The 42,340-nt window shown below is 70.3% G+C and carries 42 protein-coding genes and 2 pseudogenes (1 of these 44 cut by a window edge); 19 read left to right on the top strand and 25 right to left on the bottom strand.

Annotated elements, in window-relative coordinates; translation table 11 throughout:
• Positions 1 to 229: 229 nt before the first annotated feature.
• Positions 230 to 1,447, top strand: a complete 1,218-nt coding sequence (locus ACFYWI_RS16400) for an FAD-dependent monooxygenase (protein ID WP_389231763.1) — start codon at positions 230 to 232, stop codon at positions 1,445 to 1,447.
• A gap of 60 nt (positions 1,448 to 1,507) precedes the next feature.
• On the opposite strand, the gene ACFYWI_RS16395 is transcribed toward ACFYWI_RS16400, so the two are convergent.
• The gene (locus ACFYWI_RS16395; RefSeq protein WP_389231760.1) at positions 1,508 to 2,065 is read right to left on the bottom strand and encodes a VOC family protein; all 558 of its coding nucleotides are present in this window, start codon (positions 2,063 to 2,065) and stop codon (positions 1,508 to 1,510) included.
• 372 nt (positions 2,066 to 2,437) lie between these two features.
• On the opposite strand from ACFYWI_RS16395, the gene ACFYWI_RS16390 reads away from it, so the two are divergent.
• The 4 genes from ACFYWI_RS16390 (at position 2,438) to ACFYWI_RS16375 (ending at position 7,726) form a co-directional block, all read left to right on the top strand.
• Positions 2,438 to 3,841 (top strand): tryptophan 7-halogenase, encoded by a 1,404-nt coding sequence (locus ACFYWI_RS16390; protein WP_389231757.1) that lies wholly within the window; start codon positions 2,438 to 2,440, stop codon positions 3,839 to 3,841.
• On the top strand, positions 3,838 to 5,442 hold the full coding sequence (locus tag ACFYWI_RS16385; RefSeq protein WP_389231754.1) for a peptide MFS transporter: 1,605 nt from the start codon (positions 3,838 to 3,840) through the stop codon (positions 5,440 to 5,442). Before ACFYWI_RS16390 ends, ACFYWI_RS16385 begins: the two co-directional genes overlap by 4 nt.
• Positions 5,439 to 6,458 (top strand): methyltransferase, encoded by a 1,020-nt coding sequence (locus ACFYWI_RS16380; RefSeq protein WP_389231750.1) that lies wholly within the window; start codon positions 5,439 to 5,441, stop codon positions 6,456 to 6,458. Before ACFYWI_RS16385 ends, ACFYWI_RS16380 begins: the two co-directional genes overlap by 4 nt.
• Positions 6,459 to 6,868: 410 nt before the next feature.
• Positions 6,869 to 7,726, top strand: a complete 858-nt coding sequence (locus ACFYWI_RS16375) for an LLM class flavin-dependent oxidoreductase (protein ID WP_389231747.1) — start codon at positions 6,869 to 6,871, stop codon at positions 7,724 to 7,726.
• A gap of 68 nt (positions 7,727 to 7,794) precedes the next feature.
• Here ACFYWI_RS16375 and ACFYWI_RS16370 read toward each other — a convergent pair whose 3' ends face one another.
• Positions 7,795 to 9,090 (bottom strand): cation:proton antiporter, encoded by a 1,296-nt coding sequence (locus ACFYWI_RS16370; RefSeq protein WP_389231744.1) that lies wholly within the window; start codon positions 9,088 to 9,090, stop codon positions 7,795 to 7,797.
• A gap of 92 nt (positions 9,091 to 9,182) precedes the next feature.
• Complete coding sequence (locus ACFYWI_RS16365) at positions 9,183 to 9,671, bottom strand: hypothetical protein (RefSeq protein WP_389231741.1); 489 nt, start codon at positions 9,669 to 9,671, stop codon at positions 9,183 to 9,185.
• Between the two features lie 112 nt (positions 9,672 to 9,783).
• Here ACFYWI_RS16365 and ACFYWI_RS16360 point away from each other — a divergent pair, with 112 nt between their 5' ends.
• Positions 9,784 to 10,245 (top strand): MarR family winged helix-turn-helix transcriptional regulator, encoded by a 462-nt coding sequence (locus ACFYWI_RS16360; RefSeq protein ID WP_389231738.1) that lies wholly within the window; start codon positions 9,784 to 9,786, stop codon positions 10,243 to 10,245.
• 8 nt (positions 10,246 to 10,253) lie between these two features.
• Here the strand turns inward: ACFYWI_RS16360 and ACFYWI_RS16355 are convergent, their stop codons facing one another.
• Positions 10,254 to 11,282 carry a methyltransferase gene (locus ACFYWI_RS16355; RefSeq protein WP_389231735.1) on the bottom strand — a complete coding sequence of 343 codons (1,029 nt, stop codon included), beginning with the start codon at positions 11,280 to 11,282 and terminating at the stop codon, positions 10,254 to 10,256.
• Positions 11,283 to 11,296: 14 nt separating this feature from the next.
• Positions 11,297 to 12,919, bottom strand: a complete 1,623-nt coding sequence (locus tag ACFYWI_RS16350) for an FAD-dependent monooxygenase (RefSeq protein WP_389231732.1) — start codon at positions 12,917 to 12,919, stop codon at positions 11,297 to 11,299.
• Between the two features lie 810 nt (positions 12,920 to 13,729).
• Between ACFYWI_RS16350 and ACFYWI_RS16345 the strand changes: the two genes are divergently transcribed.
• The 5 genes from ACFYWI_RS16345 to ACFYWI_RS16325 all read left to right on the top strand — a co-directional run bounded on the left by ACFYWI_RS16345 (position 13,730) and on the right by ACFYWI_RS16325 (position 18,357).
• Positions 13,730 to 14,077 carry a DoxX family protein gene (locus ACFYWI_RS16345; protein ID WP_389231729.1) on the top strand — a complete coding sequence of 116 codons (348 nt, stop codon included), beginning with the start codon at positions 13,730 to 13,732 and terminating at the stop codon, positions 14,075 to 14,077.
• 55 nt (positions 14,078 to 14,132) lie between these two features.
• Positions 14,133 to 14,591 (top strand): hypothetical protein, encoded by a 459-nt coding sequence (locus ACFYWI_RS16340; RefSeq protein WP_389231726.1) that lies wholly within the window; start codon positions 14,133 to 14,135, stop codon positions 14,589 to 14,591.
• A gap of 260 nt (positions 14,592 to 14,851) precedes the next feature.
• Positions 14,852 to 15,868, top strand: coding sequence for a methyltransferase (locus ACFYWI_RS16335; RefSeq protein WP_389231723.1), 1,017 nt, complete (start codon positions 14,852 to 14,854; stop codon positions 15,866 to 15,868).
• A gap of 70 nt (positions 15,869 to 15,938) precedes the next feature.
• Positions 15,939 to 17,534, top strand: coding sequence for an FAD-dependent monooxygenase (locus ACFYWI_RS16330; protein ID WP_389231720.1), 1,596 nt, complete (start codon positions 15,939 to 15,941; stop codon positions 17,532 to 17,534).
• Between the two features lie 136 nt (positions 17,535 to 17,670).
• Positions 17,671 to 18,357 (top strand): SDR family NAD(P)-dependent oxidoreductase, encoded by a 687-nt coding sequence (locus ACFYWI_RS16325; RefSeq protein WP_389231717.1) that lies wholly within the window; start codon positions 17,671 to 17,673, stop codon positions 18,355 to 18,357.
• Between the two features lie 163 nt (positions 18,358 to 18,520).
• Here the strand turns inward: ACFYWI_RS16325 and ACFYWI_RS16320 are convergent.
• The 3 genes and pseudogenes from ACFYWI_RS16320 to ACFYWI_RS16310 form a co-directional block, all read right to left on the bottom strand.
• A pseudogene (locus tag ACFYWI_RS16320) lies at positions 18,521 to 18,682 on the bottom strand (ketopantoate reductase C-terminal domain-containing protein); the annotation flags it as partial.
• Positions 18,683 to 18,772: 90 nt separating this feature from the next.
• Positions 18,773 to 19,417, bottom strand: a complete 645-nt coding sequence (locus ACFYWI_RS16315) for an HD domain-containing protein (protein ID WP_389231714.1) — start codon at positions 19,415 to 19,417, stop codon at positions 18,773 to 18,775.
• Positions 19,418 to 19,631: 214 nt separating this feature from the next.
• Positions 19,632 to 20,270: a hypothetical protein gene (locus ACFYWI_RS16310; RefSeq protein WP_389231711.1), complete on the bottom strand. Its 639-nt coding sequence runs from the start codon at positions 20,268 to 20,270 to the stop codon at positions 19,632 to 19,634.
• Between the two features lie 107 nt (positions 20,271 to 20,377).
• On the opposite strand from ACFYWI_RS16310, the gene ACFYWI_RS16305 reads away from it, so the two are divergent.
• The 4 genes from ACFYWI_RS16305 (at position 20,378) to ACFYWI_RS16290 (ending at position 24,641) form a co-directional block, all read left to right on the top strand.
• Complete coding sequence (locus ACFYWI_RS16305) at positions 20,378 to 20,572, top strand: winged helix-turn-helix transcriptional regulator (protein ID WP_389231708.1); 195 nt, start codon at positions 20,378 to 20,380, stop codon at positions 20,570 to 20,572.
• A gap of 89 nt (positions 20,573 to 20,661) precedes the next feature.
• A complete protein-coding gene (locus ACFYWI_RS16300; RefSeq protein ID WP_389231705.1) occupies positions 20,662 to 22,062 on the top strand; it encodes a hypothetical protein in 1,401 nt (466 codons plus the stop codon).
• Between the two features lie 60 nt (positions 22,063 to 22,122).
• Positions 22,123 to 23,385, top strand: a complete 1,263-nt coding sequence (locus tag ACFYWI_RS16295; protein ID WP_389231702.1) for an AAA family ATPase — start codon at positions 22,123 to 22,125, stop codon at positions 23,383 to 23,385.
• Positions 23,382 to 24,641 carry a VWA-like domain-containing protein gene (locus ACFYWI_RS16290; protein WP_389231699.1) on the top strand — a complete coding sequence of 420 codons (1,260 nt, stop codon included), beginning with the start codon at positions 23,382 to 23,384 and terminating at the stop codon, positions 24,639 to 24,641. The genes ACFYWI_RS16295 and ACFYWI_RS16290 overlap by 4 nt, the downstream gene beginning before the upstream one ends.
• Positions 24,642 to 24,763: 122 nt before the next feature.
• On the opposite strand, the gene accC is transcribed toward ACFYWI_RS16290, so the two are convergent.
• The 11 genes from accC to ACFYWI_RS16235 all read right to left on the bottom strand — a co-directional run bounded on the left by accC (position 24,764) and on the right by ACFYWI_RS16235 (position 33,938).
• Positions 24,764 to 26,113, bottom strand: a complete 1,350-nt coding sequence (gene accC / locus ACFYWI_RS16285) for an acetyl-CoA carboxylase biotin carboxylase subunit (protein ID WP_389231803.1) — start codon at positions 26,111 to 26,113, stop codon at positions 24,764 to 24,766.
• On the bottom strand, positions 26,110 to 26,697 hold the full coding sequence (locus tag ACFYWI_RS16280; protein WP_389231696.1) for an acetyl-CoA carboxylase biotin carboxyl carrier protein: 588 nt from the start codon (positions 26,695 to 26,697) through the stop codon (positions 26,110 to 26,112). The genes accC and ACFYWI_RS16280 overlap by 4 nt, the downstream gene beginning before the upstream one ends.
• Complete coding sequence (gene accA / locus ACFYWI_RS16275; RefSeq protein WP_389231693.1) at positions 26,694 to 28,388, bottom strand: acetyl-CoA carboxylase carboxyl transferase subunit alpha; 1,695 nt, start codon at positions 28,386 to 28,388, stop codon at positions 26,694 to 26,696. Before accA ends, ACFYWI_RS16280 begins: the two co-directional genes overlap by 4 nt.
• A gap of 78 nt (positions 28,389 to 28,466) precedes the next feature.
• A complete protein-coding gene (locus ACFYWI_RS16270) occupies positions 28,467 to 28,778 on the bottom strand; it encodes an antibiotic biosynthesis monooxygenase family protein (protein WP_389231690.1) in 312 nt (103 codons plus the stop codon).
• A complete protein-coding gene (locus ACFYWI_RS16265; protein WP_389231687.1) occupies positions 28,768 to 29,118 on the bottom strand; it encodes an antibiotic biosynthesis monooxygenase family protein in 351 nt (116 codons plus the stop codon). The genes ACFYWI_RS16270 and ACFYWI_RS16265 overlap by 11 nt, the downstream gene beginning before the upstream one ends.
• Positions 29,118 to 29,870, bottom strand: coding sequence for an SDR family NAD(P)-dependent oxidoreductase (locus ACFYWI_RS16260; RefSeq protein ID WP_389231683.1), 753 nt, complete (start codon positions 29,868 to 29,870; stop codon positions 29,118 to 29,120). The genes ACFYWI_RS16265 and ACFYWI_RS16260 overlap by 1 nt, the downstream gene beginning before the upstream one ends.
• A 23-nt stretch (positions 29,871 to 29,893) precedes the next feature.
• Positions 29,894 to 30,355: an anthrone oxygenase family protein gene (locus tag ACFYWI_RS16255; protein ID WP_389231680.1), complete on the bottom strand. Its 462-nt coding sequence runs from the start codon at positions 30,353 to 30,355 to the stop codon at positions 29,894 to 29,896.
• Positions 30,356 to 30,366: 11 nt separating this feature from the next.
• Positions 30,367 to 30,834, bottom strand: coding sequence for an SRPBCC family protein (locus tag ACFYWI_RS16250; protein WP_389231677.1), 468 nt, complete (start codon positions 30,832 to 30,834; stop codon positions 30,367 to 30,369).
• A 133-nt stretch (positions 30,835 to 30,967) separates the two neighbouring features.
• On the bottom strand, positions 30,968 to 32,227 hold the full coding sequence (locus ACFYWI_RS16245; protein ID WP_389231674.1) for a ketosynthase chain-length factor: 1,260 nt from the start codon (positions 32,225 to 32,227) through the stop codon (positions 30,968 to 30,970).
• A gap of 2 nt (positions 32,228 to 32,229) precedes the next feature.
• The gene (locus tag ACFYWI_RS16240; RefSeq protein ID WP_389231671.1) at positions 32,230 to 33,507 is read right to left on the bottom strand and encodes a beta-ketoacyl-[acyl-carrier-protein] synthase family protein; all 1,278 of its coding nucleotides are present in this window, start codon (positions 33,505 to 33,507) and stop codon (positions 32,230 to 32,232) included.
• Positions 33,504 to 33,938 (bottom strand): cupin domain-containing protein, encoded by a 435-nt coding sequence (locus ACFYWI_RS16235; RefSeq protein ID WP_389231668.1) that lies wholly within the window; start codon positions 33,936 to 33,938, stop codon positions 33,504 to 33,506. The genes ACFYWI_RS16240 and ACFYWI_RS16235 overlap by 4 nt, the downstream gene beginning before the upstream one ends.
• A 228-nt stretch (positions 33,939 to 34,166) precedes the next feature.
• Here ACFYWI_RS16235 and ACFYWI_RS16230 point away from each other — a divergent pair, with 228 nt between their 5' ends.
• Together ACFYWI_RS16230 and ACFYWI_RS16225 are read left to right on the top strand one after the other, a co-directional pair.
• Positions 34,167 to 34,553 (top strand): SchA/CurD-like domain-containing protein, encoded by a 387-nt coding sequence (locus ACFYWI_RS16230; RefSeq protein WP_389231665.1) that lies wholly within the window; start codon positions 34,167 to 34,169, stop codon positions 34,551 to 34,553.
• 10 nt (positions 34,554 to 34,563) lie between these two features.
• Positions 34,564 to 35,982 carry a multicopper oxidase family protein gene (locus ACFYWI_RS16225; RefSeq protein WP_389231662.1) on the top strand — a complete coding sequence of 473 codons (1,419 nt, stop codon included), beginning with the start codon at positions 34,564 to 34,566 and terminating at the stop codon, positions 35,980 to 35,982.
• A 120-nt stretch (positions 35,983 to 36,102) separates the two neighbouring features.
• On the opposite strand, the pseudogene ACFYWI_RS16220 reads toward ACFYWI_RS16225, so the two are convergent.
• The 6 genes and pseudogenes from ACFYWI_RS16220 to ACFYWI_RS16195 form a co-directional block, all read right to left on the bottom strand.
• A pseudogene (locus tag ACFYWI_RS16220) lies at positions 36,103 to 36,360 on the bottom strand (anthrone oxygenase family protein); the annotation flags it as partial.
• Positions 36,361 to 36,524: 164 nt separating this feature from the next.
• Positions 36,525 to 36,905 (bottom strand): SchA/CurD-like domain-containing protein, encoded by a 381-nt coding sequence (locus tag ACFYWI_RS16215; protein WP_389231659.1) that lies wholly within the window; start codon positions 36,903 to 36,905, stop codon positions 36,525 to 36,527.
• On the bottom strand, positions 36,905 to 37,660 hold the full coding sequence (locus ACFYWI_RS16210) for an SDR family NAD(P)-dependent oxidoreductase (protein WP_389231656.1): 756 nt from the start codon (positions 37,658 to 37,660) through the stop codon (positions 36,905 to 36,907). The genes ACFYWI_RS16215 and ACFYWI_RS16210 overlap by 1 nt, the downstream gene beginning before the upstream one ends.
• The gene (locus ACFYWI_RS16205) at positions 37,657 to 37,917 is read right to left on the bottom strand and encodes an acyl carrier protein (RefSeq protein ID WP_389231653.1); all 261 of its coding nucleotides are present in this window, start codon (positions 37,915 to 37,917) and stop codon (positions 37,657 to 37,659) included. The genes ACFYWI_RS16210 and ACFYWI_RS16205 overlap by 4 nt, the downstream gene beginning before the upstream one ends.
• The gene (locus ACFYWI_RS16200; RefSeq protein WP_389231650.1) at positions 37,914 to 38,252 is read right to left on the bottom strand and encodes a TcmI family type II polyketide cyclase; all 339 of its coding nucleotides are present in this window, start codon (positions 38,250 to 38,252) and stop codon (positions 37,914 to 37,916) included. The genes ACFYWI_RS16205 and ACFYWI_RS16200 overlap by 4 nt, the downstream gene beginning before the upstream one ends.
• Before the next feature lie 173 nt (positions 38,253 to 38,425).
• On the bottom strand, positions 38,426 to 39,679 hold the full coding sequence (locus ACFYWI_RS16195; protein WP_389231647.1) for an aldehyde dehydrogenase family protein: 1,254 nt from the start codon (positions 39,677 to 39,679) through the stop codon (positions 38,426 to 38,428).
• 666 nt (positions 39,680 to 40,345) lie between these two features.
• Between ACFYWI_RS16195 and ACFYWI_RS16190 the strand changes: the two genes are divergently transcribed.
• Both ACFYWI_RS16190 and ACFYWI_RS16185 read left to right on the top strand, forming a co-directional pair.
• A complete protein-coding gene (locus ACFYWI_RS16190; RefSeq protein ID WP_389231644.1) occupies positions 40,346 to 41,740 on the top strand; it encodes a hypothetical protein in 1,395 nt (464 codons plus the stop codon).
• Positions 41,741 to 42,018: 278 nt separating this feature from the next.
• Positions 42,019 to 42,340, top strand: the 5' end (the start) of a protein-coding gene (locus ACFYWI_RS16185) for an AraC family transcriptional regulator N-terminal domain-containing protein (protein WP_389231641.1). It continues 584 nt past the right edge of the window; only the first 322 of its 906 coding nucleotides appear in the window; it begins with the start codon at positions 42,019 to 42,021; its stop codon lies beyond the right edge, outside the window.

Below are 42,340 nucleotides of genomic sequence, written 5' to 3'. Positions count from 1 at the left end.
GGGGGGGGTCGCGCCCCTCCGGCTGTTTTCCCGCCCCCGCCCCCGCCCCCGCTCGCGGGGGTCCTCCTATAAATACACTACCACCCCCCCCCCCCCCCCCCCCCCGGCGGGGGGGGGGGGGGGCCCCCCCCCCCGGCTCCAGGCCCCTGGCCCCGGCGTGCGCCGGGGCCAGGGGCCACACGACCGAAACAGCTGAAGCACACGAACCGCACAGGAAGTGAGACTGAGCATGGGCAACACAGCAGCGGCAGGAACGCGGAGGGCCGTGCTGATCGGCTGCGGCATCGCGGGCCCGGTACTGGCCATGTTCCTGCAGCGCATCGGCGTCACCGCCGTCATCTACGAAGGGAGCAGCGCGCCCCGGGACGAGGCCGGGGCGTTCCTGAATCTGGCCCCGAACGGCCTCGCCGTGCTGGACACCCTCGGTATCCGTGAAGAGGTCGAGAAGTACGGCACCCAGACCACCAGCACCGCCTTCCTCAACCACAAGGGCAAGCAGCTGGGACTGAACCCGGCCGAAACCCTGCTGATCAAGCGGGGGATGCTCAACAAGGCGCTGCGCGACGCGGCCGTCGACCGTGGTGTGCGGATCGAGTTCGACAAGTTCTTCGAGAGCGTGGAGCACACCACGGACGGGATCGTGGCCCGTTTCAAGGACGGTTCCACTGCCGAGGGCGACTTCCTGGTCGGCTGCGACGGTATTCACTCCAAGACCCGGTACACAGTGCTGCCCGACGCTCCGCACCCCCAGTACACCGGGGTCGTCGGCACCGCCGGCTACACCCGCAGCGACCAGGCGGCGCCGGCGGACGGCGTGATGCGGATGTCGTTCTGCCTGGAGGGCTTCTTCGGCTACCAGACCACGACCTCGGGCGAGATCTACTGGTTCGAGAACTTCCACCAGGCCAAGGAGCCCGCACGCGGCGAACTGGAGCGGACCCCGCACGAGCAGTGGAAGCCGAAGCTGCTGGCCAAGCACCGCAACGACCACCACCCGGTCTCGGCCATCATCGAGTCCACCGAGAGCGGCATTCTCGGATACCCCATCTACGACATGCTCTCGATCCCGAAGTGGCACAAGGACCTGGTCTGCCTGGTCGGGGACGCGGCCCACGCCACGTCGCCGCATGTGGGCCAGGGCGTTTCGATGGCAATGGAGGACTCGATCGTGCTGGCCAAGTGCCTGCGCGATCTGGACACTCCGCAGCAGGCGTTCGCCGCGTTCCAGTCGATCCGCAAGGACCGCGTGGAGAAGATCATCAAGGAGGGGCGCAGGACCGGTAACCAGAAGGCCGCGTCGAACGGCTTCCAGCGTGGCGTACGCGACCTGGTGCTGCCGTTCTTCCTCAAGCTCGGCGTCAAGGCGACCGAGCCCGTCTACTCCTACCGTGTCGACTGGGACGAGACCGTCACGCCGGCCACCGTCGCGGCGGGCGCAACGCGCTGAGGCACGCGCCCCTTTCGGGGCGCGTGCCTCGGTGCACCACCGTGCGAGCCGGCCTGCCGGTCAGCTCTCGGTGTGCGTGGATATCTGGACGAGGTTGCCCTCGGTGTCGGCCACATAGGCCGAACGCTCGCCCCACGGCTGGTCCTTGGGCGCCATCAGGACCCTCGCGCCTGCCCTCTTCGCCCTGGCGAAGAGGGCATCCACGTCCGGGGTCAGCACGACGATCTCGGACTGGTGCATCCGCGCCCGCCCGATGTTCGGGATCCCCGTCGCCTGCTTCACGTTGTCGTACGTGGTCATGGTGATGTAGTAGTCCGGCCCCAGCCGGACCGTGCCGAACATCGCCGGACCCGTCTCCGGCAGGCGGAACAGCACGTCGAACCCGAGAGCGTCCCGGTAGAAGTTCAACAGCTTGTTGACGTCCGTCGTGTAGAGCGTCGTCTGGCCGTACCGGACCTGCGCGGCCGGCGACGGCGACGGTGACGGCGCAGCCGTGACCGTGGGCCGGTGCTTGGTGGTCTCGGCCCCGGCCGTCGTGCCGGCGGCGACCAGCCCCACGGCCAGCAACGCGGTCGCCGTCGTGCCCGCCGCCCACAACCGGACGGTACGTGCAGCCATCTGGCTCTCCCTTGCTCGATGGAAATGCGTTGGAACGCGATGGATTCCGGCCATTACTCAGCCAGAGCGCGGCAGGGTCTCGCTCGAGAAACACTCGAGACGACTCCCGCACACCCTGCGAGCTCCCGTTTCCCCGTACGAGGAGGGAGCGGGATCCCTACGACCAACGGGAACCGGACAATCACGGCCTCTGCGCCGCTCCCCTCGCGGCGCCGCCCCTCAGGAGGGCCCGCGAGCCGGGGCACCAGCGCGCGTGGAGCGGCGGCAGAGCCTGCGTCGAGTTCCTCTCCAGCACTCCTCCGGCGGCCGGGTGCACGGTGCAGCGGACGGTCAGAACCCCGTTTCGCGAGCTCCGGAGGATTGGAGAAATACATGCGTGGTTCCACCCAGATCCTCGTCATCGGGGGAGGGCCCGCGGGCTCCACCGCCGCCGGCCTGCTGGCCAAGGACGGTTTCGAGGTCACACTGCTGGAGCGCGACGAGTTCCCCCGCTACCACATCGGCGAGTCGATCCTGCCCTCCTGCCGGCCGATCCTGGAGATGCTCGGCGTCTGGGACAAGGTGGAGGCCCACGGCTTCCAGCCCAAGGGCGGTGCCTACTTCTTCTGGGGACCCGAGGAGTGGGAGGTCAAGTTCAACAACCTCGGCGACGACGGCACCAACGCCTGGCAGGTCGTACGCTCCGAGTTCGACGAGCTGCTGCTGCGCCACGCCGCAGGACTCGGCGTCGAGGTCGTGGAGAACATCACCGTCAAGGAGCTCGAGTTCGACGGCGACCGACCGGTGGCGGCCCAGTGGGCGGGCACCAAGGACGCGAGCCTCAGCGGCCGTATCACCTTCGACTACGTCATCGACGCCTCCGGCCGCGGCGGGGTGCTCGCCGCCCGGCACCTGAAGAATCGTCAGTACCACGAGATCTTCCGCAACGTCGGCGCCTGGTCCTACTGGAAGAACGTCAAGCCGCTGGACCGTGGCCCCGACGGTGCCATCGCCGTCATCTCCTCGGAGGACGGCTGGTTCTGGAACATTCCGCTGCACAACGGCACCACCAGCGTCGGCCTGGTCACCGGCCGGGACATCTTCAACGAGAAGAAGAACGCGCTCGGCGGCATCCAGCAGGTCTACGACAAGGCCATCTCCGAGACCCCGCATCTGCAGCGCCTCCTCGAAGGGGCCGAGCAGGTCTCCGGAATGAAGGTCGAGCAGGACTACTCGTACACCGCCGAGAGCTTCTGCGGGCCCGGCTATCTGCTCAGTGGCGACGCCGCCTGCTTCCTGGACCCGCTGCTGTCCACCGGTGTGCACCTGGCCACCTACAGCGCCATGCTGGCGGCCGCGAGCATCTCGAGCGTCCTGCGCGGCGAGGTGACCGAGAAGGAGGCCTGGGAGTTCTACAACACGGTCTACCGGCACTCCTACGAGCGGCTGCTGGTGCTGGTCTCCGTGTTCTACGAGAGCTACCGCGGCAAGGAGCACCACTTCTACAACGCGCAGAAGCTCACCGGTGACCAGCGCGAAGGTCTCAGCATCCAGGACGCGTTCGACCGCATCGTCACCGGCATCGCCGACCTCGACGACGCCAGGGACGTCTACTCGCGCGTGCACGCCCATCTCAACGGCGCGGAGAGCGGCGACCCCAACCCGCTCGCCAACCTCAACAAGGTGCACGAGCAGAAGCAGGCCCCGATGAGTCCCGAGAACGCGGTCGGGGGTCTGTATCTGGCCTTCCGGCCCCGTCTGCGCCTGGCGCGTACGGAGGGAGAGCACACCCCATGACCACCGCACGCGCTGAACACGGCCCCGGCGCGGGGCCGGGCGGAGCCGGCTCCGGATCCGTCAGAAGCTGGCCGGCCTGGTACCGCACCCTCTTCATGAGCGATGTGTGGGAGCGCTTCGGCTTCTTCGGGATGCAGGCCATCCTCGTCCTCTTCGCGGTCGCCCCGCGCTCCGAGGGCGGCCTGGGGCTCGCGAAGGCCGATGCCGCCGCGCTGTTCGGCGCGTGGATCGGCCTTGCGTTCATGCTCTGCCTGCCCGGGGGCTGGGTGGCCGACCGGCTGCTCGGCCCCCGCCGCACCCTCTTGATCGGGGCCGGTGTCACCACCGTCGGCCACTTCGCGCTCGCCACCCCCTGGCTGTGGACCACACCGCTGGGCCTGATCCTGCTCGCGGCCGGGCTCGGCCTGTACAAGCCGAACCACCAGGCCATGCTCAACCTGATGTTCGGCAAGGACAGCGGCCGCCGCGAGGCCGGAATCTCGCTGATGTACGTCGGCATCCAGGTCAGTGCCCTGCTCTCGCCGCTCATCGCCGGCTTCCTCGGCGAACGGGTCGACTGGCGGCTCGGTTTCGCCGTCTCCGGCACGGCGATGCTCCTCGGCACGGTCCAGCTGTTCATCAGCCGACACCAGTTCAAGGAGGTCGGCGCCCGGCCCGGGCGGCCGCTCGGCCGCGAGGAGTCCCGGCGCGCGTTCCGCCGGATCGGGATCACTGCGGCCGTGGTGCTGCTGCTGATCACCGCGGGTGTGGCGTCCGGCGGGCTGGGGCCTGCGGGCGCCATCGGCCTGGTCGGCACCGTGAGCATCATCGCGCCGGTCCTCGCCTATCTGGTGCTCTACCGCAGCAAGGAGCTGACCGCGGGCGACCGAAGAAGACTGCGCTCCTTCCTGTGGATCTTCCTCGGCTCGACGCTGTTCTGGTCGATGATCGCCCAGGACGGCTCGTCCCTCACCCTGTTCGCCAAGGAGTCGACGGACCGACAGGTGCTCGGCTTCGACGTGCCGGTGAGCTGGCTGCAGTCGGCGACTCCGCTGTTCATCCTCGTACTGGCCCCGGTGTTCGCCTGGGCGCTGCTGAAGTACCGCGGCGGGAGCGGCGGGGTGCCGGTGAAGTTCTCCGTCGGGCTCGGCCTCACCGGCGTCAGCTTCCTGATCATGGCGCTGGCCGCGGCACTGGCGGCGGGCGACCGGAAGGTCTCCCCGCTGTGGCTGCTCGTGGTCTATCTGATGCACGCCTGCGGCGAGTTGATCGTCGCCGCGGTCGGGATCGCGGCCGTCGCCGACGTGCTGCCGCGCAAGTTCATCGCGCACATGCTCGGTCTGCTGTGGCTGTTCGCCGCGCTCGGCGGCGGCGCGGGCAGCGGCATGGTCCGGCTCATCGACGTCATCCCCGAGCCGCTCTACTACCTGATGCTCGCCGTCATGGCGCTGGCGATGGGCGGCGCCCTCGCACTGCGGAGGCACTCCGTGCAGCGGGGCCTGGCCGGCGACGAGGAGATGCAGGACGCCGCGACGGGCCGGGCACCGGACCCTGGCGGCCGCGGTGGCCGCGGTGGCCGCGGCACGGACGAAACCACGCTCAAGGAGGACAGTCCGGCATGACCACGATCACTCCGGCGACCGACCCCAAGGACCCCTTCGGCATCGGCCGGTTGGGGCTCGGGTTCGCCTCCGCCAAACTGCTGCTGACCGCCCTGGAACTGGGCGTGTTCAGCGCGCTCGCCGAGACCGCGGACAGCGAGGCGGGGGTGGAGGAACTTCGGGCCGCCCTCGGGCTGCATCCACGGGCCGCCACCGACTTCTTCGACGCCCTGGTCGCGCTCGGGCTGCTGGAACGCGCCTCGGGCCGATACCGCAACAGCGAGGCCGCCCAGCGGTATCTCGTCCGCGGTGACACCTACACGGGCGGCTTCCTCGAAGGCGCCAACTTCGTCCTGTACCCGGCCTGGGGACGGCTCACCGAGGCACTGCGCACCGGCTCCCCCCAGGCCGAGGGCGACTTCGAGGCGATGCTCAGCGACCCTGCCGCCCAGCGCATGTTCCTGGCGATGCAGGACTCACTGAGCGCGCCGCTGGTGCCGTACCTGCTCGGGGCCGTGAAATGGAGCGGCTGGAGCACACTGACCGATGTCGGCGGCGCCCGGGGCAATCTGGCCGGGCTGCTCCTGCGCGCCCAGCCGCACCTGAGCGGCCGGGTCTTCGACCGGCCGCAGAACGCGGGGCCGTGCGCCGAGCATGCGCGGACGCTCAAGGTCGCGGACCGGTTGTCCTTCACCGGCGGCGACTTCTTCGCCGACGAGCTGCCCGAGGCCGACGTCGTGGTGATCGGGCATGTGCTCGCCGACTTCTCGCTGGACGAGCGCAAACTGCTGATCGAGAAGGCGTACAAGGCCGTGCGCCCGGGCGGCGCCCTGCTGGTGTACGACCCCATGCCCGGCGACAAGCCGGACCTGGCGAGCCTGGTCGCGAGCCTGCACATGCTGGTGATGACACCGGCGGGGGCGGGATACCACCCGAGTGACTGCGGCCAGTGGATGCGGGTGGCGGGCTTCACGGACATCACGGAGCACGAACTGCCGCTCGGGAACACGTTGGTGACGGGTCACAAGGACCGCTGACCTGCCGTCCGTGCCGACGGCGCGTGCGTGCGCTGCCGGCACGGGCATGTTCCGCGGGGCCGCGGCGCTTCCAGGGTCCGGGGCTCCGCCCGAGACGCTGCGCCTCAATCGCCGACGACGCTGCATGCGCCGGATGCTCCGGCACATGCAGCGCTTCCGGGCAGAAGTTCAACGCGCTCGCCCATGGCCCGTGGGGCAACATCAAGCCCTGCCGGCGTTCGAGGCGGGGTCCGGGGCGGAGCCCCGACACTCGATCCCGCGACGAACGACGACGGGACCACATCCGGGCCCCGTGGGGTCCCCCGGACGGAATCCGGGGGGGCGAGACGCGTGGCTCGATGCGGGCCCCGAACCCCACGCCCCCAACAGAACTCACCGTCCCGCGACAACCCGACGACCGAGGAGACCCCGTGGAGATCGGAGTGGGCCTGCCCACCACAGTGCCGGACATCGACGGGCGCAGGCTCGTCGACTGGGCGCGCCTGGCGGAGAACCACGGGTTCTCGAGCCTCGGCACGCTCGACCGTCTGGTGTACGACAGTTATGAGCCGCTGACCTCACTCGCCGCGGCCGCCGCGGTGACCGAGCGGATCCGGCTGACGACGTCCGTCCTGCTGGCCGCCTACCGCCCCGGCACTCCGCTGCTTGCCAAACAGCTCGCCACCATCCATGAGATCTCGGGCGGGCGGCTGACCGTCGGCGTGGCGGCCGGCGGGCGTGACGACGACTTCCGGGCCACCGGCGCCCCGTACCACGACCGCGGGCGGCGCCTCGACGGCATCCTGAGCGAGCTGAGGGAGGTCTGGGGCGGCAAGGGCCCGGTCCCGGGCGTCGGGCCGTTCCCGGAGGGCGAGGGGCCGCAGATCATCGTGGGCGGGCACACCCCGGCGGCCATGGCGCGCGCGGCCCGGTTCGCCGACGGGTGGATCGCGGGCGGCAGCTCCGCGACCGCCTACGCCGAGCTCGCCGGGCAGGCGCGCGCCGCCTGGAAGGCCCAGGGCCGCGGCACGCAGCCCCGGCTGGTGGCGCTGGTGTACGCGTGCCTCGGGCCCGGCGCGCGGGAGGTCGCCGAGTCGTATCTGCGGGCGTACTACTCCTTCATCGGCCCGAAGGCGGAGATGGCGGCGAAGGCGGTCATCACGGACGAGGGCCGGCTGCGGGAGACCGCGGCGGCCTATGAGGCGGCCGGCTGTGACGAGCTGCTGGTCTTCCCGTGCACCGCGCGGGCGGACCAGCTGGAGCTGCTGGCCGGGGCGACGCTTGGTTGAGGGTCCTCGCGTCGCCCGGACACAGGGGGCCCGCCGGTTCGACCGGCGGGCCCTTCTTGTGCGGTGCGTCAGGCTGTCGGCCTGCCCGCCGGCGCGGCGGGCCGTTCCTTCACCGCCTCTCCCCCGCCCGCGGCGTCGGTGTAGTCGCCGATGGCCTCCGTGCCGCCCGCGCGCCGCTTGAACAGATGCAGCAACGGGCCGGCCATCGCCGTCGTCACCAGGGCCATCACCACCATCAGGGCATACAGCTGCGGGTCCAGAACGCCCAGTTGGAGTCCGATGGTGAGGATGACGATCTCGGTGAGGCCACGGGTGTTCATCAGCGTCGCGAGCACACCGCTTTGCACTGCCGGGACACGGTTGACGCGGGCCCCGACGTAGGCGCCGATGAACTTGCCGGAGATCGCGACGAGCAGGATCAGCCCGAGTTCACCGAGGCCCTGCAGTCCGGTCCGGGACAGATCGACCTTCAGGCCAGCGACGACGAAGAACGCCGGGAGCAGGAGCAGCCGGCTGAGGTGCTCGAACCGGTCCACCACCTGGACCCGGACCAGCTCCGAGGACCGCCGCGGCATGACCACACCGAACAGGAACGCACCGAAGACGAAGTGCACTCCGAGCCACTCGGCCGCCCAGCAGGACAGCATCAGCCCGCCCAGCACGACGATGAGCCGGTCGGCGGTGATCCGGTCGCCGCCCCTGCGTTCGTCGAACAGCCGCCGCAGCCCCGGCTTGACCAGGAAGAACATCACGGCCAGATAGACCGGGGCGAGCAGCATCGACCACTGGTCGCCGCCGCCGGAGACGGTGACGACCACGGCCAGCAGCGACCAGGCCACGATGTCGTCGAACGCGGCGCTGGCGAGGGCGATTCCGCCGATCCGGGTCCGTCCGAGTCCGCTGTCGGACAGAATCCTGGCCAGTACCGGAAAGGCGGTCACGGACATGGCCGCACCCATGAAGAGCACGAACCCGGTGCGGCTGTCCGTCTCATGACGGCCACTCAGGTAGAGAGCGAGAAGCACGCCGAGGGTGAACGGCAGGGCGACGGAGCACAGCGAGACGCTCGCCGCGACCTTCTCCTTGCCGCGCATCAGGGCCAGGTCCAGTTCGTAGCCGACGACGAACATGAAGAGCACCAGGCCGAGGTTGGCCAGCGCGGCCAGCAGCGGCCGGACGTCGGCGGGGAAGAGGGAGTCGGCGATCGCCCCGCCGAAGAGGGAGGGGCCCACCAGGATGCCGGCGAGTATCTCGCCCACCACGGGTGGCTGCCCGAGTCGGCGGGCACCGGCGCCGAGGACTCTGCCGAGAACGAGGATGGCTGCGAGTCCGATGAACAGGAATTGCAGTTGATGAGGTGTCATAAGCACGCCCCCTGAGCCGCCGGGATGCTGCCGGAGGAGCCCGGCAGCAGCTGCCACGAAGCTAAGGGGGCGTACTCAAGGCCCTGTTGAGATCAGAGTGCGTTCCTCGGCGTTCCCTCATGGACACTCTCGGGGGCGTGGACCGTCGGCAGCGTGCCGTCGCGGTGTGCCGTGCGGCAGTCGTCGACGAACTCGCGGGAGAACATCGCCGTGAGGGTGGCGACGCCGCCGCGAACGATGCGGACCTCGCTCCGCTTGAGCACACCGGTCAGCCGCAGCCGTCGGCCGCCCCCCGCGGTGTGCCGCTGCAGGTCCTTGACCTTGGAGTTGCCGACGTACTCGAGCCCCGCCTCGTCGACGACGGTGCCGTCCGGCACCAGGATCTTGAGGGTGGAGCGCTCGCCGGCGATACGGACCTCGAGGTCGCCCTCGGGGATCCCGGCGGACCGCAGGTCCACCTGGACCGAGCTGCGGCGCGCGGTCACCTCGACGGTGCGGGCGTCCGTCCAGTGGCCCAGTCGCTTGACGTTGGTGTAGTAGGCCTCGACCTGTGCGGTGGGGGCGTTCTTCTGGGTGTTCATCACAGTGTTCCTTCCGGGAACCCGGGCAACGACCCGATCTTGACTTCTCTTGGCGCTCGACTATCTTGATAGCCAAGCTATCTTTATTTATCTTGAAGGTCGAGTTACTTGGATGTCAAGCGAAAAGCGAAGTAATCTTCAGCAGGAACTCGCCACCGAGATCCGGGCTCTCCAGACAGCGGTCGACTCCTTCGACGCCGCGGCCGCCGAGCGCCTCGGTGTGGGCCGCACCGACCTGCACGCCCTGGACGTCCTCATGCAGCGCGAAAGCGCCGCCCCCAGCGAACTGGGGGCGGCGCTCGGGCTCACCACAGGCAGTGTCACGGCCCTGCTGGACCGGCTGGACCGGCTCGGCTATCTGACCCGCTCCCCCGACCCCGAGGACCGGCGCAAGTCGATCGTGCGGCCGACCCCGAAAGCCGTCGAGGCCGTGGAGGAGATCTTCGGCCCGCTCGCCGTCGACGGCTTCCGGCAGGTCGCCGGCTACTCCACCGAGCAGCTCGAGCTGCTGCTGGACTTCATACACAGCAGCCGCGAGCTCCAGGAACGGCACCTGCGCCGCATCCGGTCCTGACCGGGCCGTCAGTCCTTGTTGGCCACGACCAGCGTGACGTCGTGCCCGAGTGAGGTGCGGGTGACCTCGGCATAGCCCGCCTCCCGCATCCACTCGGCGCACTGCTCGAACCGGTAGCCCTTGCCGTGCGGCGTCATCAGCTGCAGGTTCAGGCTGCGGATCAGATTGCGCAGATGGCTCTCGTCGTCATCGACGATCACCGGGTCCCACACCAGGAACGCCCCGCCGGGGCGCACCGCGGCGAAGGTGTTCTTCACCAGCTGCTTGCGCTGCTCGTCGTTCCAGTCGACCAGCGCATGCCCGATCATCAGCACATCGGCCTGCGGCAACGGATCGGCGAAGAAGTCACCGCCGTGGTAGCGGACCTTGCCCGCCATACCGATGTTCGCCATATGGGCCGTGAAGTCCCCCTCCAGCTGCGGGAGATCGAAGACGCACGCCTCCAGATGGGGATGCGCCTTCACCAGACCGGCCAGCACATTGCCGCGACAACCGCCCAGCTCCAGAACAGAGTTGTATTTTGCCCAGCCGAACGACCCGGTGAGCGCCGGGATGAGCGGCCGACTGGCGTCCTCCGCCATACCGACGAGCCCGTCCTTCTTCTCGTCGCTCTCATACAGCTCACCGAACATGTCCTCGCCGGTGTAAGTGGCCGCCTGCGGCGTGCCCGTGCGCAGGGCCTCGCCCAGCTTGTCCCAGGCCGGATACATCACCTGGCCCGCGATCCGCAGGAAACCGCCCAGATAGCCCTCGTCCCCCGGGACCAGGAACTGCTGCGCCGCCCGCGAGTTGGAGAACACCCCTTCCGCCGAACGCTCCAGAAAGCCGAGTTCCACCAGCGCCGCCAGGAAGTGGTCGGTCCCCCGGGTGTGCAGGCCCAGCCGCTCCCTGATCGCCTCCTCGCCGGCCGGCTGCTCGGCGAGCGCCGTGAACAGGCCGATCTCGATGCCCGTCAGCACCAGCCGGGCCGGCTGGAAGGCCATGGCCTGCGCCAGCACGGCACCGGGATGCACGGCGCCTGCTTCGTAGCCGGTCATCTGCACCCCTCCCCTCACGGTGCCACGTCAGCGGCGGTCTCGATGCCAGAGGCCCGGCCAAGCACATCCGCGAGCACGCTCTGCGGATCGTCCGCGCCGCCCTCGGACCGCCAGGAGACGAAGGCGTCCGGCCGTACCAGCACCGCCCCGCCCGCGCCGATGCCGTAGACCTCGGCCCAGTCGCGGTCGGTGGGAGCGAGCTCCGCGCCCTTGCCGATGGTGTGTGTACGCAGCGGAATGCCGAGCTTCTCCGCGAGCGGAGCCGCCGCCTGCGCCCAGGCGCCGCCCTCGGGGCCGGTCAGCAGCACGAACGAGTCCCAGAACAGGTCGATCGTGGAAATCGTCTCGCCGCCCCGCTTCAGCCACACATGCGGCGCCCGGGTGCCGGGCTCGCCGGTCAGCTCCAGGTCCGGGGTGAGCACCTTCGTGCCCTCCGCACCGATGATGGACGTGGAGCGGTACCGGTAACCCAGCGTGATGATCACGTCGTCGACGAAGTCCGCGCGGTCCTGCTCGGTGGAGTACCCGTGCCGGATGCGGTTGCGCACCAGGGCCTGCTCCGACATGGCGGTGCCCAGCGGACGCCGCTCGGCGTCATAGGTGTCCAGCAGCGCCTCGGTGCCCCAGCCGTGCTGGACCGCGGCGAGCTTCCACGACAGGTTGTGCGCGTCGTGGATACCGGTGTTGGCCCCGAACCCGCCGGCCGGCGGGTGCACATGGGCGGCGTCCCCCGCCAGGAAGACCCGGCCGGCCCGGAAGGTCTCGGACACCAGCTGCGCGCCCTGCCACGGCACCTTGTCCATGATCTCCACATCGATGTCCTTGCCGGCGGCCCGGCGGACGATGTCGACGCATCGCTGGTCGGTGTAGTCCTCGGGCTTCTCGCCCTTCTCCGGGAAGTAGATCGGCGCGGCGAGCCACGGGTCGCAGCCGTGCAGCCGGGACAGGCCCATCAGTGTGCCCCCCGCGCTGGCGTAGCACAGGATGAACTTGGTGTCCTTGAGCAGCGTCTCGAGCTCGGGCGCCCGGAAGTAGATGCTCAGGGCGTTGAACACGGTGCCGCGGCCGACGCGCTTGACGCCGAGTGCCTCACGGATGCGGCTGCCCGCTCCGTCGGCACCCACGAGGTAGTCGGCGCGGATGGTGAACTGCTTTCCGGTCCCGCGGTCCTCGGCGATGGCGGTGACGCCCTCGGCGTCCTGCTCGAACGAGATCAGCTTCGTGTTGAAGCGGACGTCCGCGCCGTACTCCTTGGCCTTGGCCACCAGTACCTTCTCGTACCGGTCCTGGCCGCAGCCCATCACCCGCTCGGGGCTGACCGTCTCGCCGTCCAGCGACGGCGACTCCAGCAGTTCCGCGTTGTCGATGTCCGAGAACGTCTCGACCTTGATGATCCCGCCCTCGAAGTAGGCGTGGGAATCACCCATCTCGAGCGCGCGAATGTCCTTCCCGAGTCCCGCCGCGCGGAACAGCTCCATCGTGCGGGCCTGCAGGCCCGGGGCGCGGGGGAGCATGGAGGTGCTGTCCCTCTTCTCCAGGAGCATCGTGCGCACTCCACGCCGGCCGCTGAACAGTGCAGTGGACAGGCCGACGGGACCACCACCGACGATGAGCACCGGGATCTTCACGTCATACATGCATATCCCCTCTGGGCAAGCTGGGCTTCCGCCGGGATCCCTCCACGGCACCCCTGATGAGTAGCCACATCGACTTGAGGGGCAGTGGAGATGCGGCGGTGGCCGCCGGTGCGGCCTGGCCGTTCTCGGCCTCAATTCAGCTGTTCAGTGCGGAAATCCGGACAGACAGCGTGCTGCCTGAGCGCTGTGGAGGCTCATTCCCTGTCCGTGCGCCCCGCACGGACGAGCGCCTCCTCGCGGAGCAGGACGCGCAGGCCCTCGTGGCCGATGCCGTCGTTCACTCCTCGGCAGTCGGGACGTCGGCCGGCCTTGGCGAGCGACTGCCAAGACCCGCGGATCGGCGGTTGACTCGGGATCTCCGCTGCGCGAACAAACCGAGATGTGCGCGGCCTCTCGTGGGCTGCGCGTCTACCGGGACGCCTGGGGCTTCGTCTCCCTGGTCCTGCGTCAGACATCCGACTGACCAGCTTGATCCTTGACGTGTTGCGAAAGTGTCTTGTGGTGAGATCCATCGAGCTCATTGGATCCCCGATGACGAACGGCGACGCTACATGGGTGCCGAGGTTAACGACCGGGTACGCGGGGCCAGTCATTTCCGCTCGTTGACGGCGGCGACCAGCGCGGTCGTTACGCCGACGCGTTCCAGGACCCGCCCTGGCGGCCGGAGAAGGCAGAACCGGTAGTGATGCACGGAGATTGATGTCAGTCCCCGGTCACATTCCTGCGTCGCGACACGTCATAGCAGGGACGGACGCAAGTCTCCGGCCGGAGCAGGCCCGCACCGGCACAAGCCTGATGGGAGCATCTCTGATGTCCACCGCCTACCTCGTCGTCACCCTCCTGGCCTCCGCCATGGCGGGCTTCTCGGCCGCCTCCGTCTTCTTCAGCGCCGAGTGGGTCGTGCAGCCCTTGGCCGGCTACGGCATCCCCCAGTCGTGGTGGCCCTGGCTCGGTACGGCCAAGGCCGCAGGGGCGGTGGGCCTGCTGGTCGGCCTGTTCGTACCCGTCATCGGTGTCCTGGCCGGGATCGGCCTGGTGCTGTACTTCGCCGGGGCCGTCGTCACCGTGGCCCGGGCGCGATGGTTCTCCCACATTCCCTTCCCGCTGCTGTACATGGCTCCGGTGGCAGGTGCCCTGGCACTGGGGTTCGCCGCCTGAGCCTCGGCCGGGCCGCGGGAGCAACGTGCCGCCGTCAGGGCGCGTCCTTCTGGGCATGATCGAACTCGCAGCCCCCTCCGGCCCCGACGACTACGAAGACCTGCGGCCCGGCCCGCTGTGGCGCCACGCCGTGTGGGTGACGGGCTTCACCATCCTTGCGGTGGGCCTGGGTTGGGCCACCGCCTTGTACCGCATCGGCCCCGACGAGTACGGGCTGCCGTCCGCCGCTCCCGGGTCAGTGTGGCCGTATCTGGCCGCCTGGACCGCGATCGGCCTGGTGGCGGCAGCCGCACTGCGGGCCACCGCCGCCAGGGTGCCGGTCTACGCGCCGGGGCGGACCGCGGCCGTGCTCACCATGCTGGGCACCCGGCTCTCGTTGGGCTGGCGGCCGGAGGCACCGCTTCTGGCTGCGATGGCCGCGGCCGCACTGACGGCGGCGGCCATATGGTGCGCCCTTGCGCTGCGCCCCGGCTCCCGCAGGAACCACAGCGAGGACGTAACGCCTGGCAGTTGAGGCGGCGGAGGCCGACGTCACGAGACCGCAGGGTGCGGGTCGTCCCAACAACCGCCGCCAGAGGGCGTCCTGCAGCGGCACGGCGCCGGGGCCGGTAGTGCGCTTCGGCCCCGGGGGCATGTCCGTGCCTCCGCCACCTCGGCCGGCCCTCGCCACCCGGTGCCCCAGTCCCTCTTGAGGTGACCTCAACCCGCGCAGGGGATTCTCCGGCGCAGCGGCCTGGCGCCAGGCCATGCGCCGTGTTGGAAGGAGTCCTGCGCATGACGCAAACCAGCCCGGACGTCAGCACGTCGGCCGGCATCATCCGGCTGAGCAACGCGTTCTGCGACGCCAAGGCGCTGCTGACCGCTGTCGAACTGGACCTGTTCACGACGCTGCACAAGAGGGGGCCCTCCACCGAGGAGGAGATCCGCAAGGAGCTCTCACTGCACGGGCGCGGCCTGAGCGACTGGCTGAACCTGCTGACGGCGCTCGGCCTGCTGGAGTGTGCCGAAGGCGGCTACCGCAACGCCAAGGGCGCAGACACCTACCTCGTGCGCGGTGAGCGCACCTGGGTGGGCGGTTTCCTCGAGCGTTCCAACCGGAATCTGTACCCGGCGTGGGGCCGGCTCGGGGAGGCCCTGCGCACGGGTGAGCAGCAGTCCGGCAGCCACTTCGACGTGGTGGTCCAGAACCCGCACATCCTGAAGCAGTTCGTCCACATGATGGACGCGCTCACGCATGTCGTCGGTCCCGAGCTGGTCGGCACGTTCGACTGGTCGAAGTCGCAGTCGGTCCTGGATGTGGGCGGTGCGCGCGGCAATCTGTGCTCGATCATCGTGAAGAACCAGCCTCATCTGGAGGGTCACGTCTTCGACCTGCCCCCGATGGAGCCACTGTTCGACGAGCACGTGGAGAGCTACGGACTGACCGGCAAGGTGCACTTCCACGGCGGCAGCTTCTTCACCGACCCTCTGCCGGTGAAAGCGGATGTGGTGACCATGGGCCATGTGCTGCACGACTGGGACCGCAAGCAGCGCGGTGAGCTGGTGGCCAAGGCGTTCGACGCGGTCAACCCGGGTGGCGCCCTGATCGTCTACGACCGGATGCTCGACGACCAGCCGGACCACGTCGAGAACCTGGTGATCAGCCTGGACATGCTGCTCGTGACCGACGGCGGTTCCGAGTACCCGACCTCCGAGCTTCTCGAGCACGCGAAGAACGCGGGCTTCGCTTCCACCGAGGTCAAGCCGCTCAGCGACTACGACACGGTCGTCATCTGCCGCAAGTCCGCGTGAGCGCGACCGCGTTCGGCAGCCCGGCAGTGCGGCACTACGGCAGTCACGATCCGAGGAAAGGAATCCGTCCATGAGCAAGACCCCTGAGGAGGTCCCGGTCCTCGTCGTCGGAGGCGCCGTGACCGGGCTGTCGACCGCGGTCTTCCTCGGCTGGCACGGGGTACGTTCGCTGGTCGTCGAACGGCACCCGGACACCCTCAGCCACCCCCGTTCGCGCGGCGTCAACCCGCGCACCGTCGAGCTGTACCGGCAGGTCGGGCTCGAGGACCGGATCTGGTCCGAGGCCAGTCTCGCCACGGATTTCAGCAAGCTGCTGATGATCCGCGCCGAAACGCTGGCCGGTCCGGAGATGTTCAGCGGGCCGACCGACCAGCCCGACCCGAGCGGCTCGGTCAGCCCGTGCGAGTGGGCCCCGATCGACCAGGACCGCCTCGAGCACCTGCTGCGCGAGCGGGCCGGGGAGCTGGGCGCCGAGCTGGCGTTCTCCACGGAGCTGGTCTCCTTCGAGCAGGACGAGGACGGCGTCACCGCCGTCCTGAAGGACACCGGCACGGGTGCCGAGCGCACGGTTCGCGCGAAGTACCTGGTGGCGGCCGACGGCAGCCGTAGTCCGATCCGCTCGAAGCTCGGCATCGAGTGCGACGGTCCGGGCGAGTTCGCCACCACCGTGTCGGTGCTCTTCGAGGCCGATTTGAGCAAGGCCGCCAGGGGCCGTCCGGTCGGGGTCTGCTACCTCGACAAGCCGGCTCCTTCGACGATCCTGTTCGCGCACGACGGTCAGAAGCGGTGGATCTTCGCCACCGGGATGCCGCCCGGCGAGAGTCTGGACGACATCACCGAGGAGAAGGCGATCGAGCTGGTGCGGGCCGCGATCGGCGAGCCGGACCTGGAGGTGGGCATCGTCGCGCAACTGCCGGCCGGCGGGGCGAAGTGGCTCAGCTTCGTGATCGGCGCGCAGGTGGCCCGCAACTACCGCGAGGGCCGCGTCTTCCTGGTCGGTGATGCGGCCCATCTGGTGCCGCCCACGGGCGGGTTCGGTGCGAGCCTTGGCATCCAGGACGCGAACAATCTGGCGTGGAAGCTTGCTGCGGTCATCGACGGCGAGGCCGGTGAGGAGTTGCTGGACACGTACCAGGCCGAGCGGCACCCGGTCGCCTGGATGACGCTGCAGCAGGCTCTCGGGATGATGCAGGAGCGCACCGGGGACGAGGCGGAGGGCCATGACGCGGCGGAGGCGTACGGCACCACGGTGTTCGGCTACCGCTACAGCGCGGGGCCGCCGGTCGCACCGCAGAACCTCAGCGGCGAGCCGGGCACGCGGGCGCCGCATCTGGAGCTGGAACAGTCCGGCAAGCACATCTCGGTGCTCGACCTGTACGGCCGCTCCGCGGTGGTCATCGCCGCCGAGGACGGACAGGCCTGGGTGGACGCGGCGAAGGCCGTCGCCGGCGAGCTCGGCGTCACCCTGGCGGCCCACCGTATCGGCGGCCCGGGTGCGGAGTTCACCACGTCGGGCAGCGTGGCCACGGCGTACGGCATCGAGGCCGGCGGAGCGGTGCTGGTGCGTCCCGACGGGTTCGTCGCCTGGCGGTCGCAGGAGGCGTCGTCCGACCCCACGGTTGAACTGACTTCAGCCGTTGGTCAGTTGCTCGCTCGTACCAGCTGATCGGGCGCAGAGGCCCGGCATTCCCCTCCGGGATGCCGGGCCTCTGCGTTGCGCGCAGGCTCCCGCTCGAGTGCGGTTCCAGCAGCCGCTGTCACCGTGTGCCGCAACGCCGTCACGACCTCGGAGGGCTCCTGCCATGGCTACTGTTCCCCGCACCGCGCTGGTCACGGGCGGCAACCGAGGACTCGGTCTCGCGGTGGCGGCCCTGCTGCACGCCCAGGGCCACCGGGTGGTCGTCGCCGCGCGTGAGGAGGAGGCGGCCCGCAAGACGGCGGCCTCGCTGGGTGAGGGCGCGCTCGGGGTCGCCCTCGACATCACCGACGCCGACTCGGTCGCGCGTGCCGTGGACAGTACGGGTCCGGTGGACATCCTGGTCAACAACGCGGGTGTGCAGCTGGACTGGGGCAAGGCGCCCTCGGCGATCGGGCTGGAGCTGGTGGAGCGGACGCTCCAGGTGAATCTGCTGGGCTCGTGGCGGGTCGCGCAGGCGTATGTGCCGCTGATGGTCCGGGCCGGCTGGGGGCGGGTGGTCAACGTCTCCAGCGGTACCGGCACGTTCACGATCGGCATCGCCCCGCAGTGCCCGGCGTACTCGGTCTCCAAGGCGTCGCTGAACGCCCTGACGGTGATGCTGGCGAGGGAGACAGAGGGTTCGGGCGTCCTGGTCAACGCGGTCAATCCCGGCCTGGTCCGCACCCGGATGCGGCCGGAGGCCGAGCAGTCCCCCGAGGCCGCGGCCGAGGCCGTCGCCCACGCCGCGAACCTTCCCGACGACGGGCCTTCCGGGGTCCTGTTCCGCCGGGACGCCGTCGTCGGCTGGTGAAGGAGCGTTCTGTCCCGAGGCTCCGGCGTAACCTCCGGCCTCAGCGGCACTGAAGCACCTTGTGATCGCCCGGACCAGTGCGCGGGAACCAGTCAGGCAGCTCCCCCGTGGGACGGTGCACCGGCGTCGTCGGTGGCCGGCCGCCGTGTGGCCACTGACCTACTGCGGAAGCCAGTTCTGCGACCAAGCGCGCGGTAGTCGGGGTCCCGATCCTGTGGGTGGCCGCGGCCCGTAGGACTGCGCCGCCGATGGCGTCGAGTTCGATCGGGTGGCCTGCCTTCGCATCACGCTGCATCGAGGACTTCATGCGCCCGACGCCTTGCCCGGCCCGCTCCCGCACCCTTGGCGTCGGAACGGGAGACGGCTGCTCAGCGGCCCTCGACGCAAGGGCAGCGTGATTTCCTTGACCCGCTGGTCAGGGCCGGTCTGAGGGCGTGATGGACCCCCTTCTTGCGTGGATCGTCTCTGCGTCCAGTGGGTTGGTGGCGATGCGTTCGGCGATGTTGTTGCGTATCGAGTCGGCTGCGGAGCTGTGCGGCTTACGGTCTGCCTGGCTCTTGAAGCACGCGAGGAACTCGTCGCCGAGGCCGAGCCGTGGGTAGCGTTCCAGTATCTCGGCGCGGAACTTCGCGGGGAGGGCGTCCGTACGTCGTCCGGAGATGTCGAGCGAAGTGGAAAACTCCAGCAGATGCCCCTCCGGGTCCATCGAGACGTCCACGTGGTCCCACATGTGCCGGACGATCACCTCGGAGACCCGTTGCCGTCGCTCCACCGGCCAGCCGGCGGCTGCTCCGAAGACCCACGCCACATGCCCACCCGTCTCGTCGAACGACACGGTGTGGCTGTCGAACTCCTTCGCCAGCCCGATGTCGTGGAACATGGAGGCCACGTAAAGGAGTTCCGGGTCGAAGGCGACGTCGTTCGCCATGCCGTAGGCGGCCGCCCACAGATAGGACCGCATCGAGTGGTTCAGCAGCGCAGGCGAGCAATACGCAGTCGCCACCTCCTGCGCGGCCACGCATACCGGGGTGTCAGGAATCACCAGATCATCGATCCTCATGGCCTTGATTGTCCCGTACCCCCCAACCGGGCAGTAGCCGGGTCGGCAGCCCGCTGCGTCATGCGCACCTGGTCCACGGACACCTACCAGGGTTCGGGCCTGATGGGGCGTCAGGCCCTTTGGACGAAGGCGTGTTTTGTGGATCTTGCCGGGGTCGCGGGGTCCGGCACGCGCTCCCCCGGACACCCCCAGGGTGTGTCGCGGGGGCGGCCGGTCAGGTGCTGTCCGCCTCGTCCTCCCGGGCGAGCGCGGCGAGGTCCGGAAGCAGCCCGGCCAGTTCCTCCAGCAGCTTGTCCATGTCCACGACCTCGGACAGCGGGTACACGAAGCACGCCTCGTTCTCCCTGAACGAGACCGCCGGTCCGGCGGACCTCACCAGCTGCTTCGGCAGATCCGAGGCGTAGAACCGCTCGGCCGTTCCCGCGGAGTCGTCGCTCATCGGCAGGTACGGCAGATCCTTGGAGAAGGTGAGATTGAGCTCCGCCGCACTCCAGTGGCGCTCCAGACGTAGGTTCGGTCCGCTGCCCCGCAGGTCGAAGCACACGATCAGCCAGTGCTGGTCGTCCCTGCGCGAAATCTGCTCGTAGCGCCTGGTGACGGTGACCTGGTGGTCGCCGAGCGGGCCGGTAACGGTGGTTCCGTGCCACGTTCGCAGCAGCCAGGGGAAGTGGCCCGCGTACCCGGCCCACTCCTCTCCGTCCTTGCCGCGCTCGATTCGCTGCCAGCCGGGACGGGCGTCCAGGGCGCGCATCTCCCGCTCCGCCTTGCCGACCCGGCGAGCGGTACGGACCGCGAAGGTGAGTCCGATCAGGGACGGGGCCAAGATGACGGCGAACGCAATGATCCAGCCCATCACGTACGTCCTTTCGCTCCACGCCGGGAAGTCCGTTCGCCCGCATCTTCACGCACCGGGTCGCCGCAGGACATCAGTGGAACTACGTAAAGGGCTACGGAGACCGCGTGTTCACACCCTGTCGCCGAAGAAGCCCTCGCCGCCCTGGTGAACTGCGGGAGCGGATCGGCGGCATCAGCCCCAAGGTCCTCACCGATACGCTGCGGCGCCTGGAGTCGGCCTCGTCGTACAACGGTCCGAACCGGCAGTGGTCCGGCCGCCGGCGCGGGCGCGGATCCGCAGGCCGGATCGGGGGCATCTGACAGATCGCGGTCAGGAACGCTATGCTCCCCGCGATGACGACTCATTCTGTTCACAGATTGGGGGTCCCATCCGCGCAAGGTGAGTGCTGATGCTCACTCAAACCGCGAATGGGGATTCCCGCCTTTCCTTCTGGCTGCGCGTGCGCGAGTTCGCCGTGCCGCCGTCCATGATCGAGACTGCGACCGCCCGCCGTTGTGCTGGGGACTGGGCGGGGGCGTGCGCCGCCGCAGGCATCGATGTCGATCTCAATCTGCGTTCCGTGGCACGCACTCATGGCCATGACCTCGCAGCCCGCGTCCGGGCCGATCTCCGCCATCTGGCTCCTGACCTGCTGCGCTGGCATATGCCGAGGATCGCTCCTGACGGGCTGCTGCGCCCAGGTCTGACCATCTCTCTGGCTCGGTACGAGGCTGCGGGGCGTGACGGCGTATGCCCGGTGCACCTCGTGGTCCGGACTCCGCCGGCTTGGGCGGATGGCGGTCAGCGGATCAGCCTCGCGCTGTGGGACGGATCCCACGTCGAGGCCGGCGCCCGTCGGCATCCGCACCCCCGTCCAGGCCGGCGGTTCCGCCTCGACCTGCACCGCCACCTGTGGGACGCGCGCAGGACCGATGAGCTGCGGGTCCGGTCCGGGGCCGATCGGCCTCCCGCCGACGGTCGTCCCGTGAACCCGGATCCACTGGGGATGGTGCCGCAGGGGCGCCGCTGTGCCGTTGACCGGTGGGCGGCCGAGGCGGGGATTCTGCTCCACGCCGAGGGGCGGACGACCGGTACCGTCACCGTGCGGTTCGGGGCCCGGCATCGGCTTGTCCTGGACCAGGGCGCGGACACGGACGGCCTCGGGCCGCCCGCTGTGCGGATCGCGGCTGCGCCCATGGATGGCAGCGCCTCCGCGCTGCCGGTCCTGCCCGACGCGGCGACCTGGGTGCTACCCGACCTGGAACTGATCCGCACCGGCTCGATCGAGGTCGATCGGCTGCACCCGCTGGTCGCCTCGGCGCTGGTACCGGATCATTCGCCGGCCGGTTCCTCCCGGCTTCCGGACCGGGCAGGACAACCGCGCCTCGTCGAGTGCCGGGGAGCTCAGCACCGGATCGGCCGGGTCAACGGGGTACTGGCGCCGCTGGACCACGACCCGGACGAGATCCGCCGGGAAGAGCTGCTGGCCGCCCTGACCGGTACTCCGCTTCCCTGCCTGCAGGCCATCGATGAGGCGCACCGTCATCCCGACTGCCTCACCGGCGTCCGTGAACGCCTGGACCATGGCGACACCGCCGGTGCGCTGGCTGTCGTCGAGGGCCTGCTGGGCCCCGACGCAGTGCTGCGCAGCGGCGCTCTACGGGACGAACTGGAGGCGGCCGCGCTACGGCGGATCACCTACGGACTGTTCAGGGCAGGCCTGGTCGGACCCGGGCCCGGCCGCAACCGCCCGGGTCCTCGCCGCCCCCGTGAACACCGCTCGCACCCGCGCCACACGACCTCTCGCTGACCCGGGGACCTCTGTCCCCCGCACCCACTCGTCCCACCACGAACCCACAGGTGATCAAGCATGCCCACATACACCCCGTTCGCCGCGACCCACGCCCCCTCCGACCCGGCCCCCGCCTCCCAGCTCGACGTCGCCGGCGAGTTGCTGGCCCTGCTGCGCGACGCCACCACCGAACCGCGTTCCGACACACAACTGGAGGCCCTGACCCTGGCCGTGGCCGCCGACCTGCCCGTGCTCCTGTGGGGTGAGCCGGGGATCGGCAAGACCGCGGCACTGACACAGCTTGCCGCGGCCCTGGACCTTCCGCTGACCACAGTGATTGCCAGTGTGCACGAGCCGTCCGACTTCTCGGGCCTGCCCATAGTCGGGGACGATCCCGCGGAACAGGGTGTCCCGATGGCCCCGCCGGACTGGGCAGTGCGACTCGTACGGGCCGGCCGAGGGCTGCTGTTCCTGGACGAACTGTCCACCGCGCCGCCGGCCGTTCAAGCCGCCCTGCTCCGCCTCGTGCTCGAACGGCGGATCGGCGCCCTGCGACTGCCGTCCGAGGTCCGGATCGTGGCCGCCGCCAATCCGCGGTCCTCGGCGGCCGACGGCTGGGAGCTGAGCCCGCCGCTCGCCAACCGGTTCGTTCATCTGCAGTGGACCCACGACCACGAGGTCGTGGTACGAGGCCTCGGCGGGACATGGCCCCGGGCAACGCTGCCACGGCTCGACCCGGAGCAGTTGCCACAGGCAGTGGACTTCGCCCGCCGTGCGGTGTGCGGACTCCTCTCCGCCCGCCCTGGGCTCGTGCACCGGCTGCCCAGCAATGAGACTCGCCGGGGCGGCCCCTGGCCGTCACCCCGAAGCTGGGAGATGACCCTGTGCCTGATCGCCTTCGCGACCGCGGCCGGCTCCTCCCGGGACGTACTTTCCCTGTTGGTCAGGGGCGCCGTGGGGGACGGCCCGGGACTGGAGCTGCTGGCCTGCCTGGACCGGATGGACCTCCCGGACCCCGAGGTGCTTCTCGCCGACCCGGCGGGGGCCGCCCTGCCCGAGCGGGGGGATCTGCGCCAAGCCGTGCTCGACGGTGTGGTGGCGGCGGTCCGAAAGCGCCCCGATAAGTCCCGCTGGGACGCGGCGTGGGCGCTCCTGGTCCGGGCGGTGGAGACCGGAGCGCCGGACCTGGTGGTCGTCCCCGCGACCACCCTCGCCACGCTGCGCCGCGAGGACTGGGACGTTCCGGCATCGATCGAGCGGCTCGCCGGAGCGGTCTCCCTGTCCCGGCGAGCAGACCGGGCGGCGGCCCGGACCGCGGCCGCCGCGCAGGCCGGCCGATGAGCGCGGACACACCGGGGACACTGGACCTCGACAAGCTCTTCGCCGCCCGACTGCATGCAGTTCGGGTCCGGCCCTACTTGGCGACGGCGCTGTTCGCCCTGCACGCCGTGGAGTCGCGGCGGGTACCGACGATGGCCGTCGACCGGTACTGGCGGTGCTACGTCTCGCCGGCGTTCGTGGAGCGGACGCCGGTGGAGGAACTGGCCGGGGTGTGGGTGCACGAGGTGTCGCACCTGCTGCGCGACCACCACGGGCGCAGTGACCGGGTCGCGCGGGAGCGCGGGCTGATCGGCCCGGGGGAACGGTTGCGGATGAACATCGCCGCGGACTGCGAGATCAACGACGACGCGTTCGGTGAAGGGCTGGTCCGGCCCGAAGGTGCGGTCGAGCCGCGGTCTTTGGGGCTGCCCGAGGGGGAGCTCATGGAGGACTACCTGCGCCAGTTCCGGCTCGGGCCGCTTACGGAGAGTCTGGCCTGGCTGGAGTGCGGCAGTGGCGCCGACGGGCTGGAACGGGAGTGGGACCTGGGACCGGACGGCGCGCACGGCCTCAGCGCGCAGGAACGGGACGCGGTCCGGTTCCGGGTGGCGCAGGGCATCACCGGCCGTCCGGGGAACGCCCCGGAGGGGTGGAAGCGGTGGGCGGAGGAGGCGTTCCACCCGCCGCAGCCGTGGCGGGAGTTGCTGGGAGCGGCGGTCCGTTCGGCAGCCTCCGGCTCCGGCGCAGGCGAGGACTACACCTACGGCCGGCCGTCGCGGCGCTCGGCGGGGGTGCCCGGCGTTGTTCTGCCGAGCCTGCGGCGCAGGCCGCCTCGGGTCGCCGTCGTCATCGACACGTCAGGGTCGGTCAGTGACGCCGAACTGGGCAGTGCGCTCCTCGAGGTTGCCGCGATCTGCCGTGCTGTGGGCGGCCGTCGCGACCTGGTCACCGTGGTGCCGTGCGACGCGGCGGCACGGGTCGTGCACCCGCTGTGCCGTGCCGAGGGAATACCGCTGGTGGGCGGCGGGGGTACGGATCTGCGCACGGGCTTCGCCAAGGCGCTTCGAGCGGGGCCCCGACCAGATGTCATCGTGGCCCTGACCGACGGGCAGACGCCTTGGCCGGGCACGCGACCACCGTGCCGGACAGTGGTGGGGCTGTTCCCCCGGCAGCAGGCAGCGCGGTCGTGGGACGAGGACGATCCCGATTACGTGCCGGACTCGCCTCCCGCGTGGGCACGTGTGGTGGTCATCGGGTCGGCTCCCGCTGCTCGGTGAGCCCCCTCGGGGTGGGCGGACGAACCTCTGCCGATGTGTTGCTGACCTCGAAACGGGACGGGCGGCCCCGACAGCGTGCTGTCGTGGCCGCCCGGTATGGCGAAGAGCTGCGAAGAGCAGTGTCAGGGGCGGGCGTCGAGGAAAGAGGTGTCGTGCTTGCCGCCCCGGAAGGCGGGGTCGGCGATGACCTCCCGCAGCAGCGGGATCGTGGTGTGCACCCCGGGTCCGGAGATACGGAACTCCGCCAGCGCGCGGTCCATGCGGTCCAGCGCCTGGTCGCGTTCGGGCGCCCAGGTGATCACCTTGGCGAGCAGTGAGTCGTACTGCGAGGGCACCCGCCAGCCCGCGTAGCCATGGGTGTCCACCCGGACGAACGGGCCGCCGGGCGGTACGAAGTCCTCCAGCGTGCCGGGGCAGGGGGCGAAGTTGCGGGCCGGGTCCTCGGCGTTGACCCTGCATTCGACCGCCGCGCCGCGCGGTACGAGGTCCTCCTGGGTGTAGCCGAGTACCTGGCCGGCGGCGACCCGTATCTGTTCGCGTACCAGGTCGACACCGAAGACGGATTCGGTCACGGGATGCTCCACCTGGATACGGCAGTTCATCTCCATGAAGGAGAACCCCTCGTCGTGGACGAGGAATTCGAAGGTGCCCGCGCCGGTGTAGCCGACCGCGCGGGCACCGCGTACGGCGGCACGGGCCATGGCGGCGGTGAGTTCCTTGTGCAGCCCGGGTCCGGGACTCTCCTCGATGAGCTTCTGATGCCGGCGCTGCACCGAGCAGTCGCGCTCACCGAGGTGCAGCACGCTGCCGTGGCCGTCGGCGAGGACCTGGACCTCGATATGGCGTGCGCTGTCGCAATAGCGCTCCAGGTAGACGCGGTTGTCGCCGAAGATGGCCTGTGCGGTGGCCCGGGTCTGGCGGTAGGCGGGCAGCAGGTCGCTCTGCTGGCGTACGACGGTCATGCCGCGGCCGCCGCCGCCCGCCGCGGCCTTGATGATCAGCGGGAAGCCGATACGGGCGGCGAGGTCGGTGGCCTCGGTGGCGCTGTCGACCGTGCCGGGGCTGCCGGGCAGTACGGGCAGCCCGGCGTCGGTCATCAGTTCTCTCGCGACGGCCTTGTCGCCGAGGCGGGAGAGCACTTCGGGCCGCGGGCCGATGAAGACCAGGCCGTTCTCGGCGCAGATCTCGGCGAAGTCGGGGTCCTCGGAGAGGAAGCCGTAGCCGGGATGGATCGCGTCGGCCCCGGTGCGCAGGGCCGCCTCGATGACGGCGGGTGCGCAGAGGTAGCTCTTGCGCGGCATGCCGGGGCCGATCTGCACCGCGGTGTCGGCGGCGCGTACATGCGCGCTGTCCTTGTCGGCGGTGGAGTGCACGGCGACGGTACGGATGCCCATCTCCTTGCAGGTCCTGATCACCCGCAGGGCGATCTCGCCCCGGTTGGCCACCAGGATGGTGTCGAAGGCCACGGTCAGTCCTCCCCTGCCCGGCCGGCGGTGTCCTCGGTGTCGAGGAGCACCAGCGCCTGCCCGTACTCGACGGCGGTGCCGTCGGCGACCAGGACCTCGACGACGGTGCCGGCCCGGGTGGCCTCCAGCGGGTTCATCAGCTTCATCGCCTCGACGATGCCGAGCTGTTGGCCGATCTCGACGCGGTCGCCGGGTCGTACGAAGGGCGGTGCACCGGGGCTGGGCGCGAGATAGAACGTGCCGACCAGGGGCGCGCATTCGTGGTAGCCCTCGACCGTTTCCTCGACGGCCGGGGCGGTGGCGGGCCGCTCGCCCTGGGGTGCCTTCCCCTCTTCCCACTCGACCTCGATGCTGGCCGCGCCCAGGCTGACGCGCACCCGGCGGGGGTGGCTGGAGCCGACTCGTACGACGTCCGCGATGCTGCGGCAGATATCGGTGAGAGCCAGGGCGCTGGTGTCGTAGTCCAGGCCGCTGAGGGGGTCGTCGGTCCGTGGATTGCGGAGACTCTCCTTGGTCACTTCGCTCATGGGTATCTCTCCGTAGTACCTGCCGTTGCCGATGCCGTGACCGTTGCCGAAGTAGCGGGTCACGTCCGTGTTCCCGGGTCGTGGGCCAGTCCGAAGGCGCGGAAGCGCCTGCGCCGTCCGGCCGGTGAGGTGGTGCGCCCGCGCAGCTCGCGCAGTGCCACGACGGTTGCGCGGCGTACTGCGTCGCTCATCGCCGTGGTGTCGGTGTGGCCGCCGCCCTCGGGTTCCGGGATCACCCCGTCGACGACGCCGAGGCGCAGCAACGAGGCGGCGTCCAGGGCGAGTTCGTCAGCGGCCACGGCGGCCTCCGCGGCGTTCTTCCAGAGGATGGCGGCGCAGCCCTCGGGGCTGATCACCGAATAGGTGGCGTTGGCGCACATGAGCACCCGGTCGGCGACGCCGAGCGCGAGCGCGCCGCCGCTGCCGCCTTCGCCGGTGACCACGGCGACCACCGGGACAGGCAGCGAGCCCATCAGCCGCAGGTTCTCCGCGATGGCGACCGACTGGCCCTTCTCCTCGGCGGTGAGGCCGGGGTAGGCGCCGGGGGTGTCGATCAGGGTCACCACGGGCATGCCGAGTTTGGCGGCGAGCCGCATCAACCGGGCGGCCTTGCGGTAGCCGGCCGGGGAGGGCATGCCGAAGTTGCGGCCGACGAGTTCGGCGGTGGTGTGGCCCTTCTGGTGGCCGATCACCATGACGGGCAGCCCGTCGAGGCGGCCGACGCCGCCGACGATCGCCGGGCATTCCTCTCCGGCCCGGTCGCCGTGCAGTTCGACGAAGCCGTCGAGCCAGTAGCCGATGTGCTCCAGCGCGGTGGGCCGGCCGGCCTCGCGGGCGAGTTGGACGCAGTCCCAGGCGGGCAGTTGGTCGAGGAGCTGGCTGTCGCGTACGACGGGGTCCTCTTCGGCGCCGCCCCAGTCGGGGCCCGGCCCCTCGGCGACGGCCAGCAGCCTGCTGAGCCGTGCGCGCAGCTCGGTACGGGGCCATACATCGTCCACCAGGCCGTGGTCCAGGAGGAATTCGGCGGTCTGGAAGCCTGCGGGCAGTTTCTGTCCGATGGTCTGCTCGATGACCCGTGGTCCGGCGAAGCCCATCCGGGCGCCCGGTTCGGCCACCACCACGTCGGACAGAGTCGCGAACGAGGCGGCGACGCCTCCGTAGGTCGGGTCGGTGACCAGGGTGACGGTGAGCAGGCCCGTCTCGTCGAGTTCGGCCAGTGCGTTGCTCGTCTTGGCCATCTGCATCAGGGAGAGCGCGCCTTCCTGCATCCGTGCGCCGCCGGACGCGGTGACGATCAGCAGGGGTACGCGGTCGTGCAGTGCGGTCTCGGCGGCGGTGGTGATCGCCTCGCCCGCCGCCACACCGAGGCTGCCGCCGAAGAACCGGAAGTCCATGACGGCGGCGACCAGCGGCCGGCCCTCGATCCGTCCACGGACCACGAGCACGGCGTCCTGCTGACCGGTACGTGTCCTGGCCCGCTGCAGCCGGTCCGCGTAGGGGTGCTGGTCGACGAAGTCGAGCGGGTTGACCTGGGTGGCCGGCACCGGCACCGCCGTCGCGGTGCCGGTGTCGAAGAGCTGATCGATACGGCTGGGCGCGTCGAGCCTGGCGTGCGCGCCGCACTCCGGGCAGACCCGCAGCAGACGCGCGTAGCGTTTGCCGTAGACCAGGGAGCGGCAGCCGGAGCAGGAGACCCATGCCGCCTGCTCGTCGGCCGTCGTGGCGCGGCCGACGGGTGGAACCGTGGTGGTCATGGACAGGGCCTCTCTTCCGGTTCGGGACCGGATCGGTGAGCGGGATGCGATCGCGGGGGCGGCGAGAGGCCCAGGTCCTCAGTAGGCCGCCTCTACCTCGTAGATGCCGAAGGGCACGGCGAGCCGGGTGTCGCGGTACGGGCGCAGGGGGGCGGTCTCCTCGCGGTGCTCGGCGCCCTCCTCCCAGCGCCGGAACGCTGCCAGGTCGCTCCAGCGGCTCACGACGACGAGCGAGGTGGGGTCGTGGGGGGAGCGCAGCAGTTCGTTGCCGAGCATTCCCGGCACGCCTGCCAGACGCTTGCTGACCTCGTGGTAGGCGGCGCGTACCGCCGCCAGTTGCTCGTCGTCGTGGGCGGCCTGGTGGACCAGGACCCGTACTTCATGCGGCATGCGAGGCTGCCTGGCCCTCGATGTGGGCGACGACCCGCATCGTGTTGAAGGAGCCCTTGCCGCGGTAGGGGTGGAGCCGTTCGCGGTGGGCGAGGTGGGCTTCGCTGGACTCGAAGTCGCGGAAGCCCGTTTCGTCGGTCCAGTCGCTGACGATGAAGTAGACGCTGTCCTCGTCGTTGTCCTTGGAGAGCCACTGGCCCAGGCAGGCCGGGTGGCCGGTGACGGCCTCTGTGCTGCCGCGCCAGGCCTTCTCGAAGTCGGCCTCGAGGCCGGGGTTGATCTCCATCCGGAGCAGTACCCGGAAGGCGCCCTCGATGTGTGTTCCCGTGCTGCTGGTCATCAGGAGATCCCTCCGTCGACGCCGATGGTGGCCCCGGTGACGTACCGGGAGAGGTCGCTGGCCAGCCAGAGGATCGCGCCCGCGACCTCTTCGGGGGTACCGAGCCGGCCGAGCGCGGTCTTGGCGCTGTAACGCTCGATCATGAGCTGCTGCTGGTCCGCGGGCATCTTGTGCAGGTTCTCGGTCTCGATGACGCCGAGGGCCACGACGTTGAAGCGGATGCCCTTGGAGCCGAACTCCTTGGCCAGGGAGCGGTTCAGGCCGACGAGGGCAGCCTTGGTGGTGGTGTAATGGGAGCGCAGCGGGATGCCGGCCTCGACGGCCTTGGAGCCGATGCTGACCACCGAGGAGCCCCTGCGCAGCAGCGGCAGGGCGTTCTGGATCACCAGGTGGGTCCCGGTGATGTTGGTGTCGATGATCCGCCGCCATTCGTCGAACGGCAGCTCCGCGTAAGGGATGTGGCTGATCGCGCCCGCGTTGTTCACGACGAGGTCGAGGCGGGCGTAGTGCTCCTTGGCCTGGGCCAGCAGGGCGGCGACATCGTCCGGGTCGGACACGTCCGCCCTGACGACATGGTGGTTGCCGCCGGTCTCCTTCAGTTCCTTCTCCAGCGAGGTCACGGCGTCGCTGGAGTTCTGGTAGCAGGTCAGGACGTCGACACCGGCCTGGGCCAGTGCCCGGACGATGCCCCGGCCAACCCCTCGGGTGCCGCCGGTGACCAGGGCTTTCCTGCCCTTGAGGCCGAGATCCATGAATTCCTCCGCAAGAGTGTCAGTCAGAGCAGCAGGGCGAGGGCGAGGCAGTTGGCGAGCAGCGCGCACAGGGTGAGTACGCTGCGTCGCTGGTTCCACGCTCCCCAGTTCCAGCGCGGGTCGTTGGCCTCGAAGTCGTCGGGCAGATTGTCCGGATCGAGGGTCTGCACCCACTTGTTGACCGGAACGTTCTTGGTCAGCGAGATGGTGACGGTGGCCGCGGCGAGCACGGCGGCCGCGATGAACAGGGCGCGGACGGCCGCGTCCGGTGCGACGACCGCCAGTACGGCGTCGCCGATCAGCGTCCCGAGCAGGCACAGCGGCATCGCCGGGTCGTAGCGGGTGGCGAAGAAGGCGTGTGCGTGCACATAGCGGTCGGCGGGCAGGGCCGCGAGCAGCGGCCAGCCGCCGAGCTGCGTGCCGAACAGCACGCCTGCGGCGAGGCCGTTGACGAGCACGACCGCGGGGACCAGATAGGCGATCACACGCTCCCCCCTCAGCCTGCGGTGGCGCGGCGGGCCGCTTCGGCCTCGACCTTCTGCTTGATCAGGTTCATCTGGATGCCGGTGTTGCGGTTGAGGTGCTCGGTCATGCCGCCGTCGCTCGCGGGGGCTTGGGGCTTCATGTGGAAGTCCTGCACCCAGCGCATCCGTACGCCGCCGTCCTCCTGGGTGTACTCCCAGAAGATCCGCATGAACTCGAAGGGGCCGGTTTCCACCCGGTAGGCGTGGACGGTCCGCTTCTCCGGGTCAGGGACCCGGCGGGAGACCCAGCTCCACACGTTGCCGTCCTCGTCCGGGTGCATGGTGAGACGGAAGGTGATCTCCCTTCCGTCCTCCTCGAGGACCTCGACCGAGGCGTACTCGCTGAAGAGCTGCGGCCAGGACTTGAGATCGTTGGTCATGTCCCAGACCAGGTCCATCGGCGCGTCGATCACGATGCTGTTGTCGGTGTGTCCCGCCATGGCGGCCTCCTGCCGGTAGTCGGTGTGGCATGCGTCGGTCGGCCGGCGTCCGCCCGTTTCCGGGTCGGCCCGCTGTCCGCCCGGCTCGGGCAGGCCCGTGGTGCCGGCCGGCCCGGTCGCGGTCGGTCCGGTCTCAGTCGGCCCGGCCGAGGACGAGCGCCGCGTTGAAGCCGCCGTGTCCGCGGGCGACGACGAGCGCGGTGCGCAGGTCCTGGTGGCGCGGCTCGCCGAGCACCAGGTCGATCTCGTGTCCGGGGGCCGGTGCGGTGGGGCCCACGGTGTGCGGGATCACCTGGTCGCGCAGGGCGAGCAGCGCGGTGGCGACGTCCAGGGGGGCGCCGCCGCCGTACAGCCGGCCGGTCAGTGTCTTGGGCGCGGTCACGGGGACGCCGCGCGGTCCGAAGATCCCGGCGAGTGCCTCGGCCTCGATGAGGTCGGCCGACGGAACTCCGAGCGCGTCGGCGAACACCACGTCCACGGCGTCCGGTTCGAGGCCGGCGTCGGCGAGCGCCGCCGCGATGGTGCGGCGCAGGGCAGGCGGCCGATCCGAGGCGGCGGTGTCGGGACCGGCGGCGGAGGGAGGCGGAGGGTCGAAGCCCGCCGCGTAGCCGAGGACCCGGCCGTAGACCTTCCGGGCGCCGCGTGCCTCGGCCGACTCGGCGCTCTCGACGATCAGCATCGCGCCGCCCTCACCGGGCAGATAGCCCGAGGCCTCGCTGTCGAAGGGCAGATAGGCGCGGGCCGGGTCCTGCACGGTGGACAGGTTGCCGGTGGACAGCTGCGCGGTGAGCCCGTACGGGCACAGGGAGGCGTCGGTGCCGCCGGTGACGACGAGCCTGGATCCGGTGCGGATCAGCCTTCGTGCCTGGCCGATGGCGTCGAGGCCGCCGGCCTGTTCGGTGCAGATCACTCCGCAGGGGCCGCGCAGTCCGTGCCGGATGGAGACCTGGCCGGTGGTGGCGGCGTAGAACCAGGCGATGGACTGGTAGGCGCCGACCCATTCGGGGTTGTGCTGGTAGAGGTTCTCCATCTCGTGCTGGCCGAACTCGGTTCCGCCGGAGGAGCTCGAGGTCACCACGGCCAGTTCGTACTCGGGCAGTTCGGCCGGGTTGACGTCGGCGTCGTCGATGGCCGCCTCGGCCGCGGACAGGCCCAGATGGGTCCAGCGGTCGGTCTGCTGGATGAGCCGGCTGGGCACCTCCTCCCTGGCGACGAAGCCGGGCACCTCGCCGGCCAGGCGCACCGGGTAGGCGGACGGGTCGAAGCGGCTGATCCGTCCGATCGCCGGCCGGCCGCCGAGCACGGCGGACCAGTGGGCCTCGGCGGTGCGGCCGGTGGGCGCGACGACGCCGAGTCCCGTGATGACGGGGGCCTTTGCTGTGGCTGCGCTCACCGTCAGCTCCTCGTGTATTCGACCGTGCCGGAGCGGGCCAGCAGCATGGCGCTCTGGAATCCGCCGAAGCCGCTGCCGACGCTGAGCACCACGTCCATCCGGTGCTCCCGGGCGGTCAGCGGCACATAGTCCAGATCGCACTCCGGGTCGGAGGTGCGCAGATTGGCGGTGGGCGGTACCACCTGGCGGTCCAGCGCCAGGGCGCAGGCCGCGACCTCGATGGAGCCGATGGCGCCCAGCGAGTGGCCGACCATCGACTTGATCGAGCTGACGGGAACCTTGTACGCGTGGCTGCCGAGCGTGCGTTTGAACGCGGCGGTCTCGTGCCGGTCGTTCTGCTTGGTGCCGGAGCCGTGCGCGTTGATGTAGTCCACGGAGGTGGGGGCGAGGCGGGCCCGGTCCAGGGCCACCTTGATCGCCTCGGCCATCTCGCGCCCGTTGGCCTTGAGGCCGGTCATGTGGAAGGCGTTGCTGCGGCCGGCGAAGCCGACGAGTTCGCCGTAGATGTGCGCGCCGCGGGCCTCGGCGGCCGACTTCTCCTCCAGGACCAGCACGGCGGAGCCCTCGGCGAGGACGAAGCCGTCGCGGTCCTGGTCGAACGGCCGGGAGGCGTGCTCCGGGTCGTCGTTGTTGGGTGAGGTGGCCTTGATCGCGTCGAAGCAGGCCGAGGTGATCGGGGAGAGCGGGGCGTCGGTCGCGCCGGTCAGCACGACGTCGGCGGTGCCTTCCTCGATCAGCTGGGCGCCGTGGCCGATGGAGTCGAGCCCTGAGGTGCAGCCGGTGGAGATCAGGGCGACGGGCCCTTCCGCGCCGACCTCCCAGGCGACCTCGACGGCCAGGGTGCTGGGCACCATGTAGCCGTACAGATGCGGCACTCCGTAGGTGTGGTCCACGAGCCAGTGTTTGCCGGCGTCGCTGAGCAGGACGTACTCCTCCTCGAGGCCCATGGTGCAGCCGACGGCGCTGCCGATGCTGACGCCGATGCGCTCGGGAGGGGTGTTGGCGAAGTCGAGGCCGCTGTCCTCGACGGCCTCCCGCGCGCTGACCACGGCGAACTGGGCGGCGCGGTCCATCCGGCGTATCTGGCGTGCGCCCAGCCCGGCGGCGACGGGGTCGAAGTCGGCCTCGGCCGCCACCTGGGAGCGAAAGGCGCTGGGGTCGAACAGTGTGATCCGGCGGGTAGCGGTGCGTCCCGCGGAGAGCAGGTCCCAGAAGGCCTCCCTGCCGACCCCGCCCGGCGCCACCACACCTATGCCGGTGATGACCGCCCTGCGGCTCACCGTGCACCGCCCACCTGGGGGTTGGACTCCTGGGGCCGCTGCACCTGCTCGGTGTCCACATGCCCGAGTTCGGGCTTGGGCGCGAGCGGTGAGAGATGGAAGGCGCCCTTCGCGGTCTCGGTGCCGGTGTTGACGAGCCGGTGACGTACCCCGATGGGCACGAGCAGCGAATCGCCGGGCCCGAGCGTGATGGGCTGTCCGTCCATCGTCATCTCCAGCTGGCCGGAGACGACATGCAGGAACTCCTCGGAATACGGGTGGTAGTGCTCGGTGACGAAGTCGCCCGGCTCCAGGGTCAGCACACCGCCGAAACCGGAAGTGCACCCCACTGTCCTGGGGCTGAGCGTCGTCCGGATGTCGCCGCCGCGCCGGGTGTTGGCCTCGACGTCGTCAGCGTGCACCCGCACGGTGCGCGTGATCTCGGTGGTCACTGCCCGCCTCCTCAACGACCTGGTCCTTCCAGTGGCCCGAACCGTCGCAGTCGTACCTACAGACCGGCTCGAGGTGGCGTAGGGCCTCGCTTTCGGATCAGGCCGGATCAGTCGGCGGGGCCCGTGGATGTGCCTGCGGAGGGGGCCGGTGTACCGGGCCTCCAGCCGTTGGCGAGCGGGGTGCCGTGCGATGGCCGGGCAGGAGTCCACCCGACCAGGGGAGCAGCCATGCCCTTTGCCGCCATCACGTACGACATCAAGGCCGGCTACGAGAAGGAGATCACCGAGATCTTCACCGGCTTCCGCAGGGTGGGCTCGCCCGTCGTCAAGGACGACGGGGGCGAGGAGAGCGCACGCATCCTGTCCACCGCGGTCTTCATCCGCGACGACACGATGGTCCGCGTCATCGAGTACGAGGGGGATCTGCGCGCCATCGCCCGGCACATGGCGGTGCAGCCGGGTGTGCGCGAGGTCGAGGAGAAGCTCGCCCCCTATCTGACCCGGCCGCGTGCGACGGACACCGTCGAGGGCTTCATCGCCACGTTCGAGCGGTCCCTGCTGACCTGCATGGCACAGATGTCCGTGCGTGACGCGCCTCGCCAGTCCACGAGCTGAGGGAGATTCCGTGCTGAACCGCAGAAGTCTGCTCAAGGCGGGTACGGCGGCCGGTGTGCTGGCCGCCGTACCCGTCGGTCTTGTGCTCGGCGCACCGCCCTGGCGTGCCGCCGCGGCCACCACCCCGTTCACGGTGCCGCTGCGAGTGCCGCGGCCGCTGCGGCCGACGCGGCTGGCCGATTACGACCTGTACCGGCTGACGACGCGGGAAGCCGATGTGGCGATCCTCCCGGGGACGACGTCCCGGGTCCGTACTTTGGGCGGGGCGCTGAGCCCGCTGATCGTGGCCCGGCGCGGGCGGCCTGTGATCATCGAGCAGGCCAATGCGCTCGATGTGCCGTTCGCGATGCATCTGCACGGCGGGCATGTCCCGGCGCATTCGGACGGTCACCCCGACAACGAGGTGGCACCCGGCCGCAGCCGGCTGTTCCACTACCCCAACAACCAGCCCGGGTCGACGATGTGGGTGCACGACCACTCGCACCACGCGCATGCGGAGAACATCTACCGCGGTGCGGCCGTCACCTATGTGCTGAGCGATCCGGCGGAGGAGGCGCTGCCGCTGCCGAAGGGGCAGTACGACGTCACGCTGCAGCTGCGCGATGCGAAGATCGAGGACGACGGCACGCTCGTGTACGACCTGCACGGCTTCCAGGACCGGCCGACGTTCCTGGTGAACGGCTCGCCCAGGCCCTACTTCGAGGTCGCGGCCCGCAAGTACCGCTTCCGTCTGGTCAACACCGCCAACGAGCGGGCTTTCGTGCTGCGGCTCGGCCAGGGCGACGAGTTCACGCACATCGCGACCGACGGGGGTCTGCTGCCGGCCCCGGTGCCGAGCCGGGTCCTGCAGGTGTGGCCGGCCGAACGGCAGGAGATCGTCATCGACTTCTCCCGGTACCCGGTCGGTTCGAAGGTCGTGCTGTCGACGATGATGACGTTTCCCGGGGAGGCGCCGGAGGTGCTGCGCTTCGACGTGGTGCGCACGGCTCCCGATCCCAGCAGCGTGCCGGCGACGCTGCGGCCGGTGGCGGACCTGGGGGCGCCGGCGGTGGAGCGGACGTTCGTCATGTCGTTCGATCCGCGCAGCGGGCAGCATCTGATCAACGGCAAGCCGTTCGACGTGCACCGGGTCGACTTCCGGCCGAAGCTCGGCGTCACGGAGATGTGGACCATCGAGAACAAGGACGTCGACTTCACCATCCCGCACTCGCTGCATCCGCATCTGGAGCACTTCCAGGTCGTCGAGCGCAACGGGAAGCCGGCCGGTCCGAACGAGGCGGGGCTGAAGGACACGGTCACGGTGATGCCGGGTGAGAGTGCCCGGATAAAGATCAAGTTCACGGATCACACCGGCAGGTTCATGTTCCACTGTCATCTGATGGGCCATCTGACGATGGGCATGATGGGTCAGATGGAGATGGTGCGCTGACCGCGTTGCGCGAAGGCACCGCCGCGGGGGGGGGGGGGGCGGGGGGGGGGCCCCCCCCCCCCGGGGGGCCCCCCCCCCCCCCCCCCCCCCCCCCCCCGCCGCGGCGTTGAGCACCAGAGCGATGACGGCGAGCAGGGTGCGCAGCAGATGCCAGCGCCGCCACAGCGGGCGCGGGTCCTGCCAGTCGGCCGGCAGCTCGTGGGGGTTCTCGACGGCCTTCACCCGGCGGTTGATGGGCACATTGCACAGATGCGACACGGCGGAGACGCCGAGCAGCAGCACCGCGGCCGCGGCGAACAGCAGCCGTGCCGTGCCGTCGTCGGCGATGACGGCGAGCACCACGGCCAGCACGGTGGTGGTCAGGACGACGACGGGCATCGTCGGGTCCCAGTTGCGGCCCAGCAGTTTGTGCGCGTACACATAGGTGCCGGTTTCCATGGCGAAGAGCGCGGGCAGCACGCTCAGTGCCACGGCGAACAGCACCCCCGCGGTGACCCCGCTGCCGAGGAGAACAGCTGTCCCCAGCACCTCGGTCATGGCGCTCAGGCTCCGGCCGGGTGGGTGTCGACCGTCAGCTGGGCGATGGAGCGCATCGTGGCGTTGCGGAAGTACGCTGCGAAGCCGGCCGGCGAGGAGGTGTCGCGTTCCTCGGCGAGATACGGCTGGAGTTTCTCCTCCAGGATGTGCACGCCCTTCTGGGTGGCCATATGGCGCCCGATGGCGGCGAAGTCGCCCTCGTAGTGGATGACGCGCACCATCACATCGTCCTTGATGAACACGCCGGTGCCCAGGAGGCGTCCGGCGGCGGCGCCGTCGTCGCCCTGGTAGTCGGGGGTGTCGACGCGGTTGAAGTGGGCGAAGATCTCGGCGATCTCGTCCTCGTGCCCGGGCTTGACCCGGTAGGTGATCGCTGCGTACGGCATCAGATTCCTCCATCGACGGTGATCGTGGCACCGGAGACATAGCGGGACGCGTCGCCCGCCAGGAAGAGCACGGCTCCGGCGACGTCCTCGGGCCGGCCGAGACGGCCGAGGGCGGTCATCGCGGCGATCCGCTCGCGCAGTTGGGGCGGGAGATCGCCGCCGGTCTCGGGCTCCGTGACACCCGGGGCGACTGTGTTGACACGGATGCCTCGCGGGCCGAGCTCTTTGCACAGCGCCCGTCCGAAGCCGACGAGTGCCGCCTTGGACGCCGAGTAGTGGGCGCTGAACGGGCGGCCGCGCAAGGCGACCGACGAGCCGATGTTGACGACGGACCCGCCGTCGGCCATCAGCTCGAGCACGGCCTGGGTGACGAGATAGGCAGAGGTCACGTTGTGGTCGAACAGCCGCTGCCACTCGGCCATGTCCAGATCGCCGAACTTGACGTGGCCGTCGACACCGACGTTGTTCACCAGCACCTCGAGACCGCCGAGCCTCTCCTGGCAGGCCTCGGCGAGCACGCGGGCGCCCTCGGGGGTGGTGACGTCGGCGCGTACGGTCAGATGGCCCTCTCCCAGTGCGTGCAGTTCGCGGGCGAGGGATGCGGCTGCATCGCCGTCCTTGCTGTGGCCGGCCACCACCGTCGCGCCGGCCCGGGCGAAGGCCAGCGCCGCGGCCCGTCCGATGCCGCGGGTGCCCCCGGTGACGAGCACCCGCTTGCCGGCCAGGCCCGAGGCGACGGCGTCCTCGGTGCTCATGGCGTCTCGGGCAGACTGGCGTTGATCATCTTGAGCAGCAGGCGCGGTGTCTCGGCCTCGACCACCGCGTCGTCGGACAGCTCGACGCCGCGCTCCCGCTTGATGACACCGGTGACCTGGAGCAACGCCAGGGAGTCATAGCCGAGATCGATGAACGCGACGTCCAGGACCGCATCGCTGTCGAGGTCGATGCCCTCGGATTCGCCGGCGCATTCGCGGAGCTTGTCGGCAAGCTCCGTCAGGGTGTACTCGCTCACTGGATCCGCCCTCCGTCTTTGGTCCAGATGTAAAAGGGCTGCGCCATGGCGTCCTTGGGCTCGCGCCAGTTGGGGTCGTACGGCGAGACGCACTCGGCCAGGCGGGTGTTGATGTCGTCGTACAGGGGGTGGCTGCGGGCCTGGTACAGGCGGGGGCTGATGTCCTCGTCGGCCTCGACGAGGTGGAAGTAGAGATCGTGGAAGGTGAACAGCGACCGCCTCGTCACACCGATCATGTGGGGCAGCTCGCTCGAGTCGGACTCCTCGAAGATCTTGGCGATGTCGCCGGCCTTGCCCGGCTCCATCCGAGCCACTATGAGCGTCCGGTGTGCCACCGTCGGCCTCCTTCGTGGAATGTGCTGGACAGCCCGGTGATTGGCGGGCTTTCGAGCACCGTGGCAGGAACCGCTGGAGCGCCGCTCGATCCGACGTCCACCGTGTCCGTGCGGCAGTGCTCCGGTGCTTCATCGGGTGCGGGGCCCGTCCCGGTGTCCTCGGAGGGCGACGCTCACCGCAGTGGACCGGTGATGACGGACCGGCGCAGCCCCGCCTCCGCTGACAGCAGCAGGGGCCGGCCGATCAGCCTCCCTTCACGCCGGATGCTGCTGGCGTGCACCCCGTAGCCGCCGAAGGGCTGGTTGCCGTTCTCCGCGTCCAGAGCGGTGGCGTTGCGGATGATCACGCCGGTCCCGAGGGTCTCGCCGGTCAGCCGGGGCTCGCCGAGTACACAGACGTACATTCCGCGTTCGAGCTCCTCGGGGCTGCGGGCCCACTCGCGCAGCATCTCCGGAGCCTCGTACGGCACGATGCAGAAGGCCGGTGAGAACAGTTCGGGCGGGTGGAAGCCTGCGCCCTCGGGGAGGACCAGCAGCGACGGCTCGACCAGTCGCCGGTCCACGTCCACCTCGCCGCCGCTGACGACATGGTCGGCGTTCTCGGCCAGGAACGCGGCGGCGCCTTCGGCCGCGTCCTCGTGGACCAGCGGGGTCAGCACGGTGTCGGGCCAGCTGCGCGCGCCGACGGTGAGGACGGACAGCTCGGCGCGCAGCTGCTCGACAACGGCGTCGAGGCGCAGCCGGTGGACGAAGATGATGTCGGGACACAGGCGGTCCTGGCCGGAGTTGTAGAGCCGGGCGCGCAGGATGGCCCGGCAGGCGGCAGTCGGGTCGGTGCGGGGGCCGATGACGAGCGGGTTGGGGCCGGACCCCATGACGAGGAACAGCGGCCGGTCGCCGACGGCGTTCATCACGCCGTACGCGTGGGACGGCCGGCCGGTGAAGACGACCGCGTCGGAGTCGGAGCACACCGGTGTGAACTGCCGCTGTGAGACATCGACCATCTTGATCCGCCGGGCGATGTCCGGGTCGATCCGCCTGCTGATCTGCTTGTGCACGGCGTACGCGGTGTCCCGGACGCGCGACGAGGGCCGGATGATCACCTCGTCGCAGTAGAGCGCGGGGATCAGTGCGAACAGGGCATACGAGTAAAGGACGTTGTTCGACGGCAGGAAGACGCAGAGCCGGGACAGCTGGGGCGGGCAGTTGCGCGCCATTTCCCAGGGTGCCCCGGTCAAGGCACCGACCGAGCGCAGCAGTTCGTCGCGCGCGCTGCTGTAGGTGGCGATGCGGGTCAGTGCGGCCAGCAGCTCGTCGCGGCCGCTCAGCAGGGCCGTCGCCGATCGCATCGCCCGCTCGTGGGCGGCTTCGAGGTTGGGCCAGGTACGGGTGAACGACTCCAGGACAGGTATGGACGGATGGCTCATCGAGCTGTCTCCTCGCGGCACGGGGAAAGTCGGCGGGGCGGTGCGGGGCGGGGAACCGATGGCAGGCGGACGGCCTCCAGCCGCTCTCGAGACCGTCCGACTAGCTTTCCTGCGGCCCTCAATGGAAATACCAGCGCCCTCGACTACCGCTCGTGCCGTCCAGGACCGTGAGCGGCTCCAGTTGTTCTCGAGAGCGCACGGCTAGTGTTCAGCGGCTGTGCGCATCGTTCGACAGGAGCGCCTCCATGCGTGGGTCACAGGCGGTGGGCGCCGCCGTGTTCCACGCCGGGGGGCGGAGCCCTCTGTTCGCCGTCGGCCGTCTCGGCATCGCCGGCCGTGCATCCTGCCCCGCGTGCCGGAGCCGTCGGCGCCGGTGGAGCCAGAGGTTCCCAGCACCCGCTCCGCGCCGCGGGGGACGGGCGGTTTCGGCACGTGCAGGGCCCGCTGTTGCTCCGTGTCGGACGCGATCCGCGTGTGCCGCCCCGCAGTTCGCGGTTCCTCACTGCCATGTCCGGTACGTCCGGGCACTGCGCCGCTCGTGGTCGTGAGCCACTGCCGTCCAACGGGCCGCCACCACGTCTGCAGAGTCAGGAGTCAGCCGGAGATGAACCTCACCCGGACAGCCCAACAGACTGGTCGCCCCTCCTTGCGGCAGGGACGGCGGCCGTGACGGGGGCGGGCGCGCCCGCACGGCCGGCCCGTGCGGTGGACCCGTGGTTCCTCGAGGAGGGACGGAGCGAGCCTTCGGCCCTGCGCACCGCGACAGCGGCCGAGGTCGGTGATCTGCTGCGCCTGGAGCTCGCGGGACTCGATGTGTCCCTGCCGGGACCGTGGCGACCCGCGCAGCCGTTCGTGCTGCCGCGGCAGTCCTACGACGAGCTGTTCGACATCGCCCGTACGCTGCTCGCCCTGGTGCGCCGCGCGGTTCTGGCGCTCGGCGGCGGCTGGCCCGCCCGTGCGGAGGCGCTGGGCGCGGAGTTCGCCGACTATCCGCTGCTGTCGGGCCAGGACAACACCGAGACGGCGTTCTGCGCGATGATGGCCCGCCCGGACTTGGTGATCGGCGAAGGCGGGCCGCAGCTACTGGGGTTCGACGTCAGCGGCACGTTCGACGGGCCGAACGCGGCGCACGGTCTTGCCGCCGTGTGGGAGCGCACCCATCCCGGTTTGTTCTTCGGGCACGATCCGCTCGCCACCCGGGTACGGGCCTTCGAGGACGTGTGCGCGAGCCGCCGTCTGCCCCGGGCGGTCGCCGTCATCGGCAGTCCCGGCGATCCGCGGGACGAAGCCGGCACCCGGTGGAAGGAGGGGGACCTGGAGCAGTTCCGCCGCCGGGGGTTCACCGCCGACTTCCTCGAGCCGGACGAGCTCCCCGAGGCGCTGGGCCGGCCCGGCCGGCTGCGCTATCCGCTGGGGCTGCGCAACTTCTCCCCCGCCGACTGGGACGAGCGGGGCCTGAGTCTGCGGCCGGTGTACGACGCACAGCGTGCGGGACTGCTGCTGCTTCCGCCGCAGAGCAGCGGCCTGCTCGCCAACAGGAAGGCTCTCGCGCTCGTCTCCGAAGGCCGCCCCTGGATGACGCGCGCCGAACGACGTCTCGCCGACCGGCATCTGCCCTGGACCCGCATCACGTTGCCGGGCCGGACGGACTGGCGCGGCACGGAGCACGAGCTGGACGTGCTGCTGCGCACCCACCGGGAGCGGTTCGTCCTCAAGAAGGCCATCGGGACGACGGGAGGCGAAGCCCTCGTCGGTCGGCACACCGACCCCACGGACTGGCAGCACGCTGTCACCGCTGCCCTCACCAGCGGCGACAGCGTTGTCCAGGAGTACGTGGAGCCCGCCCTGTGCCCCATCGAACTCACCGACGGCACCGGCACCCGTAGCGCACTGGTCGCCCCCGTACTGTCCCCGATGCTCTTCGGCGACCGCCCCGGCGGCTGCTGGGCACGTTTCGTGCCCGGCAGCGAGACGTCCGACGACGTCTCCCGGGGGGTCATAGGCGTCGGCGCGGGCGCCTGCGAGAACGCGGTGCTCACCTGGGCGGACCCGGTGGCGTGACCGAGCGGGCGGCCCGGTGACCGGATGTCGCCCATTCCGGGCTTGGCGGCCAAGGTGGCGTCGAATCCGTGGTCGGCGATCACGGCTGTCCTCGTCTTCGGACGACGGAATGCGGATGTGCGGTCCTGGATCGGGAGTCAGATTCCTGCTCCGCGGGAATCCATTGATCCCATTCATCGCTGTGACCTGCGAAAACGATCGAGCAATACTCGCGGACTCTTGCACGATCCTCTCCCATGCGGGAGCCGGCGACACCGGCTGTGTGCTGCAATTGAGGCATGCACCTCGATGAGCTCCGCACCTTGCTGGCCCGGCACGCGCGGCCCGACTGGACCACCGCCATCGACGGTGTGCTCATCTCGAAAGTCGAACGGTCGGACCCGCCGTCGCCGTCGATGTCCGGCACGGTGCTGGCGGTCGTCGCCCAGGGCACGAAACGCCTCGCGCTGGGCGAGCGGGTCTACGAGTACCGCGCAGGGCAGTACCTCGTCGCGTCGGTCGACCTGCCGGTCACCGGCCACTTCACCGACGCCGGCCCGGAGAACCCGGCCCTGGGGTTCGGGCTCACGCTGGAACCGTCCGCTGTCGCCGAGCTGCTGC

The organism is Streptomyces sp. NPDC002889, from assembly GCF_042888425.1.
Classification (GTDB): domain Bacteria; phylum Actinomycetota; class Actinomycetes; order Streptomycetales; family Streptomycetaceae; genus Streptomyces.
This window is presented reverse-complemented; position numbering and strand designations above follow the sequence as displayed.

Excerpts from the sequence above, each read along its gene's own strand:
- ACFYWI_RS16380 (WP_389231750.1), top strand. The coding sequence starts at position 5,439 with ATGACCACGATCACTCCGGCGACCGACCCCAAGGACCCCTTCGGCATC.
- ACFYWI_RS16370 (WP_389231744.1), bottom strand. The coding sequence starts at position 9,090 with ATGACACCTCATCAACTGCAATTCCTGTTCATCGGACTCGCAGCCATC.
- ACFYWI_RS16345 (WP_389231729.1), top strand. The coding sequence starts at position 13,730 with ATGTCCACCGCCTACCTCGTCGTCACCCTCCTGGCCTCCGCCATGGCG.
- ACFYWI_RS16250 (WP_389231677.1), bottom strand. The coding sequence starts at position 30,834 with ATGGCGGGACACACCGACAACAGCATCGTGATCGACGCGCCGATGGAC.
- ACFYWI_RS16295 (WP_389231702.1), top strand. The coding sequence starts at position 22,123 with ATGCCCACATACACCCCGTTCGCCGCGACCCACGCCCCCTCCGACCCG.
- ACFYWI_RS16390 (WP_389231757.1), top strand. The coding sequence starts at position 2,438 with ATGCGTGGTTCCACCCAGATCCTCGTCATCGGGGGAGGGCCCGCGGGC.
- ACFYWI_RS16270 (WP_389231690.1), bottom strand. The coding sequence starts at position 28,778 with ATGCCGCATGAAGTACGGGTCCTGGTCCACCAGGCCGCCCACGACGAC.
- ACFYWI_RS16335 (WP_389231723.1), top strand. The coding sequence starts at position 14,852 with ATGACGCAAACCAGCCCGGACGTCAGCACGTCGGCCGGCATCATCCGG.
- ACFYWI_RS16355 (WP_389231735.1), bottom strand. The coding sequence starts at position 11,282 with ATGACCGGCTACGAAGCAGGCGCCGTGCATCCCGGTGCCGTGCTGGCG.
- ACFYWI_RS16230 (WP_389231665.1), top strand. The coding sequence starts at position 34,167 with ATGCCCTTTGCCGCCATCACGTACGACATCAAGGCCGGCTACGAGAAG.
- ACFYWI_RS16330 (WP_389231720.1), top strand. The coding sequence starts at position 15,939 with ATGAGCAAGACCCCTGAGGAGGTCCCGGTCCTCGTCGTCGGAGGCGCC.
- ACFYWI_RS16195 (WP_389231647.1), bottom strand. The coding sequence starts at position 39,679 with ATGAGCCATCCGTCCATACCTGTCCTGGAGTCGTTCACCCGTACCTGG.
- ACFYWI_RS16350 (WP_389231732.1), bottom strand. The coding sequence starts at position 12,919 with ATGTATGACGTGAAGATCCCGGTGCTCATCGTCGGTGGTGGTCCCGTC.
- ACFYWI_RS16395 (WP_389231760.1), bottom strand. The coding sequence starts at position 2,065 with ATGGCTGCACGTACCGTCCGGTTGTGGGCGGCGGGCACGACGGCGACC.
- ACFYWI_RS16340 (WP_389231726.1), top strand. The coding sequence starts at position 14,133 with ATGATCGAACTCGCAGCCCCCTCCGGCCCCGACGACTACGAAGACCTG.
- accA (WP_389231693.1), bottom strand. The coding sequence starts at position 28,388 with ATGACCACCACGGTTCCACCCGTCGGCCGCGCCACGACGGCCGACGAG.
- ACFYWI_RS16385 (WP_389231754.1), top strand. The coding sequence starts at position 3,838 with ATGACCACCGCACGCGCTGAACACGGCCCCGGCGCGGGGCCGGGCGGA.
- ACFYWI_RS16365 (WP_389231741.1), bottom strand. The coding sequence starts at position 9,671 with ATGAACACCCAGAAGAACGCCCCCACCGCACAGGTCGAGGCCTACTAC.
- ACFYWI_RS16325 (WP_389231717.1), top strand. The coding sequence starts at position 17,671 with ATGGCTACTGTTCCCCGCACCGCGCTGGTCACGGGCGGCAACCGAGGA.
- ACFYWI_RS16260 (WP_389231683.1), bottom strand. The coding sequence starts at position 29,870 with ATGGATCTCGGCCTCAAGGGCAGGAAAGCCCTGGTCACCGGCGGCACC.
- ACFYWI_RS16360 (WP_389231738.1), top strand. The coding sequence starts at position 9,784 with ATGTCAAGCGAAAAGCGAAGTAATCTTCAGCAGGAACTCGCCACCGAG.
- ACFYWI_RS16265 (WP_389231687.1), bottom strand. The coding sequence starts at position 29,118 with ATGACCAGCAGCACGGGAACACACATCGAGGGCGCCTTCCGGGTACTG.
- ACFYWI_RS16210 (WP_389231656.1), bottom strand. The coding sequence starts at position 37,660 with ATGAGCACCGAGGACGCCGTCGCCTCGGGCCTGGCCGGCAAGCGGGTG.
- ACFYWI_RS16290 (WP_389231699.1), top strand. The coding sequence starts at position 23,382 with ATGAGCGCGGACACACCGGGGACACTGGACCTCGACAAGCTCTTCGCC.
- ACFYWI_RS16315 (WP_389231714.1), bottom strand. The coding sequence starts at position 19,417 with ATGAGGATCGATGATCTGGTGATTCCTGACACCCCGGTATGCGTGGCC.
- ACFYWI_RS16310 (WP_389231711.1), bottom strand. The coding sequence starts at position 20,270 with ATGGGCTGGATCATTGCGTTCGCCGTCATCTTGGCCCCGTCCCTGATC.
- ACFYWI_RS16300 (WP_389231705.1), top strand. The coding sequence starts at position 20,662 with ATGCTCACTCAAACCGCGAATGGGGATTCCCGCCTTTCCTTCTGGCTG.
- ACFYWI_RS16400 (WP_389231763.1), top strand. The coding sequence starts at position 230 with ATGGGCAACACAGCAGCGGCAGGAACGCGGAGGGCCGTGCTGATCGGC.
- ACFYWI_RS16215 (WP_389231659.1), bottom strand. The coding sequence starts at position 36,905 with ATGCCGTACGCAGCGATCACCTACCGGGTCAAGCCCGGGCACGAGGAC.